This is a genomic window from Burkholderia sp. GW821-FHT14F03 (genome assembly GCF_058803765.1).
Window position 1 is genome coordinate 135715 of record NZ_JBXAPG010000001.1, and the last position, 56665, is coordinate 192379.

The 56665-nt window shown below is 64.1% G+C and carries 53 protein-coding genes and 5 pseudogenes (2 of these 58 running past the window's edge); 38 read left to right on the plus strand and 20 right to left on the minus strand.

What is annotated here, in order from left to right; translation table 11 throughout:
• From AC1RQF_RS00690 to AC1RQF_RS00730, 9 genes are all read left to right on the plus strand, one after another.
• Nucleotides 1–764, plus strand: partial view of a major capsid protein gene (locus AC1RQF_RS00690; RefSeq protein ID WP_492871033.1) — the 3' portion only. The gene continues 274 nt to the left of window position 1, outside the view; only the last 764 of its 1038 coding nucleotides appear in the window; the start codon falls outside the window, past its left edge; its stop codon occupies nt 762–764.
• Nucleotides 765–1097: a head-tail joining protein gene (locus AC1RQF_RS00695; protein WP_492871034.1), complete on the plus strand. Its 333-nt coding sequence runs from the start codon at nt 765–767 to the stop codon at nt 1095–1097.
• A complete protein-coding gene (locus AC1RQF_RS00700) occupies nt 1094–1654 on the plus strand; it encodes an ABC transporter permease (RefSeq protein WP_492871035.1) in 561 nt (186 codons plus the stop codon). The genes AC1RQF_RS00695 and AC1RQF_RS00700 overlap by 4 nt, the downstream gene beginning before the upstream one ends.
• 22 nt (nt 1655–1676) lie before the next feature.
• A complete protein-coding gene (locus AC1RQF_RS00705) occupies nt 1677–1871 on the plus strand; it encodes a DUF2635 domain-containing protein (protein WP_492871036.1) in 195 nt (64 codons plus the stop codon).
• Nucleotides 1868–3352 carry a phage tail sheath subtilisin-like domain-containing protein gene (locus tag AC1RQF_RS00710; RefSeq protein ID WP_492871037.1) on the plus strand — a complete coding sequence of 495 codons (1485 nt, stop codon included), beginning with the start codon at nt 1868–1870 and terminating at the stop codon, nt 3350–3352. Before AC1RQF_RS00705 ends, AC1RQF_RS00710 begins: the two co-directional genes overlap by 4 nt.
• A 63-nt stretch (nt 3353–3415) precedes the next feature.
• On the plus strand, nt 3416–3793 hold the full coding sequence (locus AC1RQF_RS00715; protein ID WP_492871038.1) for a phage tail tube protein: 378 nt from the start codon (nt 3416–3418) through the stop codon (nt 3791–3793).
• 1 nt (nt 3794) lies between these two features.
• The gene (locus AC1RQF_RS00720) at nt 3795–4166 is read left to right on the plus strand and encodes a phage tail assembly protein (protein WP_492871040.1); all 372 of its coding nucleotides are present in this window, start codon (nt 3795–3797) and stop codon (nt 4164–4166) included.
• A 106-nt stretch (nt 4167–4272) separates the two neighbouring features.
• On the plus strand, nt 4273–6192 hold the full coding sequence (locus tag AC1RQF_RS00725; protein ID WP_492871041.1) for a hypothetical protein: 1920 nt from the start codon (nt 4273–4275) through the stop codon (nt 6190–6192).
• A gap of 8 nt (nt 6193–6200) precedes the next feature.
• Nucleotides 6201–7628 (plus strand): DNA circularization protein, encoded by a 1428-nt coding sequence (locus AC1RQF_RS00730; protein WP_492871042.1) that lies wholly within the window; start codon nt 6201–6203, stop codon nt 7626–7628.
• Nucleotides 7629–7630: 2 nt separating this feature from the next.
• Here AC1RQF_RS00730 and AC1RQF_RS00735 read toward each other — a convergent pair whose 3' ends face one another.
• A complete protein-coding gene (locus AC1RQF_RS00735) occupies nt 7631–8107 on the minus strand; it encodes a hypothetical protein (RefSeq protein WP_492871043.1) in 477 nt (158 codons plus the stop codon).
• 18 nt (nt 8108–8125) lie between these two features.
• Between AC1RQF_RS00735 and AC1RQF_RS00740 the strand changes: the two genes are divergently transcribed.
• The 7 genes from AC1RQF_RS00740 (at nt 8126) to AC1RQF_RS00770 (ending at nt 13673) form a co-directional block, all read left to right on the plus strand.
• Nucleotides 8126–9274, plus strand: coding sequence for a phage baseplate assembly protein (locus AC1RQF_RS00740; protein ID WP_492871044.1), 1149 nt, complete (start codon nt 8126–8128; stop codon nt 9272–9274).
• A complete protein-coding gene (locus tag AC1RQF_RS00745; RefSeq protein ID WP_492871045.1) occupies nt 9271–9888 on the plus strand; it encodes a phage baseplate assembly protein V in 618 nt (205 codons plus the stop codon). The genes AC1RQF_RS00740 and AC1RQF_RS00745 overlap by 4 nt, the downstream gene beginning before the upstream one ends.
• A 112-nt stretch (nt 9889–10000) precedes the next feature.
• Nucleotides 10001–10390 carry a phage GP46 family protein gene (locus tag AC1RQF_RS00750; protein ID WP_492871046.1) on the plus strand — a complete coding sequence of 130 codons (390 nt, stop codon included), beginning with the start codon at nt 10001–10003 and terminating at the stop codon, nt 10388–10390.
• Between the two features lies 1 nt (nt 10391).
• Nucleotides 10392–11549 carry a baseplate J/gp47 family protein gene (locus AC1RQF_RS00755; protein WP_492871047.1) on the plus strand — a complete coding sequence of 386 codons (1158 nt, stop codon included), beginning with the start codon at nt 10392–10394 and terminating at the stop codon, nt 11547–11549.
• Nucleotides 11550–12146, plus strand: coding sequence for a YmfQ family protein (locus AC1RQF_RS00760; RefSeq protein ID WP_492871048.1), 597 nt, complete (start codon nt 11550–11552; stop codon nt 12144–12146).
• 9 nt (nt 12147–12155) lie between these two features.
• Nucleotides 12156–13130 (plus strand): gp53-like domain-containing protein, encoded by a 975-nt coding sequence (locus AC1RQF_RS00765; RefSeq protein ID WP_492871049.1) that lies wholly within the window; start codon nt 12156–12158, stop codon nt 13128–13130.
• A 9-nt stretch (nt 13131–13139) separates the two neighbouring features.
• Nucleotides 13140–13673, plus strand: coding sequence for a hypothetical protein (locus tag AC1RQF_RS00770; RefSeq protein ID WP_492871050.1), 534 nt, complete (start codon nt 13140–13142; stop codon nt 13671–13673).
• Between the two features lie 7 nt (nt 13674–13680).
• Here AC1RQF_RS00770 and AC1RQF_RS00775 read toward each other — a convergent pair whose 3' ends face one another.
• Entirely contained in the window at nt 13681–14304 is a 624-nt protein-coding gene (locus AC1RQF_RS00775) for an SGNH/GDSL hydrolase family protein (RefSeq protein ID WP_492871051.1), read from the minus strand.
• A gap of 242 nt (nt 14305–14546) precedes the next feature.
• On the opposite strand from AC1RQF_RS00775, the gene AC1RQF_RS00780 reads away from it, so the two are divergent.
• From AC1RQF_RS00780 to AC1RQF_RS00820, 9 genes and pseudogenes are all read left to right on the plus strand, one after another.
• The gene (locus AC1RQF_RS00780; RefSeq protein ID WP_492871052.1) at nt 14547–14933 is read left to right on the plus strand and encodes a hypothetical protein; all 387 of its coding nucleotides are present in this window, start codon (nt 14547–14549) and stop codon (nt 14931–14933) included.
• A gap of 2 nt (nt 14934–14935) precedes the next feature.
• Nucleotides 14936–15553, plus strand: coding sequence for a glycoside hydrolase family 19 protein (locus AC1RQF_RS00785; RefSeq protein ID WP_492871053.1), 618 nt, complete (start codon nt 14936–14938; stop codon nt 15551–15553).
• Nucleotides 15554–15615: 62 nt separating this feature from the next.
• Nucleotides 15616–16248, plus strand: coding sequence for a hypothetical protein (locus tag AC1RQF_RS00790; RefSeq protein ID WP_492871054.1), 633 nt, complete (start codon nt 15616–15618; stop codon nt 16246–16248).
• Nucleotides 16245–16463, plus strand: a complete 219-nt coding sequence (locus AC1RQF_RS00795) for a hypothetical protein (RefSeq protein ID WP_492871055.1) — start codon at nt 16245–16247, stop codon at nt 16461–16463. The genes AC1RQF_RS00790 and AC1RQF_RS00795 overlap by 4 nt, the downstream gene beginning before the upstream one ends.
• Nucleotides 16464–16516: 53 nt before the next feature.
• Nucleotides 16517–16954 carry a hypothetical protein gene (locus AC1RQF_RS00800; protein ID WP_492871056.1) on the plus strand — a complete coding sequence of 146 codons (438 nt, stop codon included), beginning with the start codon at nt 16517–16519 and terminating at the stop codon, nt 16952–16954.
• A complete protein-coding gene (locus AC1RQF_RS00805; RefSeq protein ID WP_492871057.1) occupies nt 16951–17205 on the plus strand; it encodes a hypothetical protein in 255 nt (84 codons plus the stop codon). The genes AC1RQF_RS00800 and AC1RQF_RS00805 overlap by 4 nt, the downstream gene beginning before the upstream one ends.
• Nucleotides 17202–17939, plus strand: coding sequence for a hypothetical protein (locus AC1RQF_RS00810; RefSeq protein ID WP_492871058.1), 738 nt, complete (start codon nt 17202–17204; stop codon nt 17937–17939). Before AC1RQF_RS00805 ends, AC1RQF_RS00810 begins: the two co-directional genes overlap by 4 nt.
• 56 nt (nt 17940–17995) lie before the next feature.
• Nucleotides 17996–18193, plus strand: coding sequence for a hypothetical protein (locus AC1RQF_RS00815; protein ID WP_492871059.1), 198 nt, complete (start codon nt 17996–17998; stop codon nt 18191–18193).
• Nucleotides 18194–18321: 128 nt separating this feature from the next.
• Nucleotides 18322–18843, plus strand: a pseudogene (locus AC1RQF_RS00820) (transporter substrate-binding domain-containing protein); the annotation flags it as partial.
• A 234-nt stretch (nt 18844–19077) separates the two neighbouring features.
• On the opposite strand, the pseudogene AC1RQF_RS00825 reads toward AC1RQF_RS00820, so the two are convergent.
• Nucleotides 19078–19179: pseudogene (locus AC1RQF_RS00825) on the minus strand (secretion protein HlyD); the annotation flags it as partial.
• Between the two features lie 24 nt (nt 19180–19203).
• Nucleotides 19204–19450: pseudogene (locus tag AC1RQF_RS00830) on the minus strand (HlyD family secretion protein); the annotation flags it as partial.
• Nucleotides 19451–20594: 1144 nt separating this feature from the next.
• On the opposite strand from AC1RQF_RS00830, the gene AC1RQF_RS00835 reads away from it, so the two are divergent.
• The 6 genes and pseudogenes from AC1RQF_RS00835 to AC1RQF_RS00860 all read left to right on the plus strand — a co-directional run bounded on the left by AC1RQF_RS00835 (nt 20595) and on the right by AC1RQF_RS00860 (nt 26026).
• Entirely contained in the window at nt 20595–21026 is a 432-nt protein-coding gene (locus AC1RQF_RS00835) for a hypothetical protein (RefSeq protein ID WP_492871060.1), read from the plus strand.
• A pseudogene (locus AC1RQF_RS00840) lies at nt 20998–21434 on the plus strand (transposase); the annotation flags it as partial. The gene AC1RQF_RS00835 and the pseudogene AC1RQF_RS00840, both read left to right, overlap by 29 nt.
• 338 nt (nt 21435–21772) lie before the next feature.
• Nucleotides 21773–22615 carry an ABC transporter substrate-binding protein gene (locus tag AC1RQF_RS00845; RefSeq protein ID WP_273995804.1) on the plus strand — a complete coding sequence of 281 codons (843 nt, stop codon included), beginning with the start codon at nt 21773–21775 and terminating at the stop codon, nt 22613–22615.
• Nucleotides 22616–22698: 83 nt separating this feature from the next.
• On the plus strand, nt 22699–24198 hold the full coding sequence (locus AC1RQF_RS00850) for an amino acid ABC transporter permease/ATP-binding protein (protein WP_492871061.1): 1500 nt from the start codon (nt 22699–22701) through the stop codon (nt 24196–24198).
• Between the two features lie 30 nt (nt 24199–24228).
• Complete coding sequence (locus tag AC1RQF_RS00855) at nt 24229–25563, plus strand: amidase family protein (RefSeq protein ID WP_443111425.1); 1335 nt, start codon at nt 24229–24231, stop codon at nt 25561–25563.
• Between the two features lie 61 nt (nt 25564–25624).
• A complete protein-coding gene (locus AC1RQF_RS00860) occupies nt 25625–26026 on the plus strand; it encodes an ectoine synthase (protein ID WP_273995808.1) in 402 nt (133 codons plus the stop codon).
• Between the two features lie 48 nt (nt 26027–26074).
• Here the strand turns inward: AC1RQF_RS00860 and AC1RQF_RS00865 are convergent, their stop codons facing one another.
• From AC1RQF_RS00865 to AC1RQF_RS00890, 6 genes and pseudogenes are all read right to left on the minus strand, one after another.
• Entirely contained in the window at nt 26075–26749 is a 675-nt protein-coding gene (locus AC1RQF_RS00865; protein WP_273995809.1) for a GntR family transcriptional regulator, read from the minus strand.
• A gap of 81 nt (nt 26750–26830) precedes the next feature.
• Nucleotides 26831–27691, minus strand: a complete 861-nt coding sequence (locus AC1RQF_RS00870) for an urea carboxylase-associated family protein (RefSeq protein WP_492871062.1) — start codon at nt 27689–27691, stop codon at nt 26831–26833.
• Between the two features lie 641 nt (nt 27692–28332).
• Entirely contained in the window at nt 28333–28893 is a 561-nt protein-coding gene (locus AC1RQF_RS00875; protein ID WP_492871063.1) for a hypothetical protein, read from the minus strand.
• Nucleotides 28894–29428: 535 nt separating this feature from the next.
• Nucleotides 29429–29878 (minus strand): hypothetical protein, encoded by a 450-nt coding sequence (locus tag AC1RQF_RS00880; protein WP_492871064.1) that lies wholly within the window; start codon nt 29876–29878, stop codon nt 29429–29431.
• Between the two features lie 387 nt (nt 29879–30265).
• Nucleotides 30266–32456: pseudogene (pbpC, locus tag AC1RQF_RS00885) on the minus strand (penicillin-binding protein 1C).
• A complete protein-coding gene (locus AC1RQF_RS00890) occupies nt 32453–38470 on the minus strand; it encodes an alpha-2-macroglobulin family protein (RefSeq protein WP_492871065.1) in 6018 nt (2005 codons plus the stop codon). Before AC1RQF_RS00890 ends, pbpC begins: the two are co-directional and overlap by 4 nt.
• A gap of 297 nt (nt 38471–38767) precedes the next feature.
• Between AC1RQF_RS00890 and AC1RQF_RS00895 the strand changes: the two genes are divergently transcribed.
• The 5 genes from AC1RQF_RS00895 to ypfJ all read left to right on the plus strand — a co-directional run bounded on the left by AC1RQF_RS00895 (nt 38768) and on the right by ypfJ (nt 44622).
• Complete coding sequence (locus AC1RQF_RS00895; protein ID WP_273995813.1) at nt 38768–39286, plus strand: sugar dehydrogenase complex small subunit; 519 nt, start codon at nt 38768–38770, stop codon at nt 39284–39286.
• Nucleotides 39286–40899 (plus strand): GMC family oxidoreductase, encoded by a 1614-nt coding sequence (locus AC1RQF_RS00900; protein ID WP_492871066.1) that lies wholly within the window; start codon nt 39286–39288, stop codon nt 40897–40899. Before AC1RQF_RS00895 ends, AC1RQF_RS00900 begins: the two co-directional genes overlap by 1 nt.
• Before the next feature lies 1 nt (nt 40900).
• Nucleotides 40901–42190 (plus strand): c-type cytochrome, encoded by a 1290-nt coding sequence (locus AC1RQF_RS00905; RefSeq protein WP_492871067.1) that lies wholly within the window; start codon nt 40901–40903, stop codon nt 42188–42190.
• Between the two features lie 378 nt (nt 42191–42568).
• The gene (locus AC1RQF_RS00910; protein WP_273995816.1) at nt 42569–43678 is read left to right on the plus strand and encodes a porin; all 1110 of its coding nucleotides are present in this window, start codon (nt 42569–42571) and stop codon (nt 43676–43678) included.
• Between the two features lie 74 nt (nt 43679–43752).
• Complete coding sequence (gene ypfJ, locus AC1RQF_RS00915; RefSeq protein ID WP_492871068.1) at nt 43753–44622, plus strand: KPN_02809 family neutral zinc metallopeptidase; 870 nt, start codon at nt 43753–43755, stop codon at nt 44620–44622.
• 18 nt (nt 44623–44640) lie between these two features.
• Here the strand turns inward: ypfJ and msrA are convergent, their stop codons facing one another.
• From msrA to msrB, 3 genes are read right to left on the minus strand one after another with little or no spacing between them, the layout of a single operon-like run.
• Nucleotides 44641–45390: a peptide-methionine (S)-S-oxide reductase MsrA gene (gene msrA, locus AC1RQF_RS00920; protein ID WP_492871069.1), complete on the minus strand. Its 750-nt coding sequence runs from the start codon at nt 45388–45390 to the stop codon at nt 44641–44643.
• A gap of 36 nt (nt 45391–45426) precedes the next feature.
• Nucleotides 45427–47247 (minus strand): cytochrome c biogenesis protein DipZ, encoded by a 1821-nt coding sequence (locus AC1RQF_RS00925; RefSeq protein ID WP_273995818.1) that lies wholly within the window; start codon nt 47245–47247, stop codon nt 45427–45429.
• A gap of 25 nt (nt 47248–47272) precedes the next feature.
• On the minus strand, nt 47273–47779 hold the full coding sequence (gene msrB, locus AC1RQF_RS00930) for a peptide-methionine (R)-S-oxide reductase MsrB (protein ID WP_273995819.1): 507 nt from the start codon (nt 47777–47779) through the stop codon (nt 47273–47275).
• A 183-nt stretch (nt 47780–47962) separates the two neighbouring features.
• Here msrB and AC1RQF_RS00935 point away from each other — a divergent pair, with 183 nt between their 5' ends.
• Nucleotides 47963–48688 carry a response regulator transcription factor gene (locus AC1RQF_RS00935; protein ID WP_273995820.1) on the plus strand — a complete coding sequence of 242 codons (726 nt, stop codon included), beginning with the start codon at nt 47963–47965 and terminating at the stop codon, nt 48686–48688.
• On the plus strand, nt 48688–50175 hold the full coding sequence (locus tag AC1RQF_RS00940) for a sensor histidine kinase (RefSeq protein WP_492871070.1): 1488 nt from the start codon (nt 48688–48690) through the stop codon (nt 50173–50175). Before AC1RQF_RS00935 ends, AC1RQF_RS00940 begins: the two co-directional genes overlap by 1 nt.
• Before the next feature lie 248 nt (nt 50176–50423).
• On the opposite strand, the gene AC1RQF_RS00945 is transcribed toward AC1RQF_RS00940, so the two are convergent.
• The 7 genes from AC1RQF_RS00945 to AC1RQF_RS00975 form a co-directional block, all read right to left on the minus strand.
• Nucleotides 50424–51725: a UDP-N-acetylglucosamine 1-carboxyvinyltransferase gene (locus AC1RQF_RS00945; protein WP_492871071.1), complete on the minus strand. Its 1302-nt coding sequence runs from the start codon at nt 51723–51725 to the stop codon at nt 50424–50426.
• Between the two features lie 104 nt (nt 51726–51829).
• Nucleotides 51830–52126 carry a YciI family protein gene (locus tag AC1RQF_RS00950; protein ID WP_492871072.1) on the minus strand — a complete coding sequence of 99 codons (297 nt, stop codon included), beginning with the start codon at nt 52124–52126 and terminating at the stop codon, nt 51830–51832.
• 40 nt (nt 52127–52166) lie between these two features.
• Nucleotides 52167–53492 (minus strand): short-chain fatty acid transporter, encoded by a 1326-nt coding sequence (locus AC1RQF_RS00955; protein WP_492871073.1) that lies wholly within the window; start codon nt 53490–53492, stop codon nt 52167–52169.
• A 53-nt stretch (nt 53493–53545) separates the two neighbouring features.
• Nucleotides 53546–54502, minus strand: a complete 957-nt coding sequence (locus tag AC1RQF_RS00960; protein WP_492871139.1) for a 3-hydroxyacyl-CoA dehydrogenase — start codon at nt 54500–54502, stop codon at nt 53546–53548.
• Between the two features lie 2 nt (nt 54503–54504).
• The gene (locus AC1RQF_RS00965; RefSeq protein WP_492871140.1) at nt 54505–55206 is read right to left on the minus strand and encodes an SDR family oxidoreductase; all 702 of its coding nucleotides are present in this window, start codon (nt 55204–55206) and stop codon (nt 54505–54507) included.
• 47 nt (nt 55207–55253) lie between these two features.
• A complete protein-coding gene (locus AC1RQF_RS00970) occupies nt 55254–56306 on the minus strand; it encodes a cyclase family protein (protein WP_492871074.1) in 1053 nt (350 codons plus the stop codon).
• A 40-nt stretch (nt 56307–56346) separates the two neighbouring features.
• A protein-coding gene (locus tag AC1RQF_RS00975) for an IclR family transcriptional regulator (RefSeq protein WP_492871075.1) crosses the window boundary here: on the minus strand, nt 56347–56665 show its 3' end. 425 nt of this gene lie beyond the right edge of the window; 319 of the gene's 744 nt are visible here — the last part of the coding sequence; the start codon falls outside the window, past its right edge — the gene reads right to left on this strand; its stop codon occupies nt 56347–56349.

The window sequence follows — 56665 nt, forward strand, 5'->3', positions numbered from 1 at the left end:
TCTACGCGAACGAACTGCAGAACATTCGTGCGTTCGGTACGGAGTCGGAACTCATGCAGGTGCAGGACGAAGTCGCACGTCGCCTCGCGGGTCCGACGGGTCTCCTGAAGAATATCGAGTACACCTGGGAATTCCAGCGTCTCGCTGCGGTTCAGGGGCTGTTCACCGACTTCGATGGCACCATCAAATACAACTGGTTCCAGGAATTCGGCATCACGCAGGCGACCGAGGTCGGCTTTAACCTCGCCGCAGGCACCCCGAACTCGCTGCGACCGCTCTGCAACGGTATTGTCCGTTCGATGGCGCGCGCAGCGCAGGGCTCGTTCACGCCGAGCACGCAGGTCTGGGCACTCTGCGGCGACACGTTCTATGACGAGTTTGTCAACCACCCGGACGTCATCCGCACGTTCATCAACTGGAGCGATGCGCGCGAGATCCGTGGGGGAAATTCTGGCGGCGCGTTCACCGCGTTCGAATTCGCGGGCATTCGATGGCTGAACTACCGCGGTTCGGACGACAACACGACGATCAAGATCCCGAACGACAAGGTGAAATTCTTCCCAGTCGGCGCGCCGGGCATCTTCCGCCGTGCACTCGCCCCGGGTGAATCGTTCCAGTGGGTCAATACGCCGGGCAAGCCGGTGTACGTGGTCCCGATCATGGATCGCGACCGCAACGAGTGGTGGAAGATGGAAGTCTCGAGCTACCCGCTCCATATCTGCACCCGTCCGGAAGTCCTGCAGTCTGGCCGCATGGAGTCGTGAGTGTCGATTGACTGGGATAGCCTTGTTATCGGCCCACTTCAAGGCATATTCGGCGAGCCGGTGACATACATGCCGCTCGCCGGCGGGTCACTGCCGATCTCCGGCGTATTCGATGATGCATATCTCAAGGAAGTGATGTTCGAGGATGCGACATCGGGCGTTACGACCGTGTCTGCGGTACTTGGCGTTCAATTATCCCAGTTTGCAATTCCGCCGGCGCAAAACGACTCTTTGCAGATCGTTCGTACTGGTTCGACCTACATCGTGCGTGAGGTTCGAGTTGACAGCAGGGGCGGCGCCAAGCTGATGCTTACAAAATCGAGCGCGACATGACGACATCGGCCGATATTCGTGGGCTGGTGATCAGTGGCCTGATGGGTTCGACGAGCGCGGGGACCTCTGTGACCTCGCCGTTCGACTGGCCGACGTCACCGCCTACCTTCCCGTGCATCCTGGTGCGTACTCCGCGGGAACGCAAGCAATCTCTCGGCAAGAATGCGCCGCTGTTCTCGGTGACGACGACGGTCGAGATCATTGCCCGCACGCGCTCGGTGGCGCTGGTGGGCGATGCTGGATCTGCTCAAGCGCTCGCGGCGGCAGAGCAATTGAAAGCACAGATCGAAGTGGCATTGATTAACAACACGTCGCTATGGGCCGATTCGAGCGGCGGCCAAATCATCGAGCAATTCGAATCCGTCGAGTCGGAAATCACGACGAATTCAGAAGGCGAAATGCCGATGGCTGAGTTGCAGATGCGGATCGAAATCCAGTTCGCGCAAGGGCCCGACGACTTCTATCCGATCCCCGGCACTCCGTTGGAAACCATCACAGGCACCGTTGTTCAGCCGGCTGGGACAGTCGAGCCGTTCTTCTCGATCACTTTTCCCTAACTCAACATCGTAGGAGCGCCGAATGCGCGTCAAACCTGCACCGGGCCTGTTTGTACGGGACCCGGAGACGAAGCAATTGCTGCCGGAAGATGGCATCGATGTGCCCGACGACCACATCCTCTGGAACAAGATTCTCAATGACGGCGATGTTGTGCGCGTTGATGCCGCAAAGGCTTTGGTGGCGACGGCTGCCGTAAAGGGAGGTGACAAGGCATGAGCACAGTTCCGTTTAAAGTCATCCCCGCGAACTTGCGGCTGCCCGGCGCCTTCTTCGAACTCGACAATTCGCAGGCGAATACCGCCCAGGCGAATCAGCGCGCGCTGATCATCGGTCAGATCACGTCAAGCGGCATCGCGACGCCGAATACCCCGATCATCTCGGGAGGGATCGGAGATGCGGCCACGCAGGGTGGCGCAAGTTCGCAGCTTGCGAACATGGTGAGCGTCTATCGCCTGAACGACAGCTTCGGCGAAGTCTGGTATTTGCCGCTTGCGGACGCAGCGGGTGCCACGGCGGCAACTGGATCGATCGCGTTCACGGCATCGCCGACGGCCAACGGAACGATTTCGCTATACATCGCGGGCATAGTCGTGACGGTGCCTGTCACTGCTGCTCAAGCGACTACCTCGATCGCTACGGCCGTGTCCGCTGCGATCAACGCGATCGCAGCGATGCCTGTGACGGCGTCGGTATCAACGAGCACTGTCACGCTGACAGCGGATAACAAAGGGCTCTGCGGAAACGAAATCGACATCCGATTCAATTACTACGGGACAGTGAATGGCGAAGTCACGCCTACTGGGCTGACGTACACCATCACTCCGATGGCGGGGGGCGCGACGAATCCGACGCTCACGACGGCCTTGGGCAACCTCGGCAACATGACCTTCGATTTCATCGCAAATCCGTATACGGATTCGACATCTCTCAACGCCGTCATGCAATTCCTGAACGATCAGACGGGGCGTTGGAGCTGGCAGCAACAGTTGTACGGTCATTCGTTTGGGGCTTTCGCTGGCACGTTCGCGGCGTCCACGACGCTCGGTCTCGCGCGGAACAACCAGCATGAGACGATTCTGCCGTTCAACGGCAGCCCGACGCCGAGCTGGCTTTGGGCTTCGGCACTTTGTGGACAAGCTGCGGTCAGCGTGCGGGCGGATCCCGGCGTGCCTCTTCAGTATCTGCCACTCCAAGGTGTGCTGCCTCCGCCCGTGGCGTCGCAATTCGTACCGAGCCAGCGTGAGACTTTGCTCTATGACGGCCTGTCGACTTTTACTGTGACGCAAGACGGGACTGTTCAGACCGAGAACATCGTCACGACCTATCAGACGAACGCGCAGGGGGTTGCCGACAGCAGCTATCTTGAGGTTGAGACGATGTTCCAGCTAATGCTGGAGATTCGCACGTTGCAGGGAATGCTTACGTCGAAATATGCTCGCTGCAAGCTCGCAGGCAACGGCTCGAAGCCGGCTGCGGGTTCGAATCTTGTGACGCCGAACACGATCAAGGCGGACATCATCGCACTCTATCAGGAGCGTACCGACGCGGGCTTCACGCAGAACGCGGCTGAATTTGCAGCGGCCCTGGTCGTTCAGAAGAACACGGTCAATCCGAACCGCTTGGACATTCTCTGGCCCGGCACGCCGGTGAATCAGATGCGGACATTCGCGACCCTGGTCCAGTTCCGGCTGCAGTAAAGCATCTACCCGGTAGCAATGAAGCCGCCTTCGGGCGGCTTTTTCGTTTTCAGGAGGGCCGATATGGCCAGCAATCTGATTGCAGGCGTTGCGCAGATCACCGTTGATGGCGTGACGTATCAGCTCGAAGGCAGTCTCAAATATTCGCCGTCGAGCGTCAAGCGCGAAGCCATGATCGGGCAAGATGGTTTCCATGGCTGGAAAGAGACGCCGGTTACGGGTTGGATTTCGATGTCCATCCGTGACGCTGGCGATCTCACGGTAGCCGCATTCAATGCGATGCGCAATGCGACCGTCGTCGGTTCGCTCGCGAACGGCAAGATCGTTACCGGTCGGAATATGGGCACGACGGACGCGCAAGAAGTGGACACCGAAGATGCGAAATTCGACGTCAAGTTCGAAGGTCCGCAGGTCTCGGAACAAACCGTCTCGGTGAGCTGATATGGAAGACGAAAAGAAAAAGCCGCGGCACGCGCCCGTACCCGATACGCTGACGATCGAGCTATCGAAGTCGATCACGCTCGGCGGCGGTGGCGACGACACCGTCTATACGGAGATCAATCTTCACGAGCCGAACGTCGAACAGCTCAGCGCTTTCCTCAAGAAGGCGACCAAAGACGGTGCCCTCGAAGCCATGAAGTCGCTCGTATCCGCCGTTTCGGGGGTCCCGCTGGCGGTGCTTGCGAAGATCGGTGTTCGCGACTACTACAAGGCTCAAACGTACCTCACCGAGTTCATCAGTCCGCCGGACGAGGATGATCCGGAGGGAAACGTGGAGGGCTCCCCGGGGAGTGGGAGCACATCGTCCGCCTGACCGAGCGCTTCTGGCGCTGGCAGCCCAGCGAAACCAAGAAAATGACGTGGAGTGAGGTGCGCAATTACGCGTACCACGCGGCGCGCATGTTGAAAAAGGACTGAGTGTGAGTCAGGAATTCGTCATTCGCATCCGTGCTGACGATGCCGCGACCGCAACCGTCAACAAGATCAAGGCCGCGCTAGGCAAAGTCACCGAGCCGATCGACAAGGCGCAGAAGCGCCTTGGGAAGCTCGGCGATCTCGGGACGGGCAGTCTGGGAAAGCTGGAGAAGGGCTTTCGCAACGCAGCCGATTCTGCGGGCAAGGTCGTCGACAAGATTGTCGAGGTCATTCCCGGTCTGACGGCGATCGGTGGTGCGGCGTCGCTTGCTGGATTGTCGGCGCTTGCCGTGCGTTTCGGCGCGTTCGGATTCACGCTGAACAAGACGTCGAAACTGCTCGGCATGAACGCTCAGGATCTCGCCGCGTGGCACGTCGCCGCGCGGCGAGCCGGCGTCTCGGCCGAAGAGTTGGACTCGGGGATGAGTGGATCGCAGATGGCGATTCGCGCTGCGGCGAATGGTGCTGATCCCCACGCGATGCTGCTCCTGCAGAAGATGGGCGTACAGATCGCGCGGAACAAAGACGGCACGGTCGATTATTACTCAACCCAGATGCGCCTGATGAAAGCCATTCAGGGGCAGCGCTCAGTGCAGGCGCAGCGCGAAGCGGCGAATACGTTCGGCATGGGCGGTATGCTGCCGATGATCCAGCAGGGGACATGGGAGGCCGACAAGGCGCGCGCGATTCGCCAGGGGCTTGTGCCAACGGATGCCGAAATCGCAAAGGCGAAGGCATTCAATGAGGATATTGCCGATCTACGCGGCTCAGCGGAAGGACTGGGCAATGCTATCGGCTCGTCGTTGATCCCAGTGCTTGATCCGGTCGTAAAGGGCCTTTCTCGGTGGTTGGATCAAAACCGCGCGGCGATTGCTGACAAACTAGCTGAAGCAGTGCAGAAGTTCGTCACATGGGTCTCGAAAATTGACTGGGACGCCCTCTCGAAAAAAGCGAGTGATCTGTGGGACAACCTAGGAGGAGTAAAGGGAGTATTGCTCGCGATTGGCGCCATCACATTCGCTTCACCGATCGCCGGCCTGGCCGCCCTGGCGCTTAATCTGGGCAGGATTGCAGCCTTCGCCTCTAACCCATTCGTCGCAGCGATCGCGGGCGGCCTGATCTCGGAATACTCGCGACAAAGCGCTTTAGACGCAGCAATTCCGGCTGGGCCGAACCACGATCAGCAAGTCGCGGAGGCAATGGCCGGCGCTGCCGTGACACCGAATGTCGAACAGCCTCCGGTGGGCGGATGGGGGAAAGTTGGTAGCCTGGTCAATAAGTGGATGGGCCACGAGGATGCCCAGCCGCTCGGCATCCGGAGCAATAACCCGCTCAATGTTCTCCAAAAAGGTGTGGAGCGCACATATGCGACCCCCGAAGAGGGTATTGCAGCTGCGGTTGCCAACCTTGAACGCGGCTATCGGGGCCTTACGATCGCGCAGATTCAGGACAAATGGACTGGTGGTTCGCGCACCGGAAACACGCCTCAGCAGATCGCGAATTACACGAAGATCATGTCTGCGTCGACGGGGCTGCAGGCGACAGCGGTGCCGGATCTAGATGATCCTCGGATCGTATCAGCTCTCATGACGGGGATGATTCGAGCAGAGAATGGGCGCCAGCCTTATACGCCCCTACAGATGGGGGCGGCCACCATTTCCGGCATGCGGGAGGCCGGCGTGCGTCTAAGGGCGGACGCCGTTTCCGGCATGCAGGAGGCCGGTGTGCGTCCAAACTTGACCGCGCCTGATGGCGCATCGCCGGTTGACGCCGCACATACTGAGCGAGTCGCTCAGTTGCAGCAGCAGGCGGCAAAGCTGCATATCACGTTCGACAACGTCCCCGCCGGTGTGCGGCCGGAAGCGAAAACACAAGATGGCAGCTATCTGCCGACGAAAGTGAACTACCGCCTTGACGGGATATAGGAGATCGAGTGAGCACCATCACGGACGCAGTTCAAGTCGCGGGAAGCATCGGCGGTCTCGCGTCCGCGATCGGGGATGCTGCCACTCTTATCACGGGCGATTGGTTTGGGCGTCTCGATAAAGCCAGCTACGGTAAGCTGCGGTTCGGTGTCGAGTCCATCCGTACCGCCGCGGGGCGAAAGACGTCAATCCACTCGTATCCCTTCCGTGACGATGTGTGGGTCGAGGACCTTGGAAAGCGCCCGCGTCAATTCGAGGTGCTCGGCTTCCTGGTCGAGGGGGATCTGATCACGGGGGGCGGTGACGTTATTTCGCAGCGGAAAACGCTGCTCTCCATCTGCGAGACGGCGGGCGGCCAAACGCTCGTACACCCTACGCTCGGCACGGTGGAGAACGTCTGCTGTCTGAGCGTGGAAACGATTGAGCGTCGGGACTTGGGTCGTGCCTTCGAGATCCGCATGACGCTCATCGTGTCCGGCAGCCGGCTTTTCCCAACAACCAGTACGTCGACGGCAGACGCAAGCACGTCGGCGGCCAGTCTGACGGGCATCCAGGCACTTGCGGATTTCGTAAGAAGCACGGCTGCCGCGATCGCGAATGGCGCGGCGGTGGTGCAGGAGGCGGTTTCGACGGTCGTTGGCTGGTATCAGATCGGCGTCACGGCGATCAACGACGTAAAGCGAATCATCGGAGCCGTATCGACGCTTGCGGGGAATTTCGGGCGCTTGTTCGGCGGCGGCAATAGCGGGATTTCGGGCAGCAATCAGCAGGCACCGGCAAACACAACCGCATCTGACCTGCTTTCGGCTTCTTCTGCGGCGCGCACGTCGGTTCTCGCGGCTGGAGCGGCACTCCAGGCTGCTGCACAAAATCCATCGGATTCTGCCACTCTCGGCGCAGCGGCGCAGGCCTACGTCGCCGCCGTGGCGGCTGCCGCGACAGCTCCGGCCGATGGGGTGCGGCTGGTGAGCATGCTGGCGCAATATTCGCCGTCATCTGTCGTGCCGACTGGGCAGGTCGGCGCGGCGATGGGCACTATGCAGACGGCTATGTCAGCGCTGCTTCGCCGGTGCGCACTCGCACAGCTTGCGACGACGCTGACAACCTATCAGCCGTCGTCTCAAGAGGATGCGAATTCGGTTCTTGGCGCCGCGGTGAAGTTGATCGATGCCGAATCCGATATTGCCGGTGATGCGGGCGACGATGATTCGTATATGGCACTGCGAGCATTGCGTCAGGCTGTCGCCGCGGACCTCCAGGCCCGCGGGGCAGATCTCGCCGCGATCGCGACGTTCTCGTTCAATGCGTCGCTCCCGTCCCTGGTGCTGGCAAATCGCATTTACCGTGACCCGACGCGAGAGCAGCAACTTGTGCAGCAGATCAACCCTCGCCATCCGGCGTTTTGCCCTCCGACCTTCTCCGCGCTCTCTAGTTAGGATTAGTGGGGCGCGAGTGCTGGCGCAGAAGGGCCGTCAATTCCGTCAACCGAATAGTTGACGCTTGTTGGGAGAAGTGATTTGACGTTTTCGCGAATTTCCTCTGAATTTGGAATTGCTCTCAGTTGCGTCGAAATGATGTAGTACGGACCAGCAAATCCATCGGTTGAAAAGATGACTCCTGTCGGCACGACCTCCGCGACGGAATATTCGTGATCACGGAAAGATGTTGAGCCGAGTTTAGTGACGATGAGCGGTCTATCGCTCTTCAAGGATCGGCAGTGCGCCCGGCCGGCTTCAGCTTTCCACGATGGAGAGAATCGAGTTGGAGAAAAGGGGCTTTCCAGATACGCGACCATGCCTGGCGTGGGACACACAACGGCGATCTCAGCCTTTATGCGTGAGTGGGTTACTTCAGCCTGCGATGAGATGGGCACAACGCTGAGCGCGAGCGCGCCAAGCATACTTTTTAAAAACATTGCTGGTCTCCATTTGTTATGGACGAAATTACCCTGCGGGTCTCCACGTGCACGCGCGATCCAAATCCATCGGTTGGCGAGCCCACATATTACGCGTCCAACGGAAGGGACATCACCGGATGGACTTCCGTGCGCGTCGCGCGCGGTATCGAACGGTGTCCGTCTGACTTCGAGATCGCTTTCACGGAGCCATATCCCGGCGTCTCACAGGTCATTGTTCAACCCGGCGATCTGGTGCAGGTGATTCTCGGCGCCGACGTCGTGCTCACTGGCTTCGTTGACCGCTACCTGCCGAGCTATAACGATCGAGAGCATACGATCAGGATCGCTGGCCGTAGTAAGTGCCAGGATCTGGTCGATTGCTCCGCGCGCTGGACGGGAGGGCAGCTTCTCAACCTCAAGATCGATCAAATAGCGAAGCAACTCTGCGCGATATACGGAATTGATGTAAGTGTTGCTGATGGCACTCTTGTCGGTGATCCGATTCCCCAGTTGAACATCATGATCGGCGAGCCCATCTACGGCGTGCTTGAGCGTCTGGCTCGATACCGTGCCTTGTTGCTGTACGACCAACCGGATGGCAGCTTGCTGCTGGCGAACGGAGGCGCAGGACCGGGCGGCATCGGTACAAGGAAGGCGGCGAGTGGTTTCAGAGAGGGCGTCAATGTGGCATCGGCTGGTGCGATATATAGCATGGATGGCCGCTTCTCTGACTATGACGCGGTATATCAGGGGCTCGACACGCTTCAGGACACGGGCAATGGCGGCAACCTGATTGCGCACGTCAGCGACCCTGGTGTGCCGCGGCTGCGCTATCGCGCGATCGTCTCGGAGAACGTCGCCGGTGGGTCGACGGTCGCGCAACAGCGAGCGAATTGGGAGCTTGCTGCGCGCATGGGCCGTTCGATGCAGGTCCGATTGTCGACCGATAGTTGGAGGGACGCGTCCGGCGCGCTATACGAGCCAAACACGCTCGTCGACATCGATCTTCCAGGCTTGAAATTGACGCCCAGGATCTGGCTGATCGCCGATGTGACGTATGTGCGTGACGAGCAGGGCACGCGCACTGATCTTGTGATCATGCCGCCGCAGGCGTTCTATCCGGAGCCGGTCACGTTGTACCCGGTCGCGCCGGACTACACCACCGTGAGAGGGGTCAATTCGTGAATCTCGAAGACCTGAGGATGAGGGTTCGGGCAATCATTGGCCGTGGCCGCGTGAAGTTTGTGGATGATTCTGGGTCCGTGCAGAAGATGCAAGTTCTGATGAACGGCATCGAGACGCCGGACAATCGTTATCGCGTTCCTGAATTCGGCTTTACGTCGAACCCACCGGTTGATTCTGACGTCATTGCGGTACACGTCGCTGGCGATCGGTCCGCCGGTGCGGTGCTGGGAACGAACCATCAGCCGTCGCGGCCCACCGGGCTTCAATCCGGCGAAACAATGCTGTATTCGCAGGACGGTAAGAGCATCTATCTGACGGCGTCAGGCGGCATCGTCGTGGAAGCAAAAGGGCAAAACGTCGTCATCAACGATGCTTCGAATGTGACCTGCAACGCTAGCGGAACGTTGACGATCAACGCACCGAGCATCGTGTTAAACGGTAACGTGCAGATCAACGGGAACATCGGGCAAAGCGGCGCGAGCGGAGCCCGCGGAACGGCGACATTTACTGCGCCGATCACCGCGCCAGACGTCAATCTGCCGAATGGCGCTGTGAACAGCCATAACCACTACGTTCCTGCGGCGCCTGGTACCTCGAATGTGATGGCGAACTAGATTTTACCGAGCAAACAACACAGCCCGCCGCGCGCGGGCTTTTTTACGCCCGAGCACAATGGCAGACGTCTCAATTTCGTGGGACTCGGCGAACAGTCGCGGAGACTGGACGATGAACGGCCCGGTGCTGGCAACCGGCAACGACATCGAGACCGCCATCCTAATCAGCATCTTCAGCGATCGTATGGCGAACCCCGGTGACGTTATTCCGGACGGAACCGGGGATCCCCGCGGATGGTGGGCCGACGACGATGTGCGAATCGGTTCGCGGATGTGGCTACTCAGACGTGCGAAGCAGACGGCTAAGACGCAGCAGCTCGCATACGACTACCTCGCCGAATCGCTTCAGTGGATGATCGATGACGGAGTGGTTGCTCGCTTTGACATCACGACGCAGTGGGTGAGCACTGGAATGCTCGGAGCGGTGATCGTGGCCTGGTCGCCGACCGGGACGTTACTTTCAAAAGGCCAGTACGCATGGGCCTGGGCGGGGATCAACTGATATGCCTTATGCACGACCGACACTCACGCAGATCCGTGCGCAGGTAGCTGCGGATCTGCAGGTGAGCCCGGCTGGCTCGGACCCTCTGCTGCGCTTTTCGAGTCTCAATGTCCTCGGACGCGCGCTATCTGGGCTCGCAAATTCGCAGTATGGGTACACCGACTGGATTGCACTGCAGTCGAATCCGTTCACCGCCTCTGATGAGTATCTCGAAGCCTGGGCAGCGCTGAAGAACATCTACCGCGATCCTGCGACGCAGGCCGGCGCGGCCACTCCCGGTCAGATCGCGTTCCCCGGAACGAATGGCTTCCAGATCCCGATCGGCACGCTTGTGACGCGCGGTGACGGGGTGCAGTACACGACAACGTCGCTCGGCACGGTGTCCAGCAATTCAGTGACAGTGAATGCTGAAGCGAACGCCGATCCCACCGGTCTAACCGGTTCGTTCGGCAATTGCGCAGTTGGCACGGTGATGACGCTGTCGACCTCAATCGCCGGCATCTCGTCGTCCGGTACCGTGACCGCGGCATTCACTGGCGGTGCCGACATTGAGACCGATGATAGCTTGCGGTCGCGGATGTTGTTTGCCTATCAGAATTCGCCGCAGGGCGGGGCGGTGAACGATTACATCACATGGGCAAAGCAAGTCAGCGGCGTTACGCGCGCCTGGAGCAACCCGAATGGATTCGGGGCTGGCACTGTCGTTGTCTATGCGATGCTCGACTATGCGGAAGCTGCCAACGGCGGCTTTCCTGTCGGCACGAATGGCGTTGCGACGGCAGAGACGCGAGGGGCTGCAGCAACCGGCGATCAGCTCACGATCGCGAACTACATCTATCCATTGCGGCCGGCGACGGCGCTCGTCTATGTGTGTGCTCCGAATCAGCAGATCGTGAACTTTACGATCAGCGGTTCGGCCAACTTCAGCGCAGCGACGAAGGTGTCGATTCAGTCCGCGATCGCCGGGGTGTTCGTGATGTACGGATCGCCGATCAGCTCGACGGCCGGGCAGAACGGGACGATCTATCTGTCGTATATCGAATCGGCCATCGCGGCTATCGCTGGGACGACTGGTTTCGTTCTCGTGTCGCCTACTACAAACATCGTCGGAACCACAGGGCAGCTTCCTGTGCTCGGCACGATCACATGGCTTCCATAAATGACTGCGCCGAACTATCAAGCATCCGACTTCGCAGCGGCGATTCACAATCTGATGCCCCGCGGTCTAGTGTGGCCGCGCGATCCGACTGCAGTGATGGCGCAGGTGATCAATGGACTTGCGCCGATGTGGGCGAGGCATACGCAGGCCAATAACAACCTGTTAGTTGATGCTTTCCCAGCGACGGCTGTTGAACTACTCCCGGAATGGGAGGCGACGCTGGGGCTGCCGGATCCGTGTGCGGGCGCGTCTCCTACGTTGCAAGGCAGACAGCAGCAAGTAGTTGCTCGGCTGACAAATAGCGGCGGACAGTCGATTCCATACTTCATCGCGTATGCAAAAACGCTCGGCTATACGGTGACGGTGACGGAATTCACTCCGTTTCGAATCGGACAGCAATGCATGGGCTGTCCGCTAGGTACGCAAGACTGGGCATTCACGTGGCAGATCAACTCAGCGTTGAACACGATCGCTTATTTCCAGACAGGACAGTCCTATGTCGGCCAAGCTCTCGCAAGCTGGGGCAATGCAGTTTTGCAGTGTGAGTTGACAGCAATCAAGCCTGCGCACACGTATCTGAATTTCGCATACCACTAAAGGATAGGCATGTTCCAAACTGATATAGCCACCGCGTCGAGCACGCTGCCGACGCCGGCCTCGGCTGGCACGCCCGGGTACTTTACGAATGGCAACCCCAGTACGGGCGTCGCCGCGACGATCCTCGACGCCGACTTCATGAACATGGTTATGCTTGAGTTGACCAATGTCGTGACAGGGGCAGGTTTGACGTTGAGCAAAACGACGTACACCCAAGTGATGTCCGCAATCCGCCGCATTGGTCAGAATACCGTCGTGCTGACCGATACCGGCGTAGCGAATGCATACACGGCGACGAATGCGGTGCCGCTTGTCGCTGGCACGTGGGTCGATGGCGTCGTTCAGGCGGTCAAGATCGCACATGCGAATACGGGGGCGTCGACATACGCGCCCGACGGCCTCACCGCGATCCCGATCTATGGCTTGGGGCTGCAGCCATTGCAAGGCACAGAAATGGCCGTTGGTGGAACCGCCATTTTGATGCGTACGACGATCGCGGGCGTGAATAGCGGCAACTCGATCTGCGTGCTGATGGAATGTGCCGGTGGCGCGCAACAAGTTGCGACTGCCACGCAGAGCCTGCATTCGGTGCAGTTCGGACAGGCGCAATCTCTTTTTGCGGCACTTGCGGGGCTGTCAACGCAGAATTTCTCCGTCGCCGCCGCCACGCTGACAGCACATGCGGTGAATCTCGGACAGTTCGCATCCGTCCAAGCAGCGAACGGCTATTTCAAGCTCCCCAATGGGGTGATCATCCAATGGTGCTCGGGAACGACTAGTGGTGGAGGCGCGACGCTGACATATCCGATCGCGTTCCCGAATGGGGTACTCGCAGCCGTTCCGATTTTTTATTCGTCAAGCGGTGCGGCGAATTCACTTGCAATAAATACACCATCCAAAACTGCCGCGTTGGTCAATGCGGTTAATTCGAGCGGAAGCGGTGTCTCGGGCATCACCGTTGGATGTATCGTGATCGGAAACTAAGGGGAAATCATGGGGCAAAAATTCGCTGCGTTCGGCGCCACGGGTGCGATCATCGCATTCTATGACAGTGAAGACAGTCCGGTTCCGAATGGGGTTGCGGTTATAGAAATCACGGATGCGGAGTGGCAATCTTGCCTCGGAAGTTCCGGGTACACGGTTAGCAATGGGAGCTTGGTGCCCCCGGTTGCGCCCACTGCCGCAGAGATGGCTGCTCAAGAGTTGGTATTGTCGGCACAGTCGATGTTCGGGACTGGGATTGCAATTTCAAGCACCTCATCTCCCGCGCTCAATGGGACGTATGCATGCGATCAGCTGTCGCAGATGGACATCATCGCAATCGAGACGAGCATCAACGCAGGCAAAGGATTCCCGGGAGGCGCGACAACGTTCAACTATCCCGACGTCTCCGGTGCAGCGCACACTTTCACTGAAAGCAATTTCTCGGACTTTGCTGCAGCAGTTCGCGATTACGTGTATGCCCTCAAGTCGGTCCTCGCAGGAACATCGCAAACGCTCCCCGGCAAAGCAACTGTCATTGCGTGACCTTAAATCATCGGCTCGCGAGCATTGCAATCGCATATGCCTGGCGTTGTGACTTGAGCTTGTAAAGCTGGTCGCTTGGGTGAACGCAGTCCGACAGCATCGATTGCCAGTTCGGTAGCGCTTTGATGTACTTGTACTGGCTGACGAGTGGCACGCGCATATCAATCGACACCTGGTCGATGATGACGACCAGGTCATCGAGAACCGCGCTTTGAGCCGCATCGTTACAGATGGGATTCGGCTCTTCGAGGATGGGCGTCTTGCCGTATGCGCGCTGGACCGTGACGTACTGACGCAGATCGCTCTCGAATTGCGCCTCGGCCGCGTAGCCGCGTGAGATCCAGTAAGCGTTATTGATTCCCCAATTTTCAACGCTGAAAATGTTCGTGTCGACTGCCGTCTCGGCTGCGATCGTCGCGAGGGTGGCATCCTGTCCGCTCACGTTGAGCCCGAGTGCGCTGCCAGGTTGAGCATCATCTGAAACCACGATGCCCGCTGACGGGAGCATGCTCTTCAGAAACACCGGATCCGCCCAGGGGGCCGACTGCTGAGAATAGTATGCGTCGGCATCGAGGTTGTTCGGACGCACGAGCCCGGCTTGCGTGCTGTCTCCCCGGAGCGTGACAGTCACCCAAATGGGATTTGTTGATATGGGTTGAGAGGGAGCGGGTGTTGTCGGCGGAGAGGACCCGCCGTCCCCTCCGCCGCAAGCCGACAAAGCGCACGCCGCGGTAATCGCTATTAGATAGGAATAGAGGTAAGTGCACGCTGTACGCGCGCGGAGAAGGAGTTTCATGGTGTTTTCCTTGCAGGGATGAGCGTCAAAAACTTTTCGTAGCCGCCTTCGGGCGGCTTTTTGTTTTCGGGGGATGAATGGCAGATAACGCGTCAGCGCGTAGCGGCGTAGAAGAGCGCCTTCGCGCCGGGGAGCGGCGTTTTTCTAAGCTTGATCAGCGCATTGCCGACAGTGATGCGCAGGTGAAGGCGCATCTGCATCAACAGGATCAAAAGATCGACGCGATCGTTGCATCGGTCTCGAAAATTCAATCGAACACGCAGTCGATGGTTGATACGTGGGAAGGAGGTGCGCGTGTCGTTCGAGTGCTATGTCGGATTGCCGATGGTTGGCGATTCCTTGTTCGACATGTGGCGCTCCCTTCTGCTGCGTTCGTAACTGCCTGCGTAATCGTTATCCGCTATGTCAGACACGAATCGATTCCCGAATGGGCGGTTGCGGTCGTCAAGCTACTCGTGGGGTGATCATGAATTTGACTTCTTCAATCGTTTCCGCGGGGTGCGGAGCATCAGCGGCCATTGCGCTGAAATGGCTCGCTCCATTGCAGAGTGCATGCGACGCGCATCAGATCAATACGCCTCTCCGAGCAGCCGCGTTTCTTGCCGAAATCGGAGTAGAGAGCGCACGTCTGTCGTCGGTTGTCGAAAACCTGAATTACAGCGCGGAGGGATTGCTTGCGACGTTCCCGAAGTACTTCGGCGAGTCCGATGCGCAACAGTACGCCCGGCGGCCGCCAGCTATCGCAAATCGCGTCTATGCGAGCCGGTACGGAAACGGCGATGAAGCAAGCGGCGACGGTTGGAAGTACCGCGGTCGGGGACTGATTCAGATCACGTTCCGGAGCAACTATCAGCTCTGTTCCGTCGCACTTGGAGTGCCGTTCGAACAGCAGCCGGATCTACTTTCCGATCCGGTCAATGCGGCGATGTCGGCAGCATGGTGGTGGGATGCGCATGGCTTGAATGCGCTCGCCGACGCAGGGCAATTTCAACAGATCACTCGTGTGATCAACGGTGGGCTTAACGGCTATTCGCAGCGTCTGTTCCTGTATGGCGCCGCGAAGAAGGCTCTCGGCATCGCTTGACCTGTTAATTCCTGCAATCCTGCCCGGCCGAGCGCCGGGCTTTTTCATTTCCGGATCCAGATATGACTCGATGCAGCCATGATGTCGCGCTCGAACAGCGTTGCGAACGGTGTACGGCCGAAGGGCTCGCGAATCTGCCGAAGATCGCCGGTGAGCATGCAGTGCGCGTCACCGACGTCGAGGTCGAATACTACCCGGACCATTCGCCGCGTACTGAATCGGCGACGTTCCGCCGCACGAAGAAAGTGGGGCATGCGGCCGGCCTGCGCTGCTCGATCAGCGGCCAACCGGCGCCCGAGTATCACCACCTGTTCTGCGAATGGGCGGATTCCGACGGAATTGATTGGGTAGTCGTGCGCGGGGTCGCGCTGGGTGACGTCAAAGCGCTTCCCGTGCTGGACCCGACCACCGATCAGCCGACGAAGGAACTGTACCCGGTCGAGGAATCGTTCCTCTGGCTCATCTGCAAGCTCGTCGAGCTGCGTGGCTTTGACTGGCATGCGTTCGATCCGACGAAGCCCGAAACCTTCGTCGACGCGATGGAGAACATGCTGCCGCTGTCTGCGAAGTTTCATCGCTCGCCCACACACGGCATTCATCACCGGTCATTTCCGACTTACGTGTTCCAGGCGTTCCCGCGCAAAGCCGGGTTCGTCTTCACCCCGGACGAGATCGTCCAGAAGGAGAAAGTATGAACAGCGTATCTCCCGTCGCAACCAGCGCCCTTACCGTCACTGCAGCGCAGCTCGTGCCCACCGTCGAATGGATACTCGGCGGCTGTCACGGAGCGGCCCCGGGCAATCTATCGTCGTTGATTGCCGGCGGCATCGTGCTCGTGCTTCACGCCGCCTACAACAGATTGGTTGTGCAAGCCGCTGAAAAGAAAACCGCGCCGGTAGCGCAGCAGTAACCGAGCAGTTTCAACTCCGCCGCGAGCGCGGCACTCTCCCGAAGGTTCTCACCATGAAGAAGCTCATGCTGCTTGCGGCAGGCATCGTCGCATCTGTCGCGATCGTCGCCTGCAACTCTCTTCCGACCGTCCAACAGCAGTTCCAGACCGGCTGCACGATCGTCAATGGCGATCTGGCCATCCTCGCCACATCGCCGCTGCTGAACGCGGGTCAACAAGCCACGATCTCGAAGACGATCCTGCCGGCGAATCAGGCCATCTGCAAGGCCGGCGCACAACTGAATGTCACCGACCTCAAGGCGTTCCACGATACGCTGCTGCCGGCCGCGATCACCATCGTCCAGGCCGTTCCCTCGTTGCCGCAGCAACAGGCCGTTCTTCTGGGCTTGCAGACGTTCGGCCCGATGGTTCAGGCGCTCATCGACCAGATCCTGACGACGATGGCACCTGCCGCTGCATCGACGCCGTTCGCGGGCGCGCCGCTGCAATGAACGGGCGCCGCGTGTATGGCAAGGCTCCGCACGAACTTGAGCCGGGCGATTATGGCCGTTGGGATGCCGACAAGGGCAACTGGTATGCGTGCGTTCCGGATGGGAAGTGCGCGAACCTGACCGCTCATCAGGTTGTCGAGCATCCGGATGGCTCGATCACGGTCAGCCCTTCGATCCTCGTTACGCAGTCAGGCGAGACGCCGCCGGAATGGCACGGCTGGCTCGAGCGTGGCATATGGAGGTCTGTATGACTCTCAACTGGCCAGCGATCTCGCAAGCGGCCAAACGAGCCAACGCCGCATACCAAACGAAAGCCGCCGATTCCAAGGCGGCTTTTTCGTCTCTGGGCGATACGTGGGTCGACCTGTACACGACCGACTCGATTCAGGCTGCGTTGTCGGTCGACGCGGCCGGCACTACGCACCTGTCAATCTCCGGTACGCGGGCATCCGATGGCTATGTGCTCGACGTCTTCCGTGACATCTCGCTCAAGTCTGTGCCGGTTAAGGGCGGCTCGGTCACTGAGGGCGTCTTGGCGGACATGAACGAGATGTGGGCATGGGCGCTGAAGACGGCGCCGACCGGGGCGGTGTTTAACGTCGCCGGACACTCGCTGGGGGCGTCGCGTACGCATCTGACACCGCTGTTCCTCCCGCCGGCGCAGATCGGCGCGCTCCATTCGTTCGAAGCGCCCAAGTTCGCCGATGTGCAGTTCTACAGGACATATGCACGCGAACTGGCGGGGATGGTGTGCGTGCTCAACGGCCGCGATTCGTGGGCCGCGTGGCCGTGGATCGATCTGCGCTGGCAGAGCCGGCCGCAGCAGGATCACGTGTGGCTGAAGGAGTCAGGCTTCGAAGTGATCCCGACCAGTCAGTGGCCTGGCGCCGGCGACTTCTCTGACCATGACATCGACCTCGTGCAGTCGCGATGCGAAGCGATTGCAGCCTCGATGTCGAACTTGCCGTCCGGAACCGGCGCATAGAGCAACGCAATCCAACCGAAGTGCGCCTAGACTTCCTTCATCACGAAGGAGGCCATATGGAAGCGCCGAAGATTGATTGGAGCCAAGCCCCAAGGCAAGCGCGCTGGTGGGCAGTTGACGCCAATGGTGAGGCGCACTGGTTCCTCGTGCCAAACGTCGCATCCTATACAGACTTCTGGTTTTCGGAACCCGTTGCCGCGCCACGGTTCGGATTCGCTGGCAACTGGAGAGAAAGTTTGATTGAGCGCGGCTGAGTGCGTCCAAAACCCTCCGCTAAGTATTTGTTTTTATTGATGCCTGATGGTGGGTTTTGGTTCCGAATGAATGGGCTGGGAAACATTCGTTTCTCTATAACAATCAATTGCCTACTGTCATTCGGGTACTCTTTCTCTATGGCATCCGTTTCACCACGCGCAAGGATTCGGGCGTGAAGGACTTCCCGGATCTGGCGGGCAAGACGGTCGCGACCACGGCCGGCACCTCGGACGAGCGCCTGCTGCGCAAGCTCAACGAGGAGAAGGGCATGAACATGACGATCATCAGCGCGAAGGATCATGCCGAGGCCTTCCTGAACGTGACGTCCGGGCGGGCGGTGGCTTTTGTGATGGATGAGCCGCTGTTGTACGGCGAGATCGCGAAGGATCGCAACCCCGGTGCTTATGCCGTGACGGGTACGCCGCTCGCCCACGAGAACTACGCGTGCATGCTGCGCAAGGACGATCCGGCGTTCAAGCAGGTGGTCGATACGGTGATCGCGCAGCTGCAGACGTCGGGCGAGGCCGAGAAACTCTATGATCGCTGGTTCATGCAGCCGATTCCGCCCAAGGGGATGAGTCTCAACTATCCGCTGTCGGCGGAAATGAAACAGTTGTTCAGGAATCCGACTGATCAGGCGCAGTACTGATTGCGTGAGGGTGTGCGGGGGCGGGCCGCGCTCCTGTGCGGCCGGGTCGCGCGATCGATGCGTGTCGCGTTGCGGATCTCGGCGTCAATATCCCCTTGGACCTTGTTGCGAAATGAATCGGATGCTGCCTTGCGTTTGTTCCGGAGAACCAGGCTTCGGTCCGCAGGGGCATCGGTAGTTTGGCGCTGATGCCGAATGAAAGGCGATCCAGAAGGGACATGACCAGGCGCCGCGTCAGAGTTTGCCGGTGAGGCTGTAAAGAGGTTCGAGCCCCCATTCGTACAAGCGACGGCGTTCCGGCAGCACATCCGCCTGTAGTGCCATGCCGGATTGCAACATCTATGGCTTGCCGTAGGCGGTCACATGCTTTTCCAGCACGACGCCAGGCTGCTTTGCATAGAGCTTCACGAGTCCGGTGTCGGGGCTCAGCACGCCTTCGACTGTGGTGCGGCGCGTATAGCTAGAACAGCATCACGACGGACGCCATGCAGGCGGCAGCGGCTGTCAGGAACGCAAACGACACAGGACGAACCCTTATCGTTTCACCCAGCGTCCGGGTCCGCTGCGCGTCCTGAGCTGCTTCACGGAAAAGAGGAGCCTGGGACATCACAATAGATTTTGTTGTTTTCCGTGAGCCACGGCGGATGAAGGCAAATGAGTATTGCATCGAGGCTGTCGAGCCGGATGAATCCATTCCACAAAAATCGCATCAGATCGACATGTTTCGGAATGCGTGACAGGAGCGGCTATGTGCGACCGATAATAAATCTCGATGGATGGAAAGCCTGTAATTCAATTGTGCAGAAATGTAATGAGCGTCACCACATTAATATACAAAAATTCAGAAATCATGTCGTATTGAATTTGAAAGATAAAATATGTTGATTTTTAGTTTTGTCGGTGCCAATCTGCGCTCGTCGAGTAACGACACTCAATGCATGCTTTTTTTGATGACGCAATTCTTGGCGACATCACGGAGATAATATTCATGCTTGGAGAACGTTTCTTGCCAGGCACTCTCTGTCCTGCCCTGAGTTGCGATATGAAATCCATGAAAAATGGGCAGGAATAGCTTTGGGGTGGCATGCACATATCTGTAACGTGAAAGAACCGAGTGCCAGTGCGCGGCCACCGCTGCCGTATATGGCGCTGGAATAGCGATTCCCGCAGAGGGTGCTGATTGATCTGTATTTTGAACCAGCAGCCGAGCAAGGTTATGAAAAAATCAAGCAAGCTTATTGTGTGCGATTGTGTTGGTTTTTTGGGTGCGGCTCTGTTGTGTATTTGCGGAATCTTGATTTTATTTGGTTGTATTGAAAATAACCAATCCGTTCTAAGTCGTGCCGGAGGGTTGGCAATGACCGTTCTATATTTATGGGTGACCATCAGTTACGCCAAGAACATTAGAGGCTGGTACTCCAATTTGTCGAATCTGTAGAATTTCCGATCCTCATTCCTACTCGTCTTAATAACGTCGTCAGTCGACTCGTGCAGCGCGTTCGCGTTCGGGGCAATGCGGCAGTCTACTCCACAAGCGTGTGACCGTCAGGTGTACAGCCAACCGCCTGTATTGCAGGTGGCTTCCGAGTCCGGACGTGATGGTATGCGCTTGCTGCACGGTGTATCTATCGTCTTGACTTTCAATACGTCCAGATAGTCTCTGGCAAGATGGTTTTGCCGAAAGCGGCAAGGACAAGCCGTGCGATGCATTGTTGTACCGCGAGTGGTTTCGTCACCACGTTGAAGCCAAAGTGTTCATCGTATTTGAAAAATTGCGTGAGATATGTTCGCCGGGAAGTTTATTTGATCGAACAAGATGGAACAGGTCACTTACGAGTATCTCGGTAAAAAGCGTATTGGCACGGTTATGGCCTTTCCTTAGGCCGGTGGCATGGAGCGCGGCATGCGGCCTTGCGGCGACTGCACTGGTTGCGGCAACGGAAACCTCCATTCCAGCTTTCCTGAAGGTCGTACTCGCCTATGGTTTTGGCGAGCATGCGCCGCAATCCGCATGGTGGACTATTCCTCTGGCATTTCTGGGGCTCGCCTGCTTGCGCGGAGGCGCCCAGTTCGCCTCCGCCTACCTGCTCGGATACGTGTCGAACAACGTCGTGATCCGAATCCGTCAAGCGATGATCGAGCGTGTGGTGCGGGCCGGTGCACCGTTACCACATCGTCACTGACGCCAACGGCACCCCGCTCGCCGCGATCCTGACCGGTGCGAACGTCAACGACGTCAAGCAATGGCTGCCGCTGATCGACGCGATTCCACCGATTCGCGGATTGCGCGGCCACCCATTGCAGGGGCCGAGTGTGGTCCACGCCGATCGCGGTTCCGACTCCGAGTGACATCGACATGCGTTGCGCAATCGCGGTATCGAGCCGGTGGCTGCCGAGCGCCGGACCGAACATGGCCGCGGCCTTGGCAAGTATCGCCGGGTCGTTGGGCGCACGCGTGCCGGGTTGCATCACTTCCGTCGCCTCCGTGCTGGTTTCAAGCGCCGTGCTGATATTCACGGCGCGTTCCTCAAACTCGGTTGCCGCCTGCTCTGCTGTGGAACACCCTCCGACGCGCCCGGCAGCCTTTTTGAAACCGTCTTTTAGGTTTTCCAGCTGAAGCCGGCGCAACGATAAGCGGTGTGCCAGCCGCATCGGCGATCCATCGGATCGCGGCCTTCTCCCCGCCGGTCTCCCATTTCTGAAATCCGTGCCGGCGCCGGGCGGCGGCGCTTACATGCATGGACGAACGCAAGCGGCTACGCAACTTCACGAGTAAACCCGGATTCAGTGAACAATATGAACTGGTCAGAATGTTCCTGGATTGTTCAACAATCTTCGGCATGAAAACCTCTCGAATGCAAACGTAGCGGCCTGAGAATGGCCGCGCGCCGTTACTGAGCGAGAGCCGAAAAATCCCGGGAGCCTCGTCATGTACGGTCAACTTTTGTCTCGATATTTCTTGCGCGGAATACTCGCGTCCCTGGCCTTCGTATGCTCGCTCGCTGCGGCGGCGCCGTTGCAGACGGTGCGGCCCGGCAGCCTCCTGATCGGATCCGATCTGACCTATCCGCCATACGCGTATCTGGACAGCGGCAAGCCGGCCGGCTTCGACGCCGAGTTCTCGCGGATGCTCGCGCGCCGCCTGAAGCTCGATCCGGTCTTCCTCGACACGCGTTTCCCCGATCTGATCCTAGGAATGAAGGCGCGCCGCTTCGATGTCGTCGCATCGGCGCTCTACGTCACGCCGGATCGCGTGAAGCAGATCGACTTCGTTCCCTACCTGAAAACCGGGGCGTTGCTGCTCGTGACGAAAGGCAGCGCGTATCTGCCGAAAACGCCGCTGGACATGTGCGGCAAGCGTGTCGGCACGATCAAGGGCGCATCGTGGACGCCGAAGCTGCGCGTCGTCTCGCAGGGCGCCTGCAAGGCGGCCGGTCGCGATGCGATCGCGATTCTCGAGTTTCCGACCTCGCCGGAAACGACGTCCGCGCTGATGTCGAAGGCGGTGGATGTGCAGATCGAAGACGCGGCCGTCGCGCAGGGCATTCCCAAGCAGACGGGCGGGCGCGTCGAGTTGATCCCGACGACGCTGCTCTATCCGATCGTGATCGGCCTCGGCGTGACGAAAGGAGAGGCGGGCCTGCAAAGCGCGCTGGCTGGCGCGTTGGATGAGGCAAGGCGCAGCGGCGAGTATGGCCGCCTCGTGAAGAAATACGGATTGCAGGAGCCGACGGAGGTCGATATTGCCGCTGCGCTCGGCAAGGCAAACTAAGCACGGCCACGCATGCGCGCGGGTGCGAACACGCGATGGACGCACGGCGCCCGCATCCCCTGTCTGCACTCGAGGAGCCTCCGATGCAGTTCGATTGGCACTATGCATTGCAACTGTTGTGGGACCGGGATTTCTGGCGCGCCGGTTTCGTGGTTGTCAAGCTCAGCATTTCCGCCTGGCTGCTCGGCATGTTGCTCGGCTTTCCCCTGGCGCTCGCAAGGCAGTCTCACCGCGCCGCGCTCAAACGCGCCGCGAGTGTGTATATCTGGTTTTTCCGCAGCCTGCCGCTGCTCGTGCTGCTCGTCTTCATCTACAACCTGCCGCAGGTGTTTCCGGCCACCAGCGCGCTACTGTCCGACCCGTTCGCGGCCGGCCTGATCGCGCTGGTGCTGAGCGAGACCGCCTACTTCGCGGAGATTCATCGCGGCGGGATCCTGTCGGTGCCTCGCGGGCAGATCGAAGCCGGCCGAGCGCTCGGCATTCGCTTCACGGGCATTCAATGGATGATCGTGATGCCGCAGGCGATCCGCATCGCGCTGCCGGCCCTGGCGAACGAGTTCATTACGATCGTGAAGCTGACGTCACTCGTGTCGGTGATCTCGCTCGCGGAGATCCTGCTCGTCGGGCAGCGCCTGTACACGCAGAACTTCCTCGTGTTCGAGACGATGCTGGCCGTCGCGTTTTATTACGTGCTGATCGTCACGGTGTTCAGCCGGCTGCTGAGCCATCTCGAACGACACCTCGATGTCAGTCGGCGCGTGCCGGTGCGAGCGGGCGCGGAGGCCATCGCATCGTCGACGCCGACGCGGATCGTCGCGCCGGGGCCGCGCACGAACGCCGCATTCGCGCTGCGACTGAGAGGTGTGCGGCAGCGATACGGCCGTCATGAGGTGCTGAAGGGCATCGATCTCGCCGTTGCGCCCGGCCAGATCGTTTCGATCATCGGTCCTTCCGGGTCGGGCAAGACGTCGCTGATCCGCACCATCAACGGCCTCGCACCGCTCAACGAGGGCGAGATCGAACTGTACGACGAGCCGTTCATCCGCGCGTCCGGCGCGTATTCCCGCGTACCGCACGATCGCATTCTCGACATTGGCATGGTGTTCCAGAGCTTCAACCTGTTTCCACATTGCACGGCACTGCAAAACGTCATGATGGCGCCGCGTTATCACCGGCAGGCCGATGCGGACGCCATCCGGATGCAGGCGCTGGCGTTGCTGTCGAAGGTCGGGATGCTCGAACACGCGTACAAGTATCCGCATCAGTTGTCGGGGGGCCAGCAGCAGCGCGTGGCGATCGCGCGCGCGCTCGCCATGCGGCCATCGATCATGCTGTTCGACGAGCCGACGTCGGCGTTGGATCCGGAACTCGTCGGCGACGTGCTGAAGGTCGTCGAGACGCTCGCGAAGGAGGGAATGACGATGATCATCGTCACCCACGAGATGAACTTCGCGTTCCAGCTGTCCGACCGGATCGTTTTCATGGAGAACGGCCGGATCCTGCACGACGTGCCACCCGAGCGGATTCGCGACACGGAGGATGTGCGTGTGAGGGATTTTTTGCAGCACGTGCATTTTGCATGAGCGGAACTGAAGGATCTGCGAGGACCGACGATGGATTGCGCTGATTTGCGGTTGCCTGACACGGATGGGCGCGGAAGCGTCGAGCGGTTGCGCGCGTGTTTCGCGCTGGCTGATGTGCATGCCGGCGACATCGGGAGAGCATGGCTCGCACGCCGCGACGAGGCGGCGCTGGCCGAGGCGCGTGCGCAGGATGCATCGACGCGTGCAGCCGCTGCGCCGTTGGCCGGCTCGGTGTTGACGGTCAAAGCCAATATTGATTGCGACGGGTGGGTCACGCATGCCGGCTCGCGCGTACTGGCCGCAGAGCCTGCCGCGCATGCCGACGCCGAGCTTGTCGCGGCGCTGCGGCGCGCCGGTGCGATCCTGGTTGCGCAGACCGCCATGACGGAATTCGCCTATGGGGCGCTCGGCGTGAATCACGCCTATGGCACGCTCGCGACGCCGCTTGATGTACGGCGCGAGCGTGTGGCGGGCGGATCGAGTTCGGGCGCGGCGGTGTCGGTGGCGCTTGGCGCGGCCGACCTGTCGCTGGGTTCCGATACGAGCGGGTCGGTGCGTATTCCGGCCGCGTTTTGCGGTGTTGCCGGATTCAAGCCGTCGCGCGGGCGCTATGCCGATGCCGGCATGACGTTCCTGTCGACGACGTTCGACGTGCCGGGGATGTTGGCCAGGACGGCCGGCTCATGTCGGCGGATCGACGCCGTTCTGTGCGGGGGCGGATCGAGCCGGCGCGCGCCGGCAAGCGTGAAGGATCTGCATTTCATCGTGCCCGAGCGGTTCGCGACCCATGACGTCGACTCAACCGTGGGGCAGGCATTCGATGCATGCTTGTCGCGATTGTCCGAGCAGGGCGCGCGTATTACGTACAAGCGGCTCGACTGCATCGCCGAGGCAGGCCCGATTGCGCGCGCGGGCGGCATCATCGCGGCCGAGGCGTTCATGTTGCATCGCCTGAGGCTGGCGACCGCCGCAGATCGCTACGATCCGCTCGTCGGCCCGCGCATCGCCGCGGGCGAACAGGTGCGCGCGCACGAGTATGCGGCCGCGCTGCGGCGTCTGGCGACGCTGGCCGACACCTACCACGCTGAACTTGACGACGCGCATGCGGTACTGACGCCGACCGTGCCAATGGTGCCGCCGCGCATTGCCGATCTGGCGGACGAAACCGTGTATCTGGCGCAGAACGCACGCGCATTCCAGTTGACCGAGTTCGCGAACCGACTCGACCTGCCGAGCATCAGCGTGCCGTGCGACCCGCACTTGAAGCAGCCGATCGGCCTGCTGATGACGGGGCGCCGCGGTGACGACGCATGCCTGCTCGACGCGGCGGCGATGGTCGAACGCGTGCTGGCCGCTTCAGCGTGATCCGTTTCTCGGCGGTATGAACCGCTGAGTTCTCTTTCCTCGTCACTCATCGGAGGTTCGCATGATAGTCGTAAGATCGGCCGATATCGCAAACACTGAACGCCACGCACGCGGTCCGGGTTGGGACAGCAAGCGCATGATCGTCAAGCAGGACGGCGTCGGCTATTCGGTTCATGAAACGCGCGTGCAGGAAGGCGCGGAGTTGAACTTGCATTACAAGCATCACTTCGAGGCCAACTATTGCGTGGCGGGAGAGGGGGAAGTCATCGAAACGGCCACCGGGGCCGTGCATCGGATCACGCCCGGAACGATCTACGCGCTGAATCGGAATGATCCGCACATCCTGCGCGCGACGCGCGGCGATCTGCATCTCGTGTGCGTGTTCAATCCGCCGCTGACGGGGTTGGAAACACATCGGGACGACGGCAGCTATGCATTGCCGGCCGACGAAGACGCCGGATGAGGCGCGATGCCGGAGCCGCCCGCGCCGCATCGTGCGGCGCGGTGCTCATCAGGCGGGCTTTCGTTGGCGGCGTTTCAGCGCGTCCAGCAGCATCCGTTCGGAATCGTCGAGATAGCGCGTGAGTGCGGTGACGGCTTTGGTCCGATGGTTCTGGGTGAGCAGGTCGTAGATCTGGTAGTCGCGCTGGATCCAGTCGGGCGTTTGCACGCGTTTCTCGTCGGGATCGGAGGCGAACACCAGACGCAGCTGCGCGGAGATGGTCCGAAAGAATTCGTCGAGCAAGGCGCTTTTTTGCAGTGCGACGATGTGCTGGTGGAATCGCAGGCTGTGCGTGCCGACAGCCTGCCAGTTTTCCTTATCGAGTTCGCGCTCGGCTGCGCGGATCGCGACCTGCATTTTTTCCAGCACGGCCGGCTGCGCAAGCTCGGCGGTGTTCAGCGCATGCAGTTCGAGCGTGCGGCGCGCGACATAGAGGTCGCGCACATCCTGGCGATTGAGCGTGCGAACGACGACACCCTTATGCCGCACGAACGTCACGAGGCCTTCGCGGCCGAGCTGATGCAGGACTTCGCGAAGCGAGTTGCGCGACGTGTCGTATTCGGCCGCGAGATCCATCTCGATCAATGCGGTGCCGGGCGGCAGCTTGCCGTTGATGATGTGCTCGCGCAATTGATGGCTGATCCGGTCGGAGACCGATTGCCTGCCCGCTTTTTCGCTTGCCATGCCGTTTGTTCGCTCCTCTCCTGATCGCGCGCCGTCGGTGGGGTCGGTCGACGGCGGCGGTTCGTCATTCTACGGACTTTGTCATGCCGTCTGGTCGTGCTGCCAGGCTGCCTGCGGCGGCTGCATGCCGTGCCGGCCCTGGTAAGGCGCGACGGGCGGCTGCGACCAGCCTTCGAGCAGGCGCGGGTCGAGCCGGTACACCTCGACGCCGAGCGGCCGGCAGACGTCGATCGGGTCGCGCGCATCGGGGCCCCACATCGGCACCGACAGATCCCCGCCCGGACAGGTGGACATCGCGCACAACAGGTCGATCTCGGCGAAGAATTCGAGGTAATCGCCCGGTTTCGCGGGGCAGGCTTTCATGAAGTACTTGTCGTCGTCGTTGAGCCCCGTGCACTGGAACACGTTCAGCACGTCGTGCACGTCGAATTCGGTCAATCCGTAAGGTGCGATGGCGCGGACGAGGTTCGAATGGCAGTGGAAATGGAAATCCTCGCCGGTCAGTAGTTTGTTCACGTAGGGATCGCAACGCGTGCCGAGCAGATCGTGCACGCGGCCGCCGTCGCCGTCGACGCCGTAGCCGGCCAGGGTGTCGTCGGTGATCGTGACCATCGGGCGCAGGTAGGGCAGCGTCGACCAGATCCGATCGAAGGTCGTGACGTGCGCGGCCTGTAGCTGGCGCGTACGCGATGCCCACATGCGTTCGCGAGGGTTGTGCAGGTTCCACATGTTGAAGTCGGCGACTTGCGGGCCTTCCAGCGTGACGATGCGAAATACGTGGCCGGCCGGGACAGTCCACGCGAAGCCGCTGCGGATCGGTACGACTTGCGATTCGATGCGTTGGCGCGCGTCTTGGTGCTGCGCGATCGAGGAATAAAAGGATAGGTCGGGGTTGAGGATGGAGCCTTGGCTGTTCTGGTAGGCGGCGGGATAGTTCGACATGACGCGGTGGCCTTGTGAAGGGTTGGCAGATATCGAAATCCGGCCGGAATCCTTGGCGGTGGCCGGTCAGGCGTCGATTTTAGGGTTTAATTGTTCAACAATTTTCGACGCTTCGGGAAGTATAGAGTGAAGGCGAGTAGGTGTGTCAATGGGGGGGAAGTACGTAGAGCGGCGGGTGCCCGAGCGGCGCGGTCGAAGTCGTGGATGACCGGGCGTCATGGACAGGGCCGCCCCGCATCGATGCGCGTCTGATGGCGTTCACGTTGATGATCGCCCCGCGCGGGCGAACGCACGCGAGAGCGGTGCGATGGATATGACGCGGGTGGTCAAAGGGGAATTTGCGGTGTCGCTACATCGCGGGCCTGACGCGCGCGATCCTCGGAGGCGTGCTGCGGCTCGTATGGTTCGCGACGCCGAGTCGATGCAGGTGCCGATCTTTGATTCACTGCGGAATTCTGGGGAACGCGGGGCAGGCTGTCAGCGTTCGGTCTTGCTCGGCCTCAGCGCCCGGAGATTTAGCGCTAGTTGAGACGAAAAAAATACGATCTGACCGTTTGCAACGGCGACGCTGTTCCCTACACGACGAATGATCACGATGTCTTGTTTGTTGACCCTAGGCGGTTACCCACATCGCACAATATCTACTCGATCTCCGGCTTACCACGCAGATAAGGTCGAATGCGCGCCCACTCCAGAATTTTCAGTTGACGATCGAGTTCTTCGAGTTCCTTCAGAGTCACAATCGGATCGAACACTTCCTTGGTGGCAAACGAGTTGCCTTTTCGATCCGAAGGATATCTATGGCGCTGATCCAGCGTCGAATGGAACTCCTTCTGATCATCTGGAAATAGATCAAAGTTCGGGCCGACGTTGAAGCGAGACGGAACTTCGAAAGAAAATATTAAATCGGGATAAAGTCGACGGTACTCTAAGAAAAGTCTGTTTAAATCATGGGTCATCGGCGCAGAATTTTTCTCTGAAACGGCACCAATTGCCCCCTTCAAGAACAGCTCAATGCCTTGGCGAGCCAGATGCAGTATGACACGACTCGATGAATACTGAGAACTGAAATTTCCTTCGAACATACTCATGCACAAGCATCGACTTGATTCGAGAAACGCGCGTGAAAGCCAAAATGCCCGATCCCATTCAGCTAGGCTAGCAAGCTCTTCGGAAAACGATGGCTCGAAGTCTTGTTTCATGGCCTCTCCTTAGTGCTACGTTGTACACACCGTAGTCCGTCCGAAATGCTGCAACGCATTGTGATCGCCAACATGCCGATTACGTCCGCGCGATAAAGGACATACATGCCGGAACCATTCTGCCATGACTTCCCGAGAGGGCGCGGCTGGCCATGCGTGAGCGAATGACTGTAGGAGTTTTAGAGTTGTCGTGGGAGCAAGAGAGTCGAATGACGGTGCTGTCCGCGTGTTGTTTTGCCTGATCGAGCGGCGCGACAACATTGTCGGTGTAGTGTGGCTAGGAGCGGGCCTTGGCCGCTGGCACACTTCGGTCAATTGGGTGTCGATTTCAATCGATTACCGGTCGACTTCAGGCCAACAATGCCAGCAGTATCAGCGGCCGGAGCGAACACCTGTTCCAGTTCCTGCTTTGGCTCGGCGAATGACTACCCGTGAGATAGATCAATACTTGAAATTGGTTGAGGTCGAGCAACCTTGCGAATCGAACGAAGTTTCATTACGCACGAGCGCGCTAGTCGGAAAATAAAGTTCGTCATTACATGCCTAATTGCGCCTCAGAAAGGCACTTCTGCTGCTCGTCCTGATATGTCTTATTGGCACTGTCTGCTCGTGCTCCAGGCAGGGAGCAGTTTGGTGAAGCATCGGCGCCAGTGAACATTTTTTTGCAGTAATTTTCTCCCATATATGGATTGGACATTACAAATTTATCGGAAAGGCAATTTTGATACTGACTTTGCTGAGCGCTGGCAAGGTCTTTGCATGCATTTTCCCAATTCGTCTCGTAATCTGCGCGTGCGCCGACAAGGCATGATGCGTATTGGGCTTTTCTAGCTGCCTCTTTTGTGGCCTGATCTTGTTTGGTCTGCTCGGCCTCTTGAACTGCCTGCCGCTGACTGTTTGGCAAGAAAATTACGTAATAGTAAAAGACGCCAGATCCTGCAAGCAGGACCGCGATTACCACGGCAAGCCTTAGCACTTTGTCCATGAAAGCCCCCGAGTGTCCTTATTAGGCACCGCGCCATCGCTAACCGGCGTACGGAGTATACAAGTATTACGGAGGCGGCGATTTCGTATTCAGAGTAACTAGTGCCGTTAACGCCGCCTACCATCTTCGAGCTGTGACCTCGCCGGCCCGCCGACCGTTGCTTTGTTGCTATCAATTGCCAAGTTTGGAAGTGCGTGTTCGCGGCTGAGTTGTGACTGGTGCATCTTGCAAGCTGCCGTGAAGTAGCTCCGTATCGAATGTCAGAAGTGGGTCGTACAACGACATCCCCGCAAATCCACGAAGAACCTGATCTTTGCGGCATTCGTTTTCCCGCTGCCCCCCGCAATGCACGCCCTGTTCGAGCCTCCAACCGACCAAGCCCAATACCTACCGCCCCCGCCCCCCACCATTATTCGCACCCACATCCGGCCGCGCCACCGCGCCGCGCACCTCGAACTTCACCGTATCCGCAACCTTGCCCTGCGCGTCAAGCAGTTCCAGCACATGACGCCCCGGCCACGGCAGCCACGCAACCCGTTCACCCCGCCCAAGCACACGTCCATCGAGCCGCCACGCACTGCGCCCGCCGTCGCCTGCCACGCGCTCGAACCAGACGCGCTGATTGCGCGGCGGGATATCCGGATCGAGCGCGAAGATCGTGCCGTCGGTCGGCGCGCCGATCGCGAGCGGCGCACGCTGAAGATCGGGCGCGGCCCCAGCCGCGAGCCGCACCGTATCGACCTCGGTGCCGCGCACAAACCACTCGTCGCGGGTCGGTTCGAGCGCGCGCTCGAACGAGACGCGCGTGCGCACGACATCCTTGGGCGGTCGCGGCGCGACGCTGCCCGTCGCGCGATGCAGGTAACCGACGAGCGCGGCCCAGACGGGCGCCGCGCCCGTCACGCCGGAGACGTCCCACATCGGCGAGCCGTCCGCATTGCCGACCCACACCCCGACCGTATAGCGCGACGTATAACCGACCGCCCAGTTGTCGCGCATGTCCTTGCTCGTGCCGGTCTTCACCGCCGAGAAGAAGCGCGTCGCGAGCGGGCTGTCGAAGCCGAAGGTGCGGGTGCGCGCATTGTTGTCCGCCAGCATGTCGGTGACGATGTAGCTGGCCTCCGGACTGAACACGCGCGTGCCCGGCGGTGGGCTTCTCGACGCCGCCGTTGGCGAGCGCGCGGTACGCGTTGGTGAGCGACAGCAGCGTCACGTCGGCGCTCCCCAGCGCGAGGCTGAAGCCGTAATAGTCGCCGTCCTCGGTGAGCGGCAGGCCGAGCGCGGTCAGCGTGCGCGCGAAGCGGTGCGGCGTGACGAGCACCAGCGTGCGCACCGCCGGCACGTTCAGCGACGAGCCGAGCGCGGTCCGCACGCTCACCCAGCCCTTGAAATGCTTGTCGTAGTTCTGCGGAATATAGAGCCCGCCGCTCGCGGCGAGGTTGACGGCCGAATCGTCGAGCAGGGTGGCCGGGGTCAGGCGTCGTTCGTCGAGCGCCTGCGCGTACAGGAACGGCTTCAGCGTCGAGCCGGCCTGGCGCGACGCGAGCGCCGCGTCGACCTCGCGCGCGCTCGACAGCGCGCCCGACGAGCCGACCCACGCGAGGATCTCGCCGCTCGCGTTGTCGATCACGATCGCCGCGCCGTCCTGCACGTTGCGGCGGTGCGCGGGGGCGTTCAGCTCGGTCAGCGAGCGGGTGAGCGTGTCGCGCGCGAAGCGTTGCAGGCCCGCGTCGAGCGTGGAACGCAGCCGCGCGCCCGCCGCGGGATGGGCTTCCGACGCGACGCGCCGCGCGAAATGCGGCGCCAGCGCGTCCGTGTCGCGCCAGCCGGCGCCCGCCGGCCGCGCGAACGCGAGTTGCACGAAACCGTCGAGGTTCGCGCAGGCGCCCGGCGCGCGCATGTCGCGCAGGATCCGGCAGGCGCGTTCGGCGACTTTCGGATATGACGCGTTCGGCGCGCGCACGAGCGCCGCCGCGACCGCCGATTCCCGTTCGTCGAGCCCGGACGGGGCCTTGCCGAACAGCGTCTGCGACAGTGCGGCGAGTCCCACCGTCTCGCCCCGGAACGGCACGAGATTCAGGTAGGCCTCGAGGATCTGGTCCTTGCGCCATGCGCGTTCGAGCCACAGCGCGTCGATTGCCTGGCCGGCTTTCTGCGGCAGGGAGCGTTGCCCGGAGCGGCGTGGCGTATCGCCGAGCAGGCCGGCCAGCTGCATCGTCACGGTCGATGCGCCGCGGGTGCGCTCGTTCCACAGGTTTCCCCACGCCGCGCCCGCGATGCCGCGCCAGTCGACGCCGCTGTGCGCGTAGAAGCGCTTGTCCTCCGAGACGACGATCGCCTCGCGCAGCGCGGGCGAGATGTCGGCGAGCGCGACCCAGTCGCCGCGTCGTTCGCCGAGGTCGATGCGGGTGCGCTGCAACGGCGTGCCGTCGCGCGCGAGCAGCACCCAGTCCGAGCTGCGCCAGCCGCCGCGCACGTTGTCGTAGCTGGGCACCGCGCGCGCGGCCGGTGCGGCGGCCAGGCCGGCCGCGAGGACGAGCCCGGCCGCGATCCGGATGCCGGACCTCGGCGCGCTCACGGCTTCGCGGCGGGCGCGGGCCCGACCGTGACGGCCGGGTTCGGCCACACGCCGTAGGTCGACGGCGCGTACAGGGCCTCGACGCGCGTGGGCGGCAGGCCGAAGGTGCCGACGTTGTTGAGCCGCACCGTGTACTCGATCGAGATGCGGCCCTTCGGCAGGTAGTCGTAGTACGCGCGATAGCCGTCGAAGTCGCGTTCGACGAACGCGGGATCGGCGCCGTGCGCGGCGCTTTCGCCCTGGGTGGCGGCCTCCGAGTCGCGGCCGAGCCCGTTGCCGAGGATCGTCGCGCCGGCCGGGATCGGATCGTTGACCGCAACCCAGGTCATGTCGGTCTGCGCATCGATGTCGAGCTTCACGCGCAGCACGTCGCCGCGCGAATACGCGCCCGGCACGGCCGGATCCACCGGCGTGACCGTCTTGACGATCCGGTAGCCCGCCGCGAACGGACTCTTCAACGGCACGGCGGCGAGGCTCTCGATCGTCGCCCAGGGCTTGCCGGGGCCGTCCTGGGTCAGCGTCAGCGGCGTCGGCGCGGTGCGCGCGGCCGGCCATGGCAGCAGCAGGCTGCGGACCGAGCCGGTGCGCGCAGCCGGTGTCGCGGATGCGGCGCTCGCCGCCGCGGCGGCCGGCTGGCTCCAGCTGACGGCGCGCTCGGTGTCGCCGAGCTTCAGCCGGGTCTGGCCGCCGACGGGCGTGGTCTCGTAGGTGCGCGAGAAACGCTCGATCGCGAGCGAGCCGAGCGCGTTCGCGGTGGTGGTCTGCCACGCGCCGTTGCGCTGCAGCGCCAGCAGGCCGGTGGTCACGCGCGGCATCTCGTCCTTCCAGCCCGGGTCGCCCGCGAATTCGAGCGCGAGCCGCGCGGCGTTGGTCTCGGGGCCCGTCATCAGCCACCACAGGTCGTCGTCGCGCGCGGTCGAGAAGGTCAGCTGCGTGCCCTGGTAGGTCATCCGCGCGCGCAGGATCTGTTCGACCTGGGCGCGCTTGTCGTCGCGTTGCGGGATGTCCTTCACGCGCGACAGGATCGCGTGGTAGTCGAGCAGCGCGGAAGTCGGCCACTGGTTCGGCGCCAGCTCGATCGAACCGAGCATGCGGCCCTGCGCCGCGCCGAAGCGCGACAGCGCCTCGATCGCGGCCAGCTTGCGCAGGTCGAGATCCTTGCGCGGCGACCAGGTCTCGCGTTGCAGCCGGCCGTCGACGAAGCGCGTGAGCCCGGCCTCGATCTGGCCGCGGATATCCTCGGGCAGCGCGAAGCGGGCGTCGAGGCGCGCGGCCTCGTCGGACAGCACGAGCAGGTAGGCGGACAGCGCGGGGCTGCCGGTCGCGCCGCTGTCGGACGACGGCGGGAAGTAGTTCGCGAGGCCGTCGCGGTCGAGATAGACCGGCATGCGCGCGACGAGCGACTGCCATTGCGCGGGGTCGCGCAGGCCGATCGCGCGCGAGGCCTGCTGTTCGAGGCAGCGATACGGGTAGCGCTCGAACCAGCGGCGCACGCCGGGCAGGCCGTCGGCGAGCTTGGGCTGCAGCGAGACCGCCAGGCCGCCGCGCGCGAGCCCCGCGGGCGTGAGCGCCGCGCCGGCCGGCGCGGCGACGGGCACCGTGAGGGTGCCGTCGACCTGCGCGAGCGTGGCCTGCTGCACGGTGACCGGCAGCGCGGGCACCACCTTCTGGGTGATCTTCAGCGCGTCGGCCGCATGCGCGCCGCCTTGCTCGGCGGCGCTGATCGACCACACGAGCGCGCCCGCCGCGTCGGCGAGCCCGTCCGGCACGGTCGCATGCCACGCGATCTCGCGCGAGCCGTCGGCGGGCAGCGCGACGGTCTGCGCGTCGAGCGCGAGGCCCGCGACGCTCGGCGTGATGCGCACCTGCATCGCGCGCTGGGTGGTGTTGCGCAGCGTGAACAACGCGCTGAAGCCGTCGCCTTCGCGCACCAGCGGCGGCAGGCCCGAGATCAGCTGCAGGTCCTGCGTGCTGCGGATCGACGCGCTGCCGGTGCCGAACTTGTCGGCATCCACGGCGGCGATCGCGACGATCCGGAAGCGGGTCAGCGCGTCGTTGAGCGGCACGGTCAGCGAGGCTTCGCCGTGCGCATCGAGCGTCACGCGCGGGTTCCACAGCAGCAGCGTGTCGAACAGCTCGCGGGTGGGCGCGAGCCCGCCGCCGCCGCCCGCCGGCACGGCCTTGCGGCCGAAATGGCGGCGGCCGACGATTTCCATCTGCGCGGTGGACGTCTCGATGCCATATGCGCGCCGCTGGAGCATCGCATCGAGCAGATCCCAACTGCGGTTCGGCATCAGTTCGAGCAGCGCCTCGTCGACGGCCGCGACCGCGATCTGGGTGCCGGCCGGCGCGGGCTTGCCGCCCGGCAGCGCGACCTTGACCTTGATCTGCGCGTGGCCGCGCACGGGGTAGCTGGCCGCGTCCGGCGTGACGGTCACGCCGAGCCGGTGCGCGGCGGTGCCGACCTTGATCTCGGCCACGCCGTAGCGGAATGCGGGCTTCGACAGGTCGACGAGCGGGGTCGGCGCTTCGTAGTGGCGACCTTCGCGCCAGAAGGCGCGCGCCCATTCGATCGGCGTCTTCCAGCCCCAGGTGAAGAAGGAGTACCACGGCACCTCGCGCAGCCGGCCGCGCAGCGCGAGCACCGACACGTAGACGTTCGGCCCCCACGATTCGCCGACCTTCAGGTCGACGGTCGGGTTCTTGCCGTTCAGTTCCACGACCCGGGTTTCCATCACGCCGGCCCGTTCGACCGCGACCAGCGCGGTGGCGTAGCGGAACGGCATGCGCACCTGGAAGCGGGCGGTCTCGCCCGGCGCGTAGGTGGTTTTCTCGGGCAGGATGTCGATCCGGTCGGTATTGTCGCCGCCGAACCAGAGATCCTCGTCGCGCGTGACCCACACCGAGGTCATCGCGTTCGCACTACGGCCCGCGCCGTCCTTGACCACCGCGACCAGCTTGACGTCGCCGGCCTCGGTCAGTTTCGCGTCGCAGCTGAAGATGCCCTTCGCATCGGACTTGCCGCTGCACAGCGTGCCGAGGTCGCGGGTTTCGCTGTGGTTGTCGTAGGCATAGAAGCCGCCCACCATGCGCTTGCGCGAGCTGGTCGTGCTGCGCGCGTAGCCGTGGATCTCGACCGGCGCGGCGGCGCGCGGCTTGCCTTGCAGATCCACCACCAGCGCCTGCAGCGCGACCTTGTCGCCCACCGACACCCATTGGCCGGCCTTGATCCCGGCCACGAGCGCGGCCGGCCACAGCAGGGCGTCGCCGCGGATCGTCTGGATCTCGCCGTTCGGATCGGCGAAGCTCGCCTCGAGGCTCAGGCGCTGCGGCGCGTTGACCTTCGGCAGCGATTTCAGCACGAGCGAGCCCGCGCCGTTGCGGTCGAGCGTCAGCGGTTCCTTGTCGGCGATCAGCTTCGCGGCGTCCGGATCCTGGCGGCCGGCGTCGCTGTCGTTCGCGTCGCTGTCGCCGGCATCGGCGTTGGCGTCGTTCGCGGCCGGCTCGGGCCGGTACGGCTCGAAGCTGTAGTCGGGGTAGGTGTCGGCGAACGGCGGGCTCGCGGCCTTGGCGAGCGCCGACACCTGCACCGGCAGGTTCGACGCGCCGCCGCCCGACACATAGTCGATCTGCAGCGCGAGCGGCGCTTCCCTGGCCGCGATCAGCGGGCTCGTGCGGCCGTCGCGCACGCCGATCGAGCCTTTCAGCACCGGCAGCCGGAACGCCTCGACGCGGAACGCGCCCGTGTCGTAGGTCGCGCCCGATGCCGCGTCGTCGTCGCCGCTGCCGCTGTCGAGCGACACGCTGTATTCGCCGAGCCGCGCGGCGGCGGGCAGCGTGAAGCTCGATGCGGCCGAGTGATCGGCCGCCCAGGTCAACGGCAGGTGATAGGTCTGGTCGGAGCCGAGGTGACGGATCGTCACGCGGCTCGGGTAATTTTTGGGGAACGCGAGCGTATCGAGCGTCTCGACGCGCAGGAAGTGCTTCATCGACACCGTCTCGCCCGCGCGCAGCAGCGTGCGGTCGAACACGGTGTGCGCGCGCGCCGGCGCGTCCGTACCGCTGTCGGTGGGCACGTTGAAGCGCCACGCCTCGATCCCGCGATTCCAGTCCGAGCGCACGAACGCCATGTCGGGGCCCGTCTTCGGATCGTCGACGCGCGCGGACACGAAGTAGTCGCCGTAGCCCGTCGCGTAGTCGCAGGCGCGGCGCGGCGCGAGCTGCGCGTCGATGCGCAGCACGCCGTTCGGATCGGTGCGGCCCGCGGCGACCTGTTCGCCGTTGCAGTCGGACACGCGGACGTCCGCGTTCGGCACCGGGCGGCCCTTGTCGAGCGTCGTTACCCACACGAGGCTGTTGTCGCGGCCCAGCTTCAGATGCACGCCGAGATTGGTCACGAGCACCGCGGTGCGCACGTACATCGCGGCGGGCCGCGACAGCAGCGCGCCGCCGAGCGCCGGCGAGGCGAGTTCGAGCACGTAGAAGCCCGGCTTGTCGATCGGCACGCCGACCACCTCGAACGGCCGCAGCTTGGCCGGATCGGCCTTCGGCAGGGTCAGCGCCTGCACGCCGGGCTCGCCCGCGAGCAGCGACAGCGAGCGGATGTCGACGATCCGATTGTTGCCCGTCGGCGCGCGCTCGCCCTGCGCGGGCGGCACGAACACCGGGTGGAGGGCGCGCGCGAACAGCCCGGGGCGCGCCTTCTCGATGTCCTTGACCGACATCGACCAGCCGTCGAAACGGTCGACGAGCCGCATCCAGGCGCGGATCTGCGCGTCGTTCTCGACCTTCAGGTTCGAGAATTGCGCGCCGCCGGTATTGAGGCCGGCGATCTTGAGGTCCGCCTCGACGTTGCGCAGCGTGACGGGCACGAGCGCGGGCGCGCCCGGCTCCGCGAAGCGCTCGATGATCCCGAAGGTGCCCGACGAGAATTTCGCGAGCGGCGGCATCGTGGCGGTGCGGGTCGAGAGCGGGAACAGGTCGCGGTTGGCGAGCGGGCGGCCGCTCAGGTCCTTCAGGTCGTCGGGCAGCGTGATCTTGAGGTCGGCCTGCGCGGGCAGCGGCGCGGCGAATTCGACATGGTCGGTGTCGGTGCCCTTGTCGTCGGGCTTGAAGGTGGGGCCGACGGAACCTTGCGGGCCGGCCAGGCGGATCTTTTCCGCGTCGGCGCGCGTGATCGGCGCGTTGAAGCTCAGGCGCAGCGGCCGCAGCGGCGTGCAAGGCGCCTTGGCGTTCTCGCGCTCGCACGAGAAGGTCGCGGCGAACGGCTCGCGCACCGTGTAGTCGAAGCGGCGCTCGGTGTCGTTGACGATCCCGCTCGGGCTCGCCACGCCCTTGCCGTAGACGAGCTGCACCTTGACCCCGGCGGGCAGGGTCTGCGCGCAGCTGACGGTCAGCACGCGCGCGGCATCCTTCTTCCAGCGGAAATGATCGAGCAGCGCGGCGCGCGTCGGGGCGTCGGCCAGCTTGACCGGGATCCGGTTGCCGATGCCGTTGGCCTCGCACCACATGCCGGACAGCACCGAGGCGTCGGTCGCGGGCCCATTGAGCCGGAGCACGAACACCTGCTGTTCCTCGATCTCGCCGTCGTCGGGGCGCGCGGTGACGGGGAACGGCCCGCCCGTCTGGAATGCGAAGCGCTTCGGGCCGCTCGCCGCGCGCCCGGCCACCGAGCGCAGCGTCTCGCCCAGCTCGACCGAGCAGCGCACGCCGGGCGGCAGGTCGCGGGTGAAGTCATAGACCCAGGTCTGCGCATCGAGCCAGTGCCCCTGGCCGCGCCCGGCGTCGGGATCCGAGCATGCGACGCGGCCCGGCGCGGGTGCGGCGGCGTCGCCGAGCGCGACCATGGCTTCGTCGAACTTGACGACGGTCTGCCGCACCTCGGACACGGTGCCTTGCGGCGACACGCTCGTCACGCGCGCCGCATCGGCGCGCCATGCGCCGGTCGCGAGCCCGCCCGCGACGCACGCGGCGAGCGCGCCCCAGAGCCGGATTTTCTTCGAATGGATGTGCATGATGGCGCGATCGCCCCCTGGGCAGAAGCTTTGTAGAAATGGTAGTGGATTCTAACCGACGCGCTGTAAGGCCCCTGTAGGTCGAATCAGTTCACGCGACATCCGTCGATTTAACAAATCGGGTGACCGAATTAACAAAAAAAGTAAAAAGAAAAGATTGTGCGGGAATACGGAATATTCCATGGACTATAAAGAGATTGTTCAAACCGACATGAGCGCGTACATTTCGGTTCCACGCCAAAACTTGAGAAATATCAACTCAGGATTTCCCGAATTCGGCGTCTGAGAGAAGGAAAGATGAACAACGACATGACTCCCCACTCGCGTCGCGCCAGCGACGCCGCCGCGTCCGCGGCCCCCGGCATGACCCGGCGTCAGTGGTTGCAGGGCGCGCTGGCGCTCACTGCCACCGGCCTCGCCGGCTCGCTCGCGTTGAAGGCCCTGGCCGACAATCCCGGCGCCGCGCCCCTCGATACTTTCATGACCCTTTCAACATCGCTGACCGGCAAGACGGACCTGAGCCGTGCGGTCGGCGAGCGCCTGCTGCAGGCGCTGCAGAAGGGTTCGTTCCAGACCGCCGACAGCCTGCCCGCGCTCGCGGGCGTGCTCGCCTCGGGCAACGCGCTGAGCGCCGACCAGGAGGCGCTGGCGTTGCGCATCCTCGAAGCGTGGTATCTCGGCGTCGTCGACAACGTCGTGATCACCTACGAAGAGGCGCTGATGTTCGGCGTCGTCTCCGACACGCTGGTGATCCGTTCGTACTGCCCCAACAAACCTGGCTTCTGGGCCGATAAACCGATCGAGAGGCAAGCCTGATGGCCGATACACAACAAGCCGACATCGTGGTCGTGGGCTCGGGCGTCGCCGGCGCGATCGTGGCGCATCAGCTCGCGATGGCGGGCAAGTCGGTGATCCTGCTGGAAGCCGGCCCGCGCATGCCGCGCTGGGAAATCGTCGAACGCTTCCGCAATCAGCCGGACAAGATGGACTTCATGGCGCCGTATCCGTCGAGCGCGTGGGCGCCGCATCCGGAGTACGGCCCGCCGAACGACTACCTGGTGCTGAAGGGCGAGCACAAGTTCAACTCGCAGTACATCCGCGCCGTGGGCGGCACGACCTGGCACTGGGCCGCGTCGGCGTGGCGCTTCATCCCGAACGACTTCAGGATGAAGACGGTGTACGGCGTCGGTCGCGACTGGCCGCTCCAGTATGACGAGCTCGAGCCGTATTACCAGCGCGCCGAGGAAGAGCTGGGCGTGTGGGGGCCCGGTCCCGAGGAGAACCTGCTGTCGCCGCGCAAGGCGCCGTATCCGATGGCGCCGCTGCCGCTGTCGTACAACGAGCGCACGATCAAGACCGCGCTCAACGGCTACGATCCCGCGTACCACGTGGTGACCGAGCCGGTCGCGCGCAACAGCCGTCCGTACGACGGCCGCCCGACCTGCTGCGGCAACAACAACTGCATGCCGATCTGCCCGATCGGCGCGATGTACAACGGCATCGTGCATGTCGAGAAGGCGGAGCAGGCCGGCGCGAAGCTGATCGAGAACGCGGTGGTGTACAAGCTCGAGGTCGGCCCGCAGAAGAAGATCGTCGCGGCGCTGTACAAGGATCCGAAGGGCGGCGAGCACCGGGTCGAGGGCAAGTACTTCGTGCTCGCGGCGAATGGCATCGAGACGCCGAAGATCATGCTGATGTCGACCAGCAGTGATTTCCCGAACGGCGTCGGCAACAGTTCCGACATGGTCGGCCGCAACCTGATGGACCATCCGGGCACCGGCGTGTCGTTCTACGCGAGCGAGAAGCTGTGGCCGGGCCGCGGCCCGCAGGAGATGACCTCGCTGATCGGCTTCCGGGACGGCGCGTTCCGCGCGACCCAGGCGGCCAAGAAGATCCACCTGTCGAACCTGTCGCGGATCGACCAGGAAACGCAGAAGATCTTCAAGGGCGGCAAGCTGCTGAAGCCCGACGAGCTGGACGCGCAGATCCGCGACCGCTCGGCGCGCTACGTGCAGTTCGACTGCTTCCACGAGATCCTGCCGCAGCCCGAGAACCGCATCGTGCCGAGCAAGACGGCCACCGATGCGATCGGCATCCCGCGTCCCGAGATCACCTATGCGATCGACGACTACGTGAAGCGCGGCGCCGTGCACACCCGCGAGGTGTACGCGAGCGCGGCGAAGGTGCTGGGCGGCACGGACGTCGTGTTCAACGACGAATTCGCGCCGAACAACCACATCACGGGCGCGACGATCATGGGCGCGGACGCGCGCGACTCCGTCGTCGACAAGGACTGCCGCACGTTCGACCACCCGAACCTGTTCATTTCGAGCAGCTCGACGATGCCGACGGTGGGCACGGTCAACGTGACGCTCTCGATCGCGGCGCTCGCGCTGCGGATCTCGGATCAGTTGAAGAAGGAAGTCTGACGTGCTGAAACATACTCTCTCCTTCATCCTGGCCGGCTGCCTCGTGCTGCCCGGCCTCGCGCGCGCGGCCGACGCCGCGCCGGCCGGGAGCGCCGACGCCGCGCTCGTCGCGCGCGGCCAGTACCTGGCGGTCGCGGGCGACTGCATGGCGTGCCACACCGTGAAGGGCGGCAAGCCGTTCGCGGGCGGCCTGCCGATGCCCGTGCCGATGCTCGGCAAGATCTACACGAGCAACATCACGCCGGACCCGGACAACGGGATCGGCAAGTGGACCCTCGATGACTTCGAGCGCGCGCTGCGCCACGGCGTGTCGAAGGACGGCGGCAACCTGTACCCGGCGATGCCCTACGTGTCCTACGCGAAGGTCAGCGACGACGACGTGAAGGCGCTCTATGCGTACTTCATGAACGGCGTGCAGCCGGTCAAGGCGGCCCCGCCGAAGAACGAGATCCCGTGGCCGCTGAGCATGCGCTGGCCGCTCAAGATCTGGAACGCGCTGTTCCTGAAGGACGGCCCGTACCAGCCGAAGCCGTCGCAGAGCGTCGAGTGGAACCGCGGCGCGTACCTGGTCCAGGGCCTCGCGCACTGCGGCACCTGCCATACGGCGCGCGGCGTCGGCATGCAGGAGAAGTCGCTCGACGAAACCGGCGGCAGCTTCCTGTCGGGCTCGGTGCTCGCGGGCTGGGACGGCTTCAACATCACGTCCGACCCGAACGCGGGCATCGGCGGCTGGTCGCAGGCGCAGCTCGCGCAGTACCTGCGCACCGGCAGCGTGGCGGGCCTCGCGCAGGCGGCGGGCCCGATGGCCGAGGCGATCGAGCACAGCTTCTCGAAGATGACCGATGCGGACATCGGCGCGATCGCGACCTACGTGCGCACCGTGCCGGCCGTGTCCGACGGCAGCACGCAGCCACGCTCGACCTGGGGCAAGCCGTCGGTCGACGGCACGCGCCTGCGCGGCGTGCCGCTCGCGTCGAGCGGCATCGATCCGGCGCGCCTGTACCTCGGCAACTGCGCGACCTGCCACCAGATGCAGGGCAAGGGCACGCCGGACGGCTACTACCCGTCGCTGTTCCACAACACGACGGTGGGCGCGTCGAATCCGACCAACCTGGTGCAGGTGATCCTGCACGGCGTGCAGCGCAAGGCCGGCCAGGAGGACGTCGGGATGCCGGCCTTCAAGTACGAACTGACCGACGCGCAGATCGCCGCGCTCGCGAACTACCTGACCGGCCAGTTCGGCAATCCGGCCGCGAAGGTGACCGAGCAGGACGTGGCGAAGCTGCGCTGAGCGGCGCGGGGCCGGGCCTCGATGTGGGGCAAGGCCGGCCGGCGTGACGGCTCGGCAAACGGGCGGTGCATGATGCGCCGCCCGTTTGCGTTGGGGGCGGGCGCGGGCGACGGGCTTGCCCTGGATCATGCCCGCCAGGGCGCGGCCGGCCCGCGCCGGCGACGTCCCGCGCCTTCTCCGGTACGATCCGCTGCACGCTGCACGCAGCCGCAGCCGCAGCCGCAGCCGCGCACGACGCCGACGCGGGGTGGCGGTGATCCCATTTTTTGAAGACAATCCGGCAACCGGCGCTCCGCGTCCGGCATGCCGGCTCCGTGCGTCCGCGCCTGGCCGGCGCGGCGTATTCCGAAACCTGAGAGCAGACTCTTGAACGAGGAGATGAAGTTGCGCGCAAAAATGATCCTGGCGCTGGCGGCGGCCGTTCCGGCCGCTGCGTTCGCGCAGTCGAGCGTGACCTTGTACGGCCGTATCGACGGCGGCATCGAATACCTGAACCACATCGCGAACCCGTCGGGCGGCAGTTCGAGCCGCTGGAGCGCCGAGAGCGGCGACTGGGGCACCAGCATGTTCGGCCTGAAGGGCGTCGAAGACCTGGGCGGCGGCCTGTCGTCGATCTTCAACCTGGAGACCGCGTTCCAGGTCATGAACGGCACCACGGGCGGCGGCCGGATGTTCTCGCGGCGCGCGTTCGTCGGCCTCAAGAGCAACGAGTGGGGCACCGTCCAGGCCGGCCGCAACCTGTTCATCGACAGCGACGGCGTGTGGGAATTCGATCCGTTCGTCCAGCAGGCGTTTTCGTCGGCGTCGCTGGTGCGCGGCCGCAACTGGCAGCAGACCAGCAACAACATCGAGTATCACAGCCCGGTGTTCGGCGGCTTCGACATCCAGGGGCAATACGCGTTCGGCAATCAGTCGCGCGGCTTCAACTATGGCGCGCCGAACGACTTCGGCCGCTCGGATGGCATCATGATCTCGTATCACTCTCCGCTGCTCGACGTGCGCGGGATCTACGACGAGCTGCGCGATGCGAACGGTCGTTTCAGCAATGTGTTCACCAGTTCGCGCGAATATTTCGTCGGCGCGAACGTGAAGGTGCAGCAGTTCAAGATCCAGGGCGCGTATACGCATTACTCGGCGCCGGATACGCCGGCGGGCCTCGCCGATCGCGCCGATCACTTCTGGCTCGGCGCGACCTACCAGGCGACGCCGCAGTGGGCGGTGACGGGCGGCGGCTACTACATCCGCGTCGGCAGCGGCGGCGGCGACGCGTCGCACGATCCGTCCGGCCACGCGATGCTGTATGCGCTCGGCACGACCTACAACCTGTCGAAGCGGACCTTCCTGTACGGCACGGTCGCCTACGTGCGCAACGGCGGGAACTCGAATTTCTCGCTGCTCGCGACGCCGCGCGACGCGAGCCCCAACACGAGCCCGCTCGCGGGCGAATCGCAGACGGGCGCGTACATCGGGATGATGCACAACTTCTGAACCCGACCGCGCGCGGCGCGAGAGCCCCCCGCAGCCGATCCACAGTACTGCTCATTGATTGACGGAGTCACAGCATGCGTCTCGACAACGAAACCGAAAGCCAGAACGTCGAGGACCGCCGCGGGGGCGGCGGGTTCGGCGGGCGGCGCGCGACCGTCGGCATCGGCACGCTCGTGGTGGCGTTGGCGGCGTCGTACTTCCTCGGCATCGATCCGCGCGTGATCATCCAGGGCGCGTCGATGCTGCAAGGCGGCGCGCCGGCCCCGTCCGCGCCGCCCGCGGCGCAGCAGGCGCGCGCGGCCGACGCGCCGGCCGTCTTCACGCGCAAGGTGCTCGGCAACATCGAACGCACCTGGCAGACCGTGTTCCAGACCCAGCTGCACGCGCAGTACGTCGCGCCGACGCTCGTGATGTATACAGGCAGCACGCCCACCGCGTGCGGCAACGGGCAGGCCGCGATGGGGCCGTTCTACTGCCCGGCGGACCAGAAGATCTACATCGACCTCGGGTTCTATCGCGAGTTGCGCGATCGATTCGGCGCGGGCGGCGATTTCGCGCAGGCCTACGTGATCGCGCACGAGGTCGGGCATCACGTGCAGAAGCTGCTCGGCATTTCCGACAAGGTCGACGCGACGCGCGCGCGGGCGGGCCGCGTGCAGGGGAACCGGCTGTCGGTGCGGCTCGAACTGCAGGCCGACTGCTTCGCCGGGGTCTGGGCGAACAACGCGCAGCGCGCGAACCGGCAACTGCTCGAAGCGGGCGACCTGGAGCAGGGGCTGAACGCGGCCGCCGCGATCGGCGACGACCGCCTCCAGAAGCAGAGCCAGGGCTACGTGGTGCCCGACGCGTTCACCCACGGTTCGAGCGAACAGCGCGTGTACTGGCTGCGGCGCGGGCTGGACAGCGGCGACGTGCGGCAATGCGACACCTTCGCCGCGCGCTGACGGGCGCCCCGCGCCGCGTCAGTTCCCGGCGCCCGTCAGCAGCACCGGGTCGGCCCGGTACAGCGCCGGTAGCATCTGTTTCAGCGCGCTGATCTTCGGCAGGTCGTTGAAGGCGATGTACGGCGCGTCCGGGTGCTGCGCGAGGTAATCCTGGTGATACGCCTCGGCCGGATAAAAACCTTTGTAGTCCTCGATGCGCGTGACGATCGGCGCGCCGAACACGCGCGCCGCGCCGAGCTGCGCGACGTAGTCGCGGGCCACGGCGCGCTGCGCCGGCGTGGTCGGGAAGATCGCGGAACGGTACTGGGTGCCGTGGTCGGGGCCCTGGTAGTCGAGCTGGGTCGGATTGTGGGCGACCGAGAAAAACACCTGCAGCAGGCGCCCGTAGCTGATCTGCGCCGGGTCGTAGTCGACCCGGATCGATTCCGCGTGACCGGTGCCGCCGTCGCCGACCAATTCGTAGTGGGCGGTTTCAGCCACGCCGCCCGCATAGCCGGCCACCACCCGGCGCACGCCGCGCACGTGCTCGAACACGCCCTGCATGCCCCAGAAGCAGCCGCCCGCGAGCACGGCGGTCTCGGTGCGCGCCGCGCCGGCCGGCTCGTCATGGGCCGGGGCCGGCAGCGCGACGGCGGGCTCGGCCGGGCGCGCGGCGTGCTGCCAGACGAGCGCCAGCGCCGCGATCGCCAGCGCGCCGGCCGTCCTGAGGCCGGGTGCGCGCCAGCCGCGCGCTCGCGCCGGCGTGGATTGAGTTGCTTGCGTCTTCACGATGAAACCTCCTGGATGGATGAGCGAGCCGAGGCCCTAGCCGAACGTGAAGGCGAACGCCTGCACGCCGGGGTCGAGAAACTCGACCGAGAAAGTGTGGTCGGCGACGTCGCCGGGCTGGCGCACCAGCTGGTAGAGCCGCTGGGCGACCACCGTGCCGTTGCCGGCCGCGTCCACGTCGGTGCCGTGCGCCGCGCCCGGCGCCGCGCCGTCGACGCGCACCCGGAACCGCACCGGCCGCCCGTCGGCGCCGGGCCCGAGCACGAGGTGCAGGTCGCGCGCATGGAAGCGGTAGATCAGGGCGCCGCCCGGTTGCGCGAGCGTGGCGTGTTCCGCGCCGATGCGCCACGCGCCGTCGAAGCCCCAGTCGTTGACGTCGAGCCGCGTCGGCGTCGTGTAGCGGCGCACGGCGTCGCGCGCGGCCCCGCCCGGCGACGCGAAGTTCTCCGCGCGCGCATAGCCGACGTAGGTTTCCGGCGAGCGCATGTCGTCGGGATCGGCGGCCGCCTGCACGCCTTGCGCGGCCATGCCGTCGAGGCCGGTGGCGACCCGCGCGGCGTCCGCGTGGCCGGCTTCGACCAGCAGCTGCTGGATCACCTGCTCCGAACGCGCGTAGTTCCCCTCGCCGAAGTGGTGGTAGCGCACGCGCCCCTGGGCGTCGACGAAGTAGTGCGCGGGCCAGTACTGGTTGTCGAAGCCGCGCCAGATCGCATAGTTGTTGTCGATCGCGACCGGATAATCGATGCCGAGATCGCGGATCGCCTTGCGCACGTTGGCCGGATCGCGCTCGAACGCGAACTCGGGCGCATGCACGCCGATCACCACGAGCCCCTGGTCGCGGTACTTCGCGGCCCATGCCTTCACGTAGGGCAGCGTGCGCAGGCAGTTGATGCAGGAATAGGTCCAGAAATCGATCAGCACGACCTTGCCGCGCAGGGCGGCCGCGCTGAGCGGCGGCGAGTTCAGCCATTGCACCGCGCCGTCCAGCGACGGCAGCCGGCCCTCGACCGGCAACGCGCTCGCGTCGACCCGCAGCATGCCCGGCGCGGCCTGCATCATCGCGCCGCCTGCGGCCGCGTTCGACGGTGCGCCGCCGGCCTCGGTCGAGGCGCGCATCGCGCCGCCGCCGCCGTCCGATCCGAGCCGGTTGACGAGCGCCTGCTCGAGGCCGCCCGTCGCGACCGTCGAGACGCGGGCCAGCACGCCGGTGTCGAGACCGAGCGCGATCGCGCCGACCCCGCCCAGCATCGCGACGCCGATCCCGCGCCGCACCCATTCGCCCGCGCCGAGCGAACGCTTGAGCGTGGCGAACAGCTTGCCGCCGACCAGCAGCGCGGCGGCGAGCGAGGTGGCCGCGCCGGCCGCATAGGCGATCAGCAGCAGCGTGGTGCCGACGCTCGCGCCGCGCAGCGCGGCGCCCGTCAGCACGAGGCCGAGGATCGGCCCGGCGCAGGGCGCCCACAGCAGGCCGGTCGCGACGCCGAGCAGCAGCGACGCGCCGACGCCCGCGGGCCGGCCGTCGCGCTGGGCGTGCGCGGCGAGCCGGTTGCCGAGCGCGACGAGCGGCCGGGTCAGGTGTTCGGCGACGCGCGGCGCGAGCAGCGTGATGCCGAAGGCGGCGAGCATGACGAGCGCGAGCCAGCGGCCATACTGGTTGGCCTGCGCGACCCAGCCGCCGCCGATCGCGGCGAGGGAGGCGACGGCGGCGAAGGTGAGCGCCATGCCGGCGAGCAGCGGCAGCCCGCTGCGGACGAAGGGCTGGTCGGCGCGCGCGAATACGAACGGCAGCACGGGCAGGATGCACGGGCTCAGGATCGTGAGGACGCCGCCGAGATAAGCGAGAACGATCAGCAACATGGTGAAGACTCCTGGCGGAATGAGGTCAGGCCGGCAGCGGGCGGAAGGCGAGCGCGACGCCGTTCATGCAGTAGCGCAGGCCGGTCGGCGCGGGGCCGTCGTCGAACACGTGGCCGAGATGACCGCCGCAGCGGCGGCAGTGCACCTCGGTGCGCTGCATGCCGAACGAGCCGTCCTCGCGGGTCGCGACCGCGTGCTCGAGCGGCGTCCAGAAGCTCGGCCAGCCGGTATGGCTGTCGAATTTCGTGCGCGACGAGAACAGGTCGAGCGCGCAGCCGGCGCAGGCGAACCGGCCGCTGCGATGCTCGTCGTTGAGCGGGCTGCTGTAGGGCGGCTCGGTGCCTTCCTCGCGCAGCACCGCGAACTGGGCCGGGGTCAGGCGTTGCCGCCACTGCGCCTCGGTATGGCTGACCTCGAAGCCGCCCGGCGCCGGCGCGGCGGGCCCGGCCGCGCGGGCCGGCCAGCGGCTCGCGGCGGCGAGCGCGGCGAGCGCCGCGCCGCCGAGGGAGAGAAAACGTCTGCGATTGGCCATGATGGACTCCTTGCGACGGGTACGATGGAACATGCGCCTATCGTAGAAATACCGTGGTGTCGAAGTCCTCACGGAAAGTTAAATTAAATGTGATAACTCCCGAGCCGGAAAATCTGCACAATGACGGACCGGCGGATCATTCGCCCCTTATTTTCATTTGCGCGCGATGGCGCGCGGACTGTCATGGATCGACCGAAACGCGTACTGATCGTCGAGGACGACAACGACATCGCCAACGTCCTGAGCCTGCACCTGCGCGACGAGCGCTATGAGGTGGTGCACTGCGCGGACGGCGATGCGGGGCTGCGGCTGCTGGAGCAGGGCGGCTGGGACGCGCTGATCCTCGACCTGATGCTGCCCGGCGTCGACGGGCTCGAGATCTGCCGGCGCGCGCGCGCGATGACGCGCTACACGCCGATCATCATCACGAGCGCGCGTTCGAGCGAGGTGCACCGGATCCTCGGGCTCGAACTCGGCGCGGATGATTACCTCGCGAAGCCGTTCTCGGTGCTGGAACTGGTGGCGCGGGTCAAGGCGCTGCTGCGGCGCGTCGACGCGCTGGAGCGCAACTCGCGGCTCGACGCGGGCCGCCTGGAGCTGGGCGGGCTGTCGATCGACCCGGTGATGCGCGAGGTGACGGTGGACGGCGCGCGCATCGAGCTGACGCCGCGCGAGTTCGACCTGCTGTATTTTTTCGCGCAGCACCCGGGCAAGGTGTATTCGCGCATGGACCTGCTGAACGCGGTGTGGGGCTATCAGCACGAGGGCTACGAGCACACCGTCAACACCCATATCAACCGGCTGCGCGCGAAGATCGAGCCCGATCCGGCCCAGCCGGCGCGCATCCTGACCGTCTGGGGGCACGGCTACAAGCTCGCGGCGCCGGACGCCGAGACGCGGGAGCCGTGATGGGACTGACACTCAGCCAGCGCCTGTCGCTCGTGTTCTCCGCGCTGCTGCTCGCGTGCTGCGGCGCGTCGGCGTGGCTGCAGATCCGCTCCAGCGACATGCACGAGAAGGAAGTCGTGCAGGGCTTGTCGCGCGGCCTGGCCGAGCACATCGCGCACAGCGCGCCGCTGATGGACGAGAACGGCCTGCGGCCCGACGCGGTGCGCCGGCTGTTCGGGCAGCTGATGGGCGTGAACCCGAGCGTGGAGGTGTACCTGCTCGACAACGAAGGGCGCGTGAAGGGCGACGACGCGCCGGCCGGGCACGTGAAGCGCGCGCAGGTGGATCTCGGCCCGGTGCGGCGCTTCATCGCCGGCGAGCCGCTGCCGATCCTCGGCGACGATCCGCGCAGCGCCGATGCGCGCAAGGTGTTCAGCGCGGCCCCGCTGCAACTGCCGGGGCGGGCGCCGTCCGGCTATATCTACGTGGTGCTGCTCGGCGAGGCGCATGACGCGCTGGCCGCGCGGGTGGCCGCCAGCTCGGTGCTGCGCACGACGCTGTGGTCGATGGCGCTGGTCGCGCTGCTGGGGCTGCTCGCGGGCCTGATGGCGTTCGGCCTGATCACGCGCCCGCTGCGGCGGCTGACCGGTGCGATGCGCCGCTTCGATGCGGACGGCGAGCCGGACACGCAGCCGCGGGTGCCGCGTTCGGCGGCGGCCGGTGGTCGCGACGAGATCGCGGTGCTGGAGACGACATTCGCGCAGATGGCCGACCGCCTCGGCGACCAATGGCGCGCGCTGACGCACCAGGACCAGCAGCGCCGCGAACTGGTGGCGAACATCTCGCATGACTTGCGCACGCCGCTGACGTCGCTGCATGGTTATCTGGAGACGCTCGCGCTGAAGGCGGACACGCTCGACGATGCGGAGCGGCGGCGCTATCTCGCGATCGCGCTGGCGCAGAGCGCGAAGGTCGGGCGGCTCGCGCAGGCGCTGTTCGAACTGGCGCGGCTGGAGTCGGGCCTGGTGCGGGCGGAGCCCGAGGATTTCTCGCTGGTGGACCTGGTGCAGGACGTGTTCCAGAAGTTCGAGCTGACGGCCAAGGCGCGCCGGATCGCGCTGCGCGCCGAGATCCCGCCGCGGCTGCCCGGGGTGCGCGCGGACCTGGGCATGATCGAGCGGGTGCTGACCAACCTGCTCGACAATGCGCTGCGCCATACGCCGGAAGACGGCACGATCGACGTGATGCTGGCGGCGCGCGACGGCGCGGTGGAGGTGACGATCGCCGACACCGGCCCGGGCATTCCGGTCGCGCAGCGCGACGGCTTGTTCCAGCGTTCGTTCAGCGTGGACGGCGCGCCGCGCGGCGGGGGCGGGCTGGGGCTCCTGATCGTGTACCGGATGCTGGGCTTGAACCACAGCGAGATCCGGCTGATCGACGTGGCGGGGCGCGGGGCGGTGTTTCGTTTCGGGCTGCCGGCGGCGGGCGGGGCGGGACTGGGGGCTTGATCGTCGGGCGGATGCCTGGCTTGGACGACGGGGAGATCCGGCTGATCGACGTGGCGCGGCGTTTCGCTTCGGACTGTCGGCGGAGGTAGGCTCGGGCTCGGTGCCCTGAGCGTCGGCCGGATGCAGCGCTCGAACCACGGCGAGATCCGGCTGATCGACACGGCGGGATGCGGCGCGGCACCCCTTTCCGGGTTGCAGGGCGCGCGGGCGTCACGGCGCGGCTTGCGCCGCGCGTCACGCTTTGCGCGTCACTCGCCGCTCGTCCACTCCACGTTCGCGCCGACCGAACGCAGGTTCTCGACGAAACGCGGATGGGCGCGCCGGATCGGCAGTGCGTTGAGGATCTCGGAGCGGCCGTCGATGCTCGCGGCCACCATCAGCAGCGCGATCGCGACGCGGATGATGTACGGGCTCTCGACCCGCGCGGGGCTGAGCGGCAGCCCGCCGAACGTGATCAGGCGATGCGGATCGGACTGGAACACGTGCGCGCCGAACTTCGACAGCTCGCCCGTCCAGCCCATCGCGCCGTCGTACACCTTGTTCCAGAACATCGCGCTGCCCTCGGCGCGCACGCCGAGCGCGACGAAGATCGGCAGCAGGTCGACGGGCAGGTAGGGCCACGGCGCCGCCTCGATCTTGGTGAGGATGTTCTGCGTGAACGGCCGGCGCACCTTGAGCGGGCCGTCGCGCAGCGCGCGCGACCAGCCTTGCTCGTGCACGATCTCGACGCCGAATTTCGCGAAGGTCCGGTCGATCAGGGGAAACTGCTCGGGCGCGGAATTGCGCACCACGATGTCGCCGCCCGTGATCGCGCCGAGCGCGAGGAAGGTCGCGATCTCGTGGAAATCCTCGCTGAAACGGTATTCGCCGCCCGCGAGCCGCTGGCCGCCGCGCACCGTCAGATGCGAGGTGCCGATGCCCTCGATCGCCACGCCGAGCATGGCGAGGAAGCGGCAGAACTCCTGCACGTGCGGCTCCGAGGCCGCGTTGACGAGCGTCGAGACGCCGCCCGCGGCGGCCGCGCACAGCACGAAGTTCTCGGTGGTGGTGACGGACGCGTAGTCGAGCCAGTGCTGGTTCGGCGTGAGGGGGCCGTCGGTACGCACGATCAGCGAATCGGGGGTGCGCTCGATGCGCGCGCCGAAGCGCTCGAACACCTCGACGTGCGGATCGATCTCGCGTACGCCGAGCGTGCAGCCCTTGACGTCGTTTTCGAGCCGCGCCACGCCGAAGCGGGCGACGAGCGGCGGCACCAGCATGATCGACGAGCGCATTTCCTCGGGCAGCCGGTGCACGGCCGGGTCGAACGTGGTGGCGCGGTGGTGCAGGTCGAGCACGCCGGTCGAGAAATCGATCGCGACGTCGCTGCCGAGCATGCGGAAGATATCGAGGATCTTGCGGACATCGGTGATGTCCGGCACGCCGACGAGGCGCAGCGGCTGGTCGGTCAGCAGCGTGGCGCACAGGATGGGCAGGACGGCGTTCTTGTTGGCGGACGGGGTGATTTCACCGCGCAACGGGGAACCGCCGTGGACGATCAGGTTTGACATGTGGAGCCGGTGTTGGGGTGGCGCAAGGTCGATATGATGCCATTCCTTGCGCGAGATCCGCAGTTTCCCGTTGCATCGGCCGCGATTTGTCCGATCGGCGCACATTACAGATAGCATTCGCCCGCGACGTAGGCCTTGCGCCAGCGGGTGATCGTCACGCGCTCGAACAGGCCCGCGCGCGCGTAGGGATCGTCCTCGATGAAGTACTTGGCTTCGTCGCGCGTCTCGAAATCGACCACGTAGAGGCCGCCGCCGAGATCGCCGCCCGCGTCGTCGAGCTTCGCGCCGGAGGCGAGCAGGCGCGCGCTGTGCCGGGCCAGGAACGCCAGGTGCGCGTTCCGCTCTTGCGCACGCAGCGCCGCGTGGCCGGGTTTGTCGAAGGTTTCGATGATGTAGGGCATGAGGGGTTCCGAGGGGGAGGAAAGGGGATGGAGGGTCTGCTCAGCGCCATACCAGCACGGCGGCAGCGTAGATCAGGCCGACCCAGAACATCATGATTACCGTATAGCCCATGATGTCCTTGAGCTTGAGCTTCGAGAGTGCGAGGGCGGGCAGGATCCAGAACGGTTGGACCAGATCGTTCCACGCATTGCCGAGCATGACCGCCATCGACGTGTGTGCCACCGATGCGTCGAGTGCCTTGGCCGCCTCGATCATGAAGGGGCCCTGGATGACCCAATGTCCGCCGCCGGATGGTGCGAAGAAGTTGATGAAGAACGAACTGACGAGCCCCCAAAACGGCAGCGTCTTGGGCGTGGCGATCTGGACGAACCAATGTGAGAACGTATCGACCAGCCCGGAAGATGCCATGATCGCCATGATCCCCGCGTAGAACGGGTATTGCAGCAGGATCCCGCTGATTGTCCGGATCCCTTCGTTCAGTTTCTCGACATAGCGAATCGGCGTACCGAGCAACAGAATGCCGAGAAACAGGATGATGAAGTTGATCAGGTTCAGGTCGATCGACCCACCATCATGGAAATGCAAAACCACGTACAGGATGCCCGCGGCTCCGATCAGCCCGCTCAGCAGGCGGCTATGGTTCAGGCGGCTCGCGAAGGTGTGCGCGTCGTCCGGGATGGGGGCGGTCACGGCCGGCGTGGCGGCTTCGCTCGCGCGGTCGATTTCCGTTACCGGTTGCCCCGGTTTCGGATGCAGCCATGCATTCAGCAGCGGCAGCGTGACGATCACGACGGCGCTCGTTATGAGCATTGCCGGAGAAAAGATCGTGTCGGACAGCGGAATCACCCCCATCTGTGCTTCCATCGGGTGTCCTTTGGTCGAGATCAGCACCGGGATGCTGGCGGACAACCCGAGGCCATACAGCGTGAAGCCGCTGTATGCGGATGCGATGATCAGCGGATAGTGGACGCCGCGTACCCGCAGGGCGAGCTTGCGCGCGACGATCCCGCCAACCACCAGCCCGAACCCCCAGTTCAGGTAGCTGCCGATTCCGCCAACCAGCGTCGCGACGATCACCGCCGCGCACGGGCTGTGCACACGCGCAATCACGCGTTCGAGCAGGCGTTCGGTCAGCGGGGCGGTGGCCAGCACGTAACCCATCGCGAGGATCACCATCATCTGGGTCGTGAATGCGAGCAACGCCCAGAAGCCCTTCCCCCAACTGGTCGCGAGCGTGTGTATCGGCTGCCCTTGGACGAGCACGGCAAGCAGCATTGTCAGCAGGGTCAGCCCGATCGCGAATACGAACGGATCGGGCAAGTACCGGCGCATCAACTCGGTGAAAAAGGCGGTGATGTTACGCATGTCAAGGGTCTCCTCAAGGTTTTTATCGACTGGGCGAACGGTGCATCGGACACTTAGGGGGGGTCGTCGGCCGCTGCGCGATAGCGGATCAGCTTCATCAGCGCCCGATCGCGCCACGCGACGCGTTCCTCCCAGCGCTCGAGCGGCAGCACGCGTCGCCGAGCGGCGTCAACTTCGGCGACGAGCGCCTCCGTCCACGGGTCGTGCTGGCCGCGCTCGGCGCCCATCCGGGCATACGACGGGCCCATCTTTTCCGCGTGGGCGGCAATGCCGCCCCGGGTGTTGAGGTCGGCCGTCTCGAACGGGCCGAGCAAGGACCAGCGCAACCCGAGTCCTTCCCGCACCACGGTGTCGATGTCGTCGACCGAGGCGACGCCGTCGCGCACGAGACAGTAGGCTTCCCGCAGCAGCGCACCCTGTAGGCGATTGAACAAAAAGCCTTCGACTTCTTTCCGGACGCACACCGGCTTCAAGCCCGCGTCGGCATACAGCTCGCTCGCGCGATCGAGTACGCGAGGCGATGTGAACGGCGCGGGCACCAGCTCGATGACGGGAATCAGGTAGGGCGGATTGCCCGGATGGGCGACGAGGCATCGTTCACGGCCCGGCAGGTCGGCGTCGACAAAGCGCGACGCCGGCAGGAATGACGAGGCGCTCGCGAGAATGGCGTGCCGTGGTGCGATGCGCACGAGCGTGCCGAACAGCTCGCGCTTGAGTTCGACGCTTTCCGGCGCGCACTCCTGGATAAGCTCGGCTCCGTGCGCCGCCGCTTCCAGCGTTTCGACCACCTCGACGTGCGCGGCAACCGTGGCCGGCTTCTCTTCGAGCAAGCCGAACCGTGCGAGGCCTGCAAGCCGCGTGGCGATTTCGTCTGGCGCAAGCGTGCGCCGCCGTGTATCGGGATCGAACAGGCACACCCGCCGGCCCGCACGGGCAAAGGCGACCGCGAAAGCGACGCCGATGCTGCCCGCGCCGACGATACCGACCTGACCAACGTTTGAAGGACGCATGTTCACACCTCCGCGACGCCGATCGTCATTCCGCCGCAGACATACAACACCTGGCCCGTCACAAAGCCGCTGCGCGCGTCGAGCAGGTAGGACGCCGCATGCGCAACGTCGTGGGGCGTGCCGATGCGGCGAACCGGTACCTGAGCGAGGATCGCCTGCGTGCGGGGCGTGTCGGGCGGGTTCGCGAGGTCGAACAGCTGGGTGCGGATGGGCCCCGGGCCGATCGCGTTCGTCGTGATGCCGTATGCGCCGAGTTCGAGTGCCCATACCCGCGTCATGCCGAGCAAGGCCGCCTTGGTGGCGGCGTATGCAGTTCGCAGTGTTTTACCGAGCGCGGCTCGCGACGACATATTGACGATCCGGCCGAAGCCCGCTTCCTTCATGCCCGGCAGGAGTGCCTGCATGCACTGCATCGCACAGCGCACGTTGAGCGCCCATGCCTGTTCCAGCTCGTCGAGCGACTGATGTTCCGCCTCGGCCGGCAGTACGATGCCGACATTGTTGACGAGTCGTGTGATCGGGCCGCCCGCGAGCGCTCGCCGCAACGCATCCGCGGTCGCATCGGGATCGGCGAGGTCTGCTCGCAGACCCTCTCCGATCCGATCGATGACGACGACGTCATAGCCATCTTCGAGACAGCGCTGAACGCAGGCGGCTCCGATGCCGGCGCCGCCGCCGGTGATCAATACACGTTCTTTGTTCATATCAATAAAGAGGATTGCGAAATAATAAAAATACGAAAAATATGGGCCTACACCGTTGCGATCGGCGTGACGGGAGAACCCATGGCGCCGGGCAGGCGAAGCGGCGGGGCGGTCAGCATGAATCTCGAGCGTGCGTGCGTGCGCAACCACGCCGCCAGCTCGCGCAGATACCAGAGTTCGCCGAGCGGAAGCCCGAGCTTGAACAGGCAATGATGATGCAGGGGCAGCAGCGGATGCGAGCCGGGTGTCTTCGGCGGATGCGCGGGGTAACGTTCGACGGCATAGTTGTCGGCTGCCAGCGCGGCAATACCGGAATCGGTAATCCATTGCAGCAAGCGCTCGTCCCGGCCGTCGAGTGCGCAGCAATGGGCGTCGAGCACTTCCAGGTCCGGATCCCGGTTCATCTCGAGCAGCAGCTCGGCAAAGCCGGTACGCACGACCAGGATGTCGCCGTGCGCGACGTCTATCTGGTCGGCATCGAGTACGGCCATCAGATCGTCATAGCCGATCGCGCGATGCTCACGGCCGTGATGGGCGACGAGATCGACCAGTACGCCCCGTCCCTGCATGCCCTTCACGGCAAGATGCTCGATGCCGAGTGCATCCGCGTGGCTGTGCTCGCTGCCGCAGGGATGGGATTCGGAGTGCGCGTCCGGGTGATAGTCGATCGGTCCGACGATATCGGTGCATGCGCGGTAGCCGTTGTAGTAGACGCTTTCCGGCACACCGTCACCATCCGCGTCGAAACGGGCGCCTACGTGTGCGAGCGCATCCCATTGCGTGGAATACTGAAGACTCAGGAGTACCTGATCGTCGCTGACGACATCGAGCGCGTGTTCGGCAAGCCGCGAAAGCGGGAAGTTGACGTACGGCAAGCCGTCCTTGAAGGTTGGGCGCAGTACGGGCGGGTGACGACGCGGATTCAGTCGATTCGCGCCGGGATAATCGAGCGGCAGGGACAGGCAGAAAGTACGGCCGGCGCGAACTTCACGCGCGGCGTCGAGTACTTGTTGCGCACCGATCAGGTTGGGACGGCCGAGTTGGTCGTCCGGACCGAAATCGCCCCAGTTGGAACCCTCGGGTCGGTTGCTCCAGCGCATATCTCCCTCCTTTCCTTCGACCGCCTCGACAGGCATCGGGCTAGGCCAGCAATGATGGTGGAATCTGCCGATAAATCTCGAGCAGCGCCTCGACCGCGCGCGCCTCGTTCTTCAACAAGCGGGCTTTCGGGCCGCCTATGACGAGCGCGAAGGCTTCGCCATGAATCGTGAACCCCCGCGCGAGCCCGGCGACGTCCTCGACGTTCTCGCCGGTCGAGCGATGCCAGCCGTTGCGCACGCCTTGCTCCACTTCGCGCTCGAACACCCGCCGATCGACTACCGTGCCGTCGGTAAACGCTTCGAGCGGCTCGCAGGCGTCGAGCAGCCGCGTACGTGCCGACGTGTCGAGCGCACCCAGC

Bases quoted from the DNA above. Each gene is read 5' to 3' on its own strand.
- ypfJ (WP_492871068.1), top strand. From the start codon at position 43,753: ATGCGTCTCGACAACGAAACCGAAAGCCAGAACGTCGAGGACCGCCGC.
- AC1RQF_RS00900 (WP_492871066.1), top strand. From the start codon at position 39,286: ATGGCCGATACACAACAAGCCGACATCGTGGTCGTGGGCTCGGGCGTC.
- AC1RQF_RS00910 (WP_273995816.1), top strand. From the start codon at position 42,569: ATGAAGTTGCGCGCAAAAATGATCCTGGCGCTGGCGGCGGCCGTTCCG.
- AC1RQF_RS00735 (WP_492871043.1), bottom strand. From the start codon at position 8,107: ATGTTTTTAAAAAGTATGCTTGGCGCGCTCGCGCTCAGCGTTGTGCCC.
- AC1RQF_RS00700 (WP_492871035.1), top strand. From the start codon at position 1,094: ATGACGACATCGGCCGATATTCGTGGGCTGGTGATCAGTGGCCTGATG.
- AC1RQF_RS00895 (WP_273995813.1), top strand. From the start codon at position 38,768: ATGAACAACGACATGACTCCCCACTCGCGTCGCGCCAGCGACGCCGCC.
- AC1RQF_RS00850 (WP_492871061.1), top strand. From the start codon at position 22,699: ATGCAGTTCGATTGGCACTATGCATTGCAACTGTTGTGGGACCGGGAT.
- AC1RQF_RS00770 (WP_492871050.1), top strand. From the start codon at position 13,140: ATGGGGCAAAAATTCGCTGCGTTCGGCGCCACGGGTGCGATCATCGCA.
- AC1RQF_RS00865 (WP_273995809.1), bottom strand. From the start codon at position 26,749: ATGGCAAGCGAAAAAGCGGGCAGGCAATCGGTCTCCGACCGGATCAGC.
- AC1RQF_RS00960 (WP_492871139.1), bottom strand. From the start codon at position 54,502: ATGCGTCCTTCAAACGTTGGTCAGGTCGGTATCGTCGGCGCGGGCAGC.
- AC1RQF_RS00855 (WP_443111425.1), top strand. From the start codon at position 24,229: ATGGATTGCGCTGATTTGCGGTTGCCTGACACGGATGGGCGCGGAAGC.
- AC1RQF_RS00945 (WP_492871071.1), bottom strand. From the start codon at position 51,725: ATGTCAAACCTGATCGTCCACGGCGGTTCCCCGTTGCGCGGTGAAATC.
- msrB (WP_273995819.1), bottom strand. From the start codon at position 47,779: ATGGCCAATCGCAGACGTTTTCTCTCCCTCGGCGGCGCGGCGCTCGCC.
- AC1RQF_RS00710 (WP_492871037.1), top strand. From the start codon at position 1,868: ATGAGCACAGTTCCGTTTAAAGTCATCCCCGCGAACTTGCGGCTGCCC.
- AC1RQF_RS00970 (WP_492871074.1), bottom strand. From the start codon at position 56,306: ATGCGCTGGAGCAACCGACCCGAGGGTTCCAACTGGGGCGATTTCGGT.
- AC1RQF_RS00890 (WP_492871065.1), bottom strand. From the start codon at position 38,470: ATGCACATCCATTCGAAGAAAATCCGGCTCTGGGGCGCGCTCGCCGCG.
- AC1RQF_RS00810 (WP_492871058.1), top strand. From the start codon at position 17,202: ATGACTCTCAACTGGCCAGCGATCTCGCAAGCGGCCAAACGAGCCAAC.
- AC1RQF_RS00785 (WP_492871053.1), top strand. From the start codon at position 14,936: ATGAATTTGACTTCTTCAATCGTTTCCGCGGGGTGCGGAGCATCAGCG.
- AC1RQF_RS00950 (WP_492871072.1), bottom strand. From the start codon at position 52,126: ATGCCCTACATCATCGAAACCTTCGACAAACCCGGCCACGCGGCGCTG.
- AC1RQF_RS00880 (WP_492871064.1), bottom strand. From the start codon at position 29,878: ATGGACAAAGTGCTAAGGCTTGCCGTGGTAATCGCGGTCCTGCTTGCA.
- AC1RQF_RS00800 (WP_492871056.1), top strand. From the start codon at position 16,517: ATGAAGAAGCTCATGCTGCTTGCGGCAGGCATCGTCGCATCTGTCGCG.
- AC1RQF_RS00815 (WP_492871059.1), top strand. From the start codon at position 17,996: ATGGAAGCGCCGAAGATTGATTGGAGCCAAGCCCCAAGGCAAGCGCGC.
- AC1RQF_RS00740 (WP_492871044.1), top strand. From the start codon at position 8,126: ATGGACGAAATTACCCTGCGGGTCTCCACGTGCACGCGCGATCCAAAT.
- AC1RQF_RS00940 (WP_492871070.1), top strand. From the start codon at position 48,688: ATGGGACTGACACTCAGCCAGCGCCTGTCGCTCGTGTTCTCCGCGCTG.
- AC1RQF_RS00705 (WP_492871036.1), top strand. From the start codon at position 1,677: ATGCGCGTCAAACCTGCACCGGGCCTGTTTGTACGGGACCCGGAGACG.
- AC1RQF_RS00760 (WP_492871048.1), top strand. From the start codon at position 11,550: ATGACTGCGCCGAACTATCAAGCATCCGACTTCGCAGCGGCGATTCAC.
- AC1RQF_RS00965 (WP_492871140.1), bottom strand. From the start codon at position 55,206: ATGAACAAAGAACGTGTATTGATCACCGGCGGCGGCGCCGGCATCGGA.
- AC1RQF_RS00935 (WP_273995820.1), top strand. From the start codon at position 47,963: ATGGATCGACCGAAACGCGTACTGATCGTCGAGGACGACAACGACATC.
- AC1RQF_RS00870 (WP_492871062.1), bottom strand. From the start codon at position 27,691: ATGTCGAACTATCCCGCCGCCTACCAGAACAGCCAAGGCTCCATCCTC.
- AC1RQF_RS00790 (WP_492871054.1), top strand. From the start codon at position 15,616: ATGACTCGATGCAGCCATGATGTCGCGCTCGAACAGCGTTGCGAACGG.
- AC1RQF_RS00925 (WP_273995818.1), bottom strand. From the start codon at position 47,247: ATGTTGCTGATCGTTCTCGCTTATCTCGGCGGCGTCCTCACGATCCTG.
- AC1RQF_RS00860 (WP_273995808.1), top strand. From the start codon at position 25,625: ATGATAGTCGTAAGATCGGCCGATATCGCAAACACTGAACGCCACGCA.
- AC1RQF_RS00805 (WP_492871057.1), top strand. From the start codon at position 16,951: ATGAACGGGCGCCGCGTGTATGGCAAGGCTCCGCACGAACTTGAGCCG.
- AC1RQF_RS00795 (WP_492871055.1), top strand. From the start codon at position 16,245: ATGAACAGCGTATCTCCCGTCGCAACCAGCGCCCTTACCGTCACTGCA.
- AC1RQF_RS00765 (WP_492871049.1), top strand. From the start codon at position 12,156: ATGTTCCAAACTGATATAGCCACCGCGTCGAGCACGCTGCCGACGCCG.
- AC1RQF_RS00755 (WP_492871047.1), top strand. From the start codon at position 10,392: ATGCCTTATGCACGACCGACACTCACGCAGATCCGTGCGCAGGTAGCT.
- AC1RQF_RS00715 (WP_492871038.1), top strand. From the start codon at position 3,416: ATGGCCAGCAATCTGATTGCAGGCGTTGCGCAGATCACCGTTGATGGC.
- AC1RQF_RS00845 (WP_273995804.1), top strand. From the start codon at position 21,773: ATGTACGGTCAACTTTTGTCTCGATATTTCTTGCGCGGAATACTCGCG.
- AC1RQF_RS00875 (WP_492871063.1), bottom strand. From the start codon at position 28,893: ATGAAACAAGACTTCGAGCCATCGTTTTCCGAAGAGCTTGCTAGCCTA.
- AC1RQF_RS00720 (WP_492871040.1), top strand. From the start codon at position 3,795: ATGGAAGACGAAAAGAAAAAGCCGCGGCACGCGCCCGTACCCGATACG.
- AC1RQF_RS00955 (WP_492871073.1), bottom strand. From the start codon at position 53,492: ATGCGTAACATCACCGCCTTTTTCACCGAGTTGATGCGCCGGTACTTG.
- AC1RQF_RS00780 (WP_492871052.1), top strand. From the start codon at position 14,547: ATGGCAGATAACGCGTCAGCGCGTAGCGGCGTAGAAGAGCGCCTTCGC.
- AC1RQF_RS00750 (WP_492871046.1), top strand. From the start codon at position 10,001: ATGAACGGCCCGGTGCTGGCAACCGGCAACGACATCGAGACCGCCATC.